The sequence below is a fragment of the Paenibacillus barcinonensis genome, assembly GCF_003217495.1.
GTDB classification, from domain to species: Bacteria; Bacillota; Bacilli; order Paenibacillales; family Paenibacillaceae; genus Paenibacillus; species Paenibacillus barcinonensis.
This window is the reverse complement of record NZ_QJSW01000030.1, coordinates 1-54,299: the sequence shown is the minus strand read 5'-3', so window position 1 is coordinate 54,299 and position 54,299 is coordinate 1. Positions and strand designations below refer to the sequence as shown.

Genomic DNA, 54,299 nt, shown 5'->3' with positions numbered 1-54,299 from the left:
AAGACCCCTTGAAGACGACGAGGTAGATAGGCTGGGGGTGGAAGTGCAGCAATGCATGGAGCTGACCAGTACTAATCGGTCGAGGGCTTATCCAAATAAGCAAGTCTAATACGCGAGCGTTTCGTTTCGAATCTAGTTTTCAGAGAACAACACTCTGAAACATATTCCCTGATAGCTCAGTTGGTAGAGCACTCGACTGTTAATCGAGTTGTCACAGGTTCGAGTCCTGTTCGGGGAGCCATGGAGAGGTGTCCGAGCTGGCCGAAGGAGCACGATTGGAAATCGTGTAGGCGTCACAAGCGTCTCGAGGGTTCGAATCCCTCTCTCTCCGCCATAATTCTTTTAGTACGGCCCGTTGGTCAAGGGGTTAAGACACCTCCCTTTCACGGAGGTAACAGGGGTTCGAATCCCCTACGGGTCATAGCAACAAAAAAAGTATTGACTTTAACATATGATCTGTGATAAGATCTTAAATGTGTTGATTCGGAGGCTTAGCTCAGCTGGGAGAGCATCTGCCTTACAAGCAGAGGGTCGGGGGTTCGATCCCCTCAGCCTCCACCATATATCTTATCTAATGACGCGGGGTGGAGCAGCCCGGTAGCTCGTCGGGCTCATAACCCGAAGGCCGCAGGTTCAAATCCTGCCCCCGCAATTGTAGCTTTCCTAACCGAAAGTGATCTGGAACCGTGGTGTAGTTGGCCTAACATGCCTGCCTGTCACGCAGGAGATCGCGGGTTCGAATCCCGTCGGTTCCGCCATTTAAGCTTTACATGAGGGAAGTTGTTCACTACATCTGCTGTATGGCACTGATGCCCTGGATAAAGTGTAGCGACTCAAGCTTAAACTTTATTATGGCTCGGTAGCTCAGTCGGTAGAGCAGAGGACTGAAAATCCTCGTGTCGGCGGTTCGATTCCGTCCCGAGCCACCATCACAGAAAATTTAATATGCCGGTGTAGCTCAACTGGTAGAGCAACTGACTTGTAATCAGTAGGTTGGGGGTTCAAGTCCTCTCGCCGGCACCATGTAATCCTGGAGGATTAGCGAAGTGGCCAAACGCATCAGACTGTAAATCTGCTCCCGTACGGGTTCGGTGGTTCGAATCCATCATCCTCCACCAGTTTTATAGGGGCATAGTTTAAAGGTAGAACAACGGTCTCCAAAACCGTTGGTGTGGGTTCAATTCCTGCTGCCCCTGCCAATTAAATCTTAATGAATGTAATGTATATGGCGATCGTGGCGAAGTGGTTAACGCACCGGTTTGTGGATCCGGCATTCGGGGGTTCAATTCCCCTCGATCGCCCCTTTGTTATCTAATGGGGATTAGCCAAGCGGTAAGGCAACGGACTTTGACTCCGTCATGCATAGGTTCAAATCCTATATCCCCAGCCATTATGCGGACGTGGCTCAGCGGTAGAGCATCGCCTTGCCAAGGCGAGGGTCGCGGGTTCGATTCCCGTCGTCCGCTCCATAATAAGGCGCCATAGCCAAGTGGTAAGGCACAGCTCTGCAAAAGCTTTATCCCCAGTTCGAATCTGGGTGGCGCCTCCAGCATATTTTAATATATGCGAACAATCAAATAAGCCGGCGTGGCGGAATGGCAGACGCGCTCGACTCAAAATCGAGTGGGAAACCGTGGAGGTTCGAGTCCTCTCGCCGGTATTGGATCAAAAAGATCACAAGAGGAAATCTCTAGTGATCTTTTTTTGTTAATGAAACAATCTTATAGGAAAGTATTGCTTGGAATAAGTCACACTTCCGATTATTTATGACGTTACAGTTTTTAGCTCGCCAATGGAAATTAGAATGATTACATACGAGAAGGAAGAGTTAAGCAAAGCAAGTTTCTCAATAGACGAAAAGCTGCTATTGCCTTTGGCTACTCGTTTACTTCACAAGAGTATATTCTGCAAAACAACACTTTTGGGATCTCAGTTCCCCATGGCTGTTGTTTTTTTGCTTGTAAAAAATACATACAACCATCAAACCGAATTCGGGTTTACTTCGTTTCTTATGTTTGTATGCTGTTCAATATTATTATTAGGAGGAAGTAAAATGAACAAACGGGTAAAGCATGTATCAATGGTTATGGTAATGGGGTTATGTCTGGGTCTGCCGCAGTTGGCAGCAGCTGATGCGTCAACATCAATGATACATATGTCTTCACACCAGATGGACGCTCACAAGGATCATACGACTTCAAAGCCAGGAACAACAGACAAAAAGACGGTGAAGCCTTCCAAGAAAAAAAGTGAAGGCTCTAAATCAACTAAAGACAAGAAGAAAGCGGCAGATGCTAAAAAAGAGCAGAGCAAAACCTATGTGATTGAAATATCCGACTTTATGTTTCAAACTGCAGAACTGAAAATCAAGGTTGGTGATCGCGTTGAATTTGTAAATAAGGATCAGGTTGAGCATTCTGTTATTGCGGAGGATGGTTCATTTGATACAGGTTCGCTCGCTAAGGGAGATAAGTCTGTCGTAACTTTTAAAAAGGCTGGAAATATCAATTATTACTGTGGAGCCCATCCGGGTATGAAAGGAGTAATTAAGGTCCTCTCCAAGTAACATGAATCGTCTGGTGGTCTGACAGGGGGGAGGGGAGACGTTTTAATGCAGGAGTGTTCCGATTATCAGCTCATTGTACTGATTAAACAAAAAAAGCAAGAGGCACTGTCCGAGTTATATGATCGTTACGCTGCTCTCGTTTACTCTTTTGCCTGCCGGTCTCTTCATCAGGAGGAAGGGGCCAGAGAAGTGGTGCAGTCTGTCTTTGTCAGGATATGGACGACAGAGGCAGAGTTTGACCCGGATAAGGGTCATTTCAGGAATTGGATACTTACGATCACACGTAATTTGACGATTGATTGGTTACGTAAACAACGCAGTCAGTCGAGCAAAATGGTGTCTTATGATACGTCGAAGAAGCTGGAGAGCGTGGCAGAACTTACTGAGTTATCGGTAGAAAGGCAAGTCGAAAAACATTTACTTAAGGAGCAAATCCAAGGAATGCGTGCATTTCTCTCGCAGCAGCAACTCGAATTGCTGGAGCACTTTTATTGGCAAGGATATAGCTTGAGTGAATTAGCTGCGCACTACCAGGAGCCCTTGGGTACAGTCAAAAGCCGACTGCACCAGACACTGAAAATACTGCGTAAGCATCTGCTTGCGGGAGGGGACGGGTGGTGATGTCGTCAAGTACGGTCTGTTCATACATGCTGGAGTATCTATCAGATCCCTGCTCGGAAGAAGGCACCCTTTTTGAAAGACATCTTAAAGAATGTGAGTCATGTAAGCTTGAGCTGGAACAATTACGGCTAGGCTGGGAGGCGATTCCAATGCAGATGGAGCAAATAGAGCTGCCAGCCGATTTAAAGCAACAGGTGATGGAAGCCGCATGGGGGGAAATGCAGTATGAGAAGACCTCATTGTCCAATCATGTACAGAGCAAGATACACGTCAAACGTTTTACCAGGTGGAAAGTAAGTATTGCCGTAGCTTCTTTACTCATTCTTCTGGGTGCCAGTTTACTTGGGAATATCGTTTTGTATCAGGAGCGTATCGGGCAGCCTGTAACGTTAAAAAATTCGTCTGATTTGCCTGTATCCGAAATCCAAAAGGTGATGAAACTTGAATCGCTTACTGCCGAGAATAGTTATGGTGTGGCTTGTATTGTAGGCAGCGGAGATAATCAGCAATTTGTCGTATACCTGTTTAATCCTCCACAGACAGAGAAGAATGAGGTCTATCAAGTATGGCTGAACAAGGATCAGCAGCAGCAAAATGCAGGCAAGTTAAAAGTTGAAAATCAGATGGGACTTGCTGTACTTGCGATTCCTATGGGCAACCATGACTGGAGTTTTGATTCTATTGCAGTTACACTGGAACCTGATTCCCAAGGACTTGCGCCGCGTGGCCCACAGATGTTTCGCTCCATTTAAAAGGTTAAACTTCAACAGGTGGCACAGGGAAGAGTGAAAATTAATCACCCATGTCGGAAAATGAATTTGCTCAAAGCGCCCCAAACAGGGCGCTTTATATGTTCTGGACACATGTATTCTTATATACTTGATTTATGATCCACAAGCTAATGTATTTTACTAATGGAGGGATGCAAGATGATGGGCACAGGATGGACGAAGGACAGCATGCCGGATTGTTCTGGCAAAACAGTGGTCATTACGGGAGCAAACAGCGGGATCGGACTAGAGGCCGCCATCGCAATGGCCGAGAAGAATGCGACACTGGTATTGGCTGTTCGTAATATGGACAAGGGTCAGTCGGCTCTCGCCAAGATCAAAGCTGCCCGGCCTGAAGTGCAAGCGGAGCTGATGAAGCTGGATCTTGCCGATCTGGAGAGTGTCAGAGCCTTTGCCACAGCATGTATACAGAAGTATCCATCCCTTGATGTTCTGATTAACAATGCAGGGATTATGAATACACCGTATCGGCTGACAAAGGATGGTTTTGAGTCTCAATTCGGCAGTAACCATCTGGGACACTTTGCACTGACCGGGTTGCTTTTACCCAGGCTGATGTCAACACCTGCTTCCCGAGTTGTAACTCTGAGCAGTATTGCTGCTCATAATGGGAGGATTGATTTTAATAATCTGGATGGAGCGAAGGGGTACAGCAGCTGGAAGTTTTACGGACAAAGTAAGCTCGCGAATATGCTTTTTGCAAGAGAGCTGAACAACAAGCTGGCGGAACATGGTCTGAACACAATTAGTGTGGCCTGCCATCCGGGTTTTGCTAATACCAATCTCATGTCATTCAATTCTGGCAAACGCGCGAATCCCTTCATACGTCTGGTGACCAACCTGGTGTCACAATCAGCCTATATGGGAGCATTGCCGACATTATACAGCGCGGTTTCTCCAAACATCAAGGGCGGCGAGTATATTGGTCCAGATGGGCGTGGAGGTCGAAAAGGGTATCCAACAAATGTTCCAATCATCGACAGGCTTTATGATGCGGAGGTATCACACAGGCTGTGGGACGTATCAGAAAAATTGACCGGGGTTACTTTCTCATTTGAACAACAGTAACATAAAACGTTGACGTTTAATTCCATCCAATATATTGTAGATATATTAAGTCTTTAAATTGAGAGGACGTGAATTAAACTGATGATTCAGCAGCCAGTTACAGCGAACAGAGAGATTCTTTTTGACCTCGGTGTGTGGGAAGAGGCCTGGAAGACACGCCCGAGAAGTTCAAGATATCAGAAAAAAAGCGCCCCCTTTGATACAGAGGAAGCTTTTGAGCGTTGGGCTCGTAATTATCACGCGCAATCGTTCACCGATGAAGGCCAGCAACGTGCAGCACGCATTATGGGATGGATTGAAAATCAGGGGGTTACGTTTGAAGGGGCATCGGTGCTTGACGTGGGTGCGGCCTCCGGTATTTTCACGATCCCTTTTGCAGAAAAGGGGGCTACAGTCACCGCAGTTGAGCCTTCTGCCTTGCTTATCTCGTTAATGAAGGAAACGATTCCTGCTGAGCTGCAAAACAACATCACCATTGTCTCCGAGCGATTCGAAGAAATATCTATTCAGGATAAGGGCTGGGATAAGCAATATGATATCGTCTTTGCATCCATGTGCCCGGCAATGTCGGATTGGGAAACGATTGAACAAGCCATTAACTGTGCCCGAAAATATGTCTATGTCAGTATGATGGCGGGTGCTAAAGAGCATACACTTATGGATGAGCTGAGGACGGTGCTTGGCATGGATAGTGCTTATAAGGCAGGGGATATGGCATACCTTCAGCAGCTGCTTTATCTTAAAGGTTATTCCTACACCATGATTGTTACGAGAGAAATAAATGATTTGGAGATCGCAGTGGAAGAACTCATGGAAAAGCTGCCTGAGTGGTTGCATACCTATGAAATGCCAAACGATGCAGCAGCTTTAAGTAAGGCAGAGAAATATATTCGTGACACATACCAGGCAGGTGTAGTCCCGTTCTCACGTGGAGCAAGGTTCGGCAAAATGCTTATTCATCTAGAACAAACACATATGAAAACCGTGCCTGCTGTCAAAAGATAGAATGTGTAGACCTGTGTAAAATCAAAGGTGTAGTCTACACATACTGAACAACAGGCTGTCGGTAACATCAGCTCTAATGTGTAATGATCCTTTGAATTAACCGCTCGATGTCGGAGGGTTACTAACCTTTGACGGCCCGTTCAGGATGCTGCTTGCGCTCGCGGTATCTTCCGGGTGTCATCCCCTCCCATTTGCGAAAGGAGCGGATGAAATTTTGTGGATTTGTGTATCGGAGCCGCTCTGCGATTTCTTTCACCGTCCATTCACTTTCATCCAGCCATCTTTTGGCAATATTCAGCCGATACCTGGTCAGGTACTCACTGAATGAGGCCCCGGTTTCTTTACGGAAAACACTGCTTAGATAATTGGCATTGTAATGGAGCCGTTCAGCACATTCTTCGAGTGTTAAATCTTTCCCATAATCTTGCTGGATAATGGCAATCATCTTTTCTGAAATGCTCTGATACTGTGCATATTGTTTTTGTTTGAAAATATCAATAACAGGCAGGATTACCTCTCGGGAGAACCATCGCTCAATCTCTGCGGCGTACTGTAAATCATGCAGCTCCTGAAAAAGGGAACGAGTGCCTTCACTGATCTGTGTGAGCCTTATTCCCGATTCTTGAGCGACCTGAAGAACTCGTACCAACAACCTCATTAAAGCAGCCTGATACTCTTCCGGCGTGCATTCGAGCGAAAATAGCGTCTGCATCATTTCGGTCAATTGCTTAGCTGCTGCGTCCTCGTCTGCTTGTTGAATAGTCTGAAGCAGTGAATACTCCAGCGCCTCAGGGTAAGTCATGGCCCATGCTGCCGAAGTCAGATCAGCTTGTCCATATTGGACAATAATACCAGTCCCAAGCCGCATGCGATGTTTCAAGGCATCCATTGCTTCATTGTAGGCTTGCGGGATATGATTCATGAAAAGCTGTGGCTGGCTCAAGCCGATACTCACCTTCAAGTCCAGCACCTCATTCATCTGCTGCTGCAATTGTTCTGCAAGCCGCAAAAGCTGCTTTGAGAATGTTATCCTATCTTCCTCGTTTGTGCCCACGACTGTTACAACATTCTGCTCAACCACAATGGGGAGCAGTTGTTGATCAGGTGTAATACTTTCCTCAAGAATGTTCTGAAGAGCAAATAAAAGCAAGGAACGATCCTCCAACGTATATCTTTTATGATGTAATAGCTCGGGTTGCAGTGCAATAACGGCAATATTTTGCCATGATGAAAGCTGCACAGCATATCCCTGTTCGCATAGTGTCTCATGCATTGTATTAAGGCTGGTCCGGCCTTGAAACAATTGAAGCATATAATATGTGCGAATCTGACCCTGATGCTGATTTAATGTGGATTCAAGCTGGGAACGTGCATCGGATAAACGGGTGACCCCCAGTCGAATCTGCTCCAGCTCATCAGGCGGACTCACTACATTTTGATTCAGCGGCACGGCATGTCCGTTCCCCTTAACAATCATATGGTCCCCTAATTGAGTAAGGATACGCTGGATTGGAACGAGCATTTGTCTTGACCCCAGCCAGGCGAGCAACAGCGAGAGTAAAAGCATAGCCATACTGATATAGAGCGTGTGAAAACCGATTTTGATATAATCCTTGGTTAACGTGTTCTCGGGTGAGATAAGGATATATGTCCATCCCTTTAACGTAGAGGGAGTATATGTTAACGAATAATCTGCATTGGCAAAACGTACTTCACGTTCCGCAAAAGCATCCGAATAGGTGACAGGTGACAGGTCTTGAACAGCTTCGCCGTTATGACGATCCTGAAGCCCTATGGCGGATAAGGGCTGTCCAATATATGCGGCATCCGGGTGAGCAATGATCCGTTGATCCCTATTAATAATAATGAGACCGGAGGCAGAAGAGTCGCTCGCGACAGACTGTCCCAGTGGATTTTGCATATAACATGCTGGAATTCCGGCCACCAGGGCTGCATTGGATGAATGAACGACATCAGGAACTGTTCTGGCAAGAGCAATATGATACATACAGCTTGTCCCAGAGGTTGCAGTCTCATTACTGTTTTCATGACTGAAAATAGATGAGGGTGCCAGCTGCCATCCTGAGGTTAAGGTATCTGTAATGAGATCCTTCATCGGCAGAGATAACGGAAAGCGAGTGTTCGCATACAAGCCGGTAGCATCAATCAGCCAGTCCTGGGACTGATTAACCAGCATAATGTCGAGCATTGGCTCCCAGGATCTCATATGCTGAAACTCCGTTTGAAGCTCGGGGGCCTGTAGCTGGCTTCTTCGTTGTTGCAAAGCAGGGTCAGCAAGGGAGCGTAATGTAATTGGAGAACGGACAGCCTGATCCAGCATGTAGCTGACGGTAGCCAGCTTGTGTTCTACATTGGATTGTATTTGTTCAAGCAGCTGTTCGTTGGCTTCTGTACGATGCAGCTCAGTCTGGCTGGAAGAGTACATAAAAGCGGCAATTCCCGTCAAAAGGATGGGTACGGTACTTAACAGCAGGCCGAATATTGTCATTTTATGAAAAAAGCTTATATTTCGCACAGGTCCACTCCTTGACGTTAATAGTAGGTTTACCTTTATTTTAGTAAACGCTTTCAATTAGAACAACTTATATTTTGTTTATTTGGATAAAAAAGTAATTCGATTAGGACAGTCCGAGGTCCAAGCAGTTCCCCGACCTGAGTCTAGGATCAAAAACCGTCCGTAGTCTGTTTTGAAAAGTCGCAGAATCCCCTAGAATAAAGACATAAGGTTAAACAAGAAACACGAAAACAAAAACAGCACCTTCTTCAACAAACAAATCATTAAAGTAAAGCAAGAATGAATGAAGCATGCGAATGACAAAAAGTTAAAGCGGGAAGGGCGGTGAATAACAATTATGAGAATGAACAAAGGAAATGGCTGGGCGATTGTGTTGATCGTACTGGGAGCATTGCTTTTATTCGGAAAATTAACCCCGCTTCTTGGACACATGATGGGTTATCTGATTCCGATCCTGATGATTGCACTAGGATATTACGGGGTCAAGCAAGGTAATGCTCTCTTCGGTTGGATCGTGCTTGTCATCGGTATTATCTCGCTGGTGGGAAAACTCACTTGGCTTATCGGACCGATTATCGCCATTGCATTAATCGTCTGGGGAATCTCGATGCTGGGCAACAATCGTAATCACTATCGCCGTTACTAAAGTTTCACGATTATGGAAAAGGAGGACAGAACCTAATGAGTGTATTTCGTCGAATGCGGGATATTACCGTAGCTACTCTGAACGAACATCTGGAGCAAAGTCAGGACCCGGTTAAACTGATTGATCAATTTTTGGTCTCGACCCGCCAAGACATTGGAGAAGCTGAGAAGCTTCGTCACCAGTATGCTAGTCATACAAGACAAATGAAACAGCAGGCTGATCAGGCCGCAGCAATGGTGAACAAACGGGAAGAACAAGCATCCATGGCCTTGAAGGCTGGAGAGGAACATCTCGCCAAGCTGGCTTTGCAGGAGAAAATTCTGCATGAGGAAAAGATGGATCAATACAATGATCTGTACACACAAAGTGCTGCCGCACTTCAGGAGCTTGACGAACAGATTCACCAGTTAAAAGCAGAGTATCAGAATGTATACAGTAAACGCCAATATTATTACGCCCGGATGCAAACTATCCAGCTGCAGCAACGAATGAATCAACGTGGAAATTACAATGGTCAAAACGTACCTCGTATGTTTAACCAGTTGGATGATCAGGTCTCTGATCTTGAATATGAGGCACAAAGTCTCCGGGACATCCGGCGCATGAGCCAAGAGGGTTCGGGATTATCGGGCAACATGTCATCCTCTATGCTGGACAAAGAATTGGAGCGTTTGAAGCAAAAGCTCAATCACGATAAAAAGGAGTAGTCACATGAATAAATTATACCGCTCAACGCGAAATCGTATGCTGACAGGTTTGATTGGTGGCATATCTGAAAAAATTGGATGGAGTACCACGTTGCTACGGATCATTTTCTTCATCAGCATTTTCGCAACGAGTGGTACATCACTATTCATCTACTTCATTGCAGCATTGGTTATACCTAAGGAACCCTACTACGCTGATCCGTACGTATATGGTCCAGATCACGGCAGAGGTTACAAGTAAACGAAAGGAGAAAGCACATGAGCAAACTTTATCGCTCAACGCGTGACCGAATGATGACCGGTCTGATCGGTGGCATATCTGAAAATATCGGAATGGATTCTACGCTACTGCGGATCATCTTTGTTATCAGTATTTTCGCCACTGGGGGTACAACGTTGTTAATTTACTTCATCGCCGCTCTTGTGGTACCGAAGGAGCCGTTCCCTCCATATGATCCATATGGTTACGGTCCGGGACCTGGTCCTGGCAGAGGTTATGGCGGTTACGACCATCAGGCACCAAGAGATCCTTATCACAACAGTCATAACCCCGGATTTGGTTCAGGCCAAGGATACAGCAGCAGACCGCAAGCTGGCCCGCGCTCTTATGACAACAACACGTATGGAACAGGAAGCCAGAACGAAAGTGAACTGGACTCCATGATGAAAGATATTGAGAAAAAGGCACTGAAAAAAGAAGTGGAAGAGCTTCGCCAAAAACTATCTCGTTATGAGAAGGGAGAAAAGTAAAATGGGAGTATTTAAACGGATTAAGGATATGACGAAGGCATCTGTAAATGATATGTTGGATAAGGTGGAAGATCCGATTGTCATGTTGAATCAGTATCTGCGTGACATGGAGGCTGAAATTCATGAGGCTGAGGTTACTGTAGCCAAACAAATGGCTAATGAGCGTCGAATGAAACAGCGTCTGGATGAAGCGGAACGTACTTCCGTACAGCGTGAATCGCAAGCAGAGGCTGCTCTGGCTAATGGTCAGGAAGAAGTAGCTCGCAAATTGCTGGAAGAGAAAATCTATTTTGATCAAAAAATCACGGAATATCGTGAGCTGCATGCTCAATCCGAAGCACAAGCGAAAGATCTGCTGCAGCAGCTGCACGACATGAAAGACGAGTTCTACAAAATGCGTAACAAACGCAATGAGCTTGTATCCCGTGCACAGATGGCCAAGGCCAAAAAGCAAATGTCTTCGATCAACAGCTTACATTCCATTGAAAGCGGAGGTGCATCCCTTGGGTTCCACCGTATGGAAGAGAAAATTATGCAGCTTGAGGCTGAAGCTGATGTAGTACGTGCGCCATACCGCAACACAGGCTCTACGTACACCAATCCGGTTGATGTGGAGAAGCAATTCAAAGTAGATCAGCAATTGCAGGCGTTGAAAAATAAAATGGGTAATGCCAACAAAAACGAATCGAGTGATTCTGCTAAAGAATAACTGTTCGCATGATGGACAATATGATATTCTATAGATCGTGTGTAATATACGAACCGTAGAACACAAGTTAAGCCATACAGGACTTTATTGCCTGCTATGGCTTTTCCGACGAAATAAGAAAAAAAATTCGCAGAGGAGGTGCGGCAGCATGAACAAAAAAAGCCAGTGGCTTGCCATTATTATTATTGTAGTGGGTCTGCTGATGTTGTTTAACAGGCATATGAATTTGTTGACCGCTGCTGCACTGATCCTGTTAACGGTGGGCATGCTTCAAATCCAAAAAGGGGACACTCATAGAGGTTATCGTTATCTCGGTATCGGTGCCGCCCTGCTGTTGCTGGACAACCTGATGATTGTGTTTTTGATTGTACTCGCCTCATTAGCATATTTTTATTCCAAAAATAAAAGGATTCATCTGCATGATTACGTATGGAAAAAGCAGAATTTCATGGCTCGTTATTATTGGCACCAGTCCTCCTGGAGGCTGCGCAGTATGAGTCTGTGGCACGTCATTGGCGAGGTCAATGCGGACCTGTCTGTCTCGATTCCAGAGGAGAAGCAGACGATTGTGCTGCTGCAAGGCGTTATGGGTAATGTGCGATTGACCCTGCCTGAGGATTACGGTGTGGAGATTGAGGCGTCCGTGCTGTTTGGAAGAATCAATCTGCTTGGCGAGCAGGACAGCGGGATGATGAATAAATTAATATGGAGAACCCCTGGATATGAGTCCAGTGAACATAAAGTAAAATTCGTTATTTCTTATATTGTTGGCGACTTAAACATTCGTAATCCGTAGTAAATAGAATAGATGAGAAAAGGAGGAATCCCGATTGAAGGACAGAAAACATACTGATATGGTTACCCGAAGTATGCGTGAAGGGGTCCTCCTTGTTTTCATTGTGCTTGCTGTTGTTTTGTATGTATTGTATACATATGGATATCTGGCTCCGTTCAAAGGCTGGAGTCATCTGATTCAATCGGGGCTGGCGTTGTTGCTGTTGCTGATTGGCATGGGTGCCATTTTTGGATTTTATCAGAGCTACAGGGTTAAACGCAGGCTTGAACTGTTAACGGAAACCCTGCTGCAGTGGGAAAAGGGATCACTGTCCCGCACCGTGCCCGATCTCGGTCAGGACGATGTGGGGCGGCTAAGCGAGCAGCTTGGCCGGATCGGTAAGAAGTGGGAGGATCAGGTATCCTCTCTTCAACGGTTGTCCACCAACAATGCGCAGCTGGCAGAACAGGCCAGAATAACAGCTATTGTAGAAGAAAGGCAGCGGCTTGCACGTGAGCTGCATGATGCAGTGTCACAGCAGCTGTTCGCCATCTCCATGACAGCAACGGCGGTAGGACGGAAGATGGAGAAGGATTTTGAACGGGCACAGCGTCAGGTGGCTTTGATTGAAGAGATGGCTTCGGTGGCTCAGTCGGAGATGAGAGCGCTACTGCTGCATCTGCGGCCAGTCTATCTGGAGGGTAAACATCTGGAGCAGGGCCTGCGTGATCTGGTGATGGAGCTGAAAACCAAAGTGCCGATGGAGATTGTGCTGGAGATGGATGATGACATTCATCTGGTTAAAGGGATCGAGAACCATCTATTCCGAATCATTCAGGAAGCGATGTCCAACACACTGCGCCACGCAAAGGCGGAGAAAATGGAAATTCGTCTGCAGCGCAGAACGGATGCGGTTCGTGTTTTGATTCGAGATGACGGGCAGGGCTTTGACCTGGATGAGCAGAAGCAGGCTTCGTACGGTTTGGCGAATATGCGGGAACGGGTGACGGAGATTGGGGGAGCAATCCAGTTTGTGACGGCCCCTGGCAAAGGAACACGAATTGAGATTACGATCCCTGTGATGAATGATGAAAGCGAGGTAGAAGATGTCAATGGAACCGGAAGTCGAAACGGAGACGGAAGCGTCGATCAGAGTATTGCTCGTGGATGATCATGAGATGGTGCGTATCGGTCTTGCTGCTGTGCTTGATACCGAGGATGGCATTGAAGTCATCGGTGAAGCAGGAAGTGGAGAGGAAGGCATTCGGCTTGCACAGGAGTATAAGCCGGACGTGGTGCTGATGGACCTTGTCATGGAAGGCATGGATGGTATTGAAGCTACCCGTCAGGTGCTCAAGATCAACCCGGAATGCAAGGTTATTGTGTTGACCAGTTATCTGGATGATGAGAAGATGTATCCGGTTATTGAAGCCGGAGCCTTCAGTTATTTACTGAAAACGTCAAGAGCCAATGAAGTAGCTGACGCCATTCGTGCAGCTGCCCGCGGTCAGTCCGTGCTGGAGTCACAGGTAGCATCCAAAATGATGAATCGCTTCAGGCAGCCACAAGCGGCTGCGCCTTTGCATGAGGAGCTTACGGATCGGGAGATGGATGTGCTGCGCTTGCTCGCTCAAGGCAAGTCCAATCAGGATATTGCGGATGAACTGATCATCGGTATCAAAACGGTAAAGTTCCATGTGACCAATCTGCTTGCCAAGCTTGGCGTAGATGACCGGACACAGGCAGCAATTTATGCATACAAGAATGGTTTGGCCGAGTAAGAAACAGTGTATACAATGGCAAGAGATCAGTATCAGGAATGTGGGGATGAACAAGATCCTAAAGGAAGCTTGTGATGACAGGAAGCTCAGTCTGCCTTTACGTGGCGGAGGGGCTTTTTTTGTTTTGCAGGAAAGGAAGATGATAGGCGAAGCATAAGTGGAAAGTCTTACTCAGTTTGTATAACCCCATTTGAAATAGGGCATGCTGGTTGATAGATTCATAGAATGGGAGAAAGAAGCGGGGGGAATTCACTTGTTGAATCGTTGGATGACGACAGGCATTATAGCAGTGGCAATTATTATTTTCATCAGTGTTACACAAGTACAGGTATATGCAGAGAACAGGATGGCAGATAAGCCTGTATCCGAAACGGCGAATCTGGAAAAATTGCTGCGTACAGCAGATTGGGTCATTGGTCGTATGGATCGCTTGGTGATCAAGTGGCAAGCTGGGGGCAAGGGGGATGCTCAGGAGCATGCGGTGAAGCTGGCCACAGAGCTGGGATTGGGAGTGCCCGTGCAGATGCAGCAAGGCGGACATCAGGTGTATCGCAGTGAGGGTACATTCGGCAATGCAGTATATGATCAGAGTGCCCGGGTACTGCTCAACGCAGTGGATACAGATAATGATGGCTATTATATTATTGTGCAGCTGTCGGGTGGAAGGAATCTGGACCGGGATATATTGTTCACATGTCATGGGCAGGTTGCAGAGGGGATGGCAAAGTCAGGTTTGAAGGCGAACTGGAATATGTCGGTGCAGGGTATGGTGCATGAAAAGAACACAACGAATGTGTCCGCAACAGGCATGAAGCATGAGGCGAACGGACAGCTCGCAGTGATGGAAGCCAGGCTTTCCCGTGTCTTGCAGATGAAGGCTATGGAGCGGTACGAGGATGAAGCGACGGAAAGCATATCCTATCAGGTGACAGACTTGCCTTTGGAGATTCAAAGTGGCACACATGCGTTAAATATGCAGCTTGCGGTGCATCACGTGAGTGAGCAGCAGGCTGCTCGAATTACGGTAGGATTTCCGGTCATCACGATTGAATATTGAGCTGCGGAGGTAATGAAGTATAGTGCATCCAGTCAGGTGATATGCTAAAATGGCATCACATCCAGGAAGAAACTGGATTGTCGCTGTCGGTTGCTTGTCTTAATTAGAAGAGATAAACACCATTACATAGCTCGGGAAGCAGACCAAGAAGAGTCCTCCCGGAAGAAAGAGGAGCCTATGGATAATAAACAGATGCAAAATGAAGTGCAGACACCAGGTGCAGTGTTTTTCATTTTTGGAGCAACGGGCGATCTGGCCCGCCGGAAGCTGTTTCCGGCCATCTATAGTTTATATCGTGAGGGCAAGCTTGCCGAGGATTTTGCGGTCATTGGCGTAGCCCGGCGTCCGAGATCACAGGAGCAGTTTCGGAACGATCTTCTTGAATCCATTCGGGAATTCTGCCGTTATCCGGCAGGAGAGCCTGAAGAATGGAATGCTTTTGCCGAGCATTTTGAATACAAGTCACTGGATATTAACAACGTAGACGGGTTTCGTGAACTGCGAGAACAGACGGAGCAGCTGGAAGGCAAATTCAAAACACCAGGCAATCGCCTCTTCTATCTGGCACTGGCTCCTGAACTGTTTGGCAGTGTATCGTATAGCTTGAGAGATGGCGGAATGCTGGAGGGCAGAGGGTGGAATCGTCTGGTCATTGAGAAGCCATTCGGATACGATCTACCATCCGCAGAGAAGCTGAATGAACAGATTCGTGAAGTGTTTAAGGAAGAGGAAATCTACCGGATAGACCATTATTTGGGCAAGGAAATGGTACAGAACATCGAGGTGATTCGTTTCGGAAATGCCTTTTTCGAGCCGCTTTGGAATAACAAACATATTGCTAACGTACAGATTACGCTGGGTGAGACGGTAGGTGTAGAGGAGCGCGGCGGGTATTACGATCATTCAGGCGCATTGCGTGACATGGGGCAAAATCATATGCTGCAGATGCTGACCATGATTGCAATGGAGCCGCCAAGCCGTCTGTACCCGGAGGATATCCGTGATGAGAAGGTGAAGGTGCTGCGTTCCCTGCGAGAGTTTTCGTCAGATGAAGATGTAAGCCAAAACGTTGTGCGTGCTCAGTATTCGGAAGGGGAGTACCGTGGCAAAGCGCTTCCGGGGTACCGTCAGGAGGACAAGGTTGATCCAGAGTCTAGTACAGAAACCTATTTTGCCGCTCGTGTATTCGTAGACAATTTCCGCTGGGCGGGTGTGCCGTTCTACATTCGGACAGGCAAACGCCTGCCGGTGAAAACGACCGAAATTGTCGTGGAGTTCAAGTCCATGCCGAATAACGTATACCTTGGTAAAAAATATAAGCTGGAGCCGAATCTGCTGGTGATTCGGGTAAACCCGATGGAAGGCATTTATATTAAAATCAATGCCAAGAAGCCGGGCTCGGATTCCGAGATTCAGCCACTGGCGATGGACTTCTGCCAGAGCTGCATGATCGGAATCAACTCGCCCGAGGCTTACGAGCGCCTGCTGCACGATGCAGCAGAAGGCGATTCCACGTATTTCACCCGCTGGGATGAAGTGGCGACAGCTTGGTCTTTTGTGGACCGGATCGCAGCCGCTTGGGGCCGGAATCAAGGTGAGCTGCACACGTATCCGGCAGGAACTTGGGGACCAGAGGCGACAGCGAGGCTGCTGGAGCAGGATGGTTTCCACTGGTGGCCAGTGAATGGACAGGAAGAGGACAGTGTCATTTGGCATGTGAATGGTTAAGGCCATGAGGCAGCTGGAAGGAAGACCGAATATACAACAGTGAAATTAAGAAGATACCGGTTGCATGCGTATGGGCAATGATACGTGTAAAGACCATGCGGGAGAGCCTGGGAGAATCGCAAAGTACATGCGATTCTCCCAGGCTTTTTTTGCTTGACCATCGAGGCATTATGTAGTTGGAGAGCCCCGTGCCACTCACAGGAAACAAATAATTAAAATTAAGTAGTTGACAAAAAGTAAGTATGTAACTTATACTCAACACATGAGTTAAAGAGTTAAGCAAATGACCTGCTGCATTCGAGAACACACAATATAAACATCCGAAGCAGAGGAGCATTCATGAGCTAAAAGGTAAACCAGTTGAAGGGGTTTGCGGCAGAGAGAATCATGAAAAAAATTTGGCATAATATCTTTAATCTAAGAATACTATTTTGTAATTATCGAATGGAGGAAAAAGAAGATGATGTTGGATCTAGGTTTGTTGTTAATTCGTTTGGTGATTGGTTTGTCGTTTATGGCTCATGGGGCTCAGAAGCTGTTTGGATGGTTCGGGGGATACGGGATCAAAGGTACAGGTGGCTGGTTTGAATCCATCGGCATGAAGCCGGGCGCACTGCTGGCTCTGCTGGCAGGACTTGCGGAGCTTGGTGGCGGCTTGCTGCTGGCACTTGGTCTGCTGACACCGGTAGGCGGCATCCTGATTGCACTGACAATGGTGATTGCCATTGTGAAGGTGCACGGTGCTAACGGTTACTGGTCCACACAGAACGGATTCGAATATAATCTGGCGATTCTCGTTCTGGGTGTAGCTCTTGCTCTGACAGGCGGCGGACAATATGCGCTGGATGCACTGATTTTCTAAAATCGAATAAATCTGCAAGGAATGAGAGGACCCGGATGCCAGCTATATGGCAGAAGGGTTCTTTTTTGCGAAGAAAAGTGTTGAAGTTGGGTAATGTCATCGGTTATTTTCGGTACAGATTATGGTACAATAGGAGAGTTGAATTGAGAACGAGTGGAGAAACAGGATGGAAGCACAGAGCTGAAAGGATGAACTCCATTGTAAATGTGTAAAATGAATTTATCGTGTACACCCAGTGATGGGCATGACATGTTAATAAAAAACAACCGGTTTAGCCGGGTGGCATACGTTTTGAACATGGCTTGAGAATAGTAACAATGGACCGGCACTTGCCGGATTAACGTGAATGAACGGACGAAAGGGATAGACGCTATGAGCAAAGCTGCAAACCATATTCTGCAACACGAAGTGGACAAACGCCGGACGTTTGCCATTATCTCTCACCCGGATGCGGGTAAAACCACTTTGACCGAGAAGCTGCTCTTGTTTGGGGGCGCAATTCGCCTTGCGGGAACCGTTAAGGCTCGTAAAGCAAGTAAACATGCAACAAGTGACTGGATGGAAATTGAGAAACAGCGGGGGATTTCGGTTACGTCTTCCGTGATGCAGTTCGATTATCTGGGCCATCGGGTTAACATTCTGGATACACCAGGTCACCAGGACTTCAGTGAAGACACCTATCGTACACTGACGGCTGCTGACAGCGCGGTCATGCTGATTGACGTGGCAAAGGGTGTCGAGGCACAGACGATTAAACTGTTCCAGGTATGTGCGAAGCGCGGCATTCCGATCTTTACGTTTATTAACAAGCTGGATCGTGAGGGACAAAGTCCGTTTGATCTGATGGAGGAGCTGGAGAACGTACTGGGTATCCGCTCTGTGCCAATGAACTGGCCGATCGGAACAGGACGTGATCTGTGTGGTGTATATGACCGGATGAAAAATCAGGTGGAGTTATTCCAGGGAGACGATCACTCGACGATTAAAGTACAAAAAGTGGATGGTTATAAGGATCCGATTATCCGTGAGATGGCGGGAGAGTATCTGCATGATCAGTTATGTCAGGAGCTTGAGCTTCTGGATGTTGCAGGTGACCCGTTTGATATGGAAAAAGTACAACGTGGTGAATTGACACCGATTTTCTTCGGCAGTGCGATCAACAACTTCGGTGTGCAGACGTTCCTGGAGAACTTCCTGGAGCTGGCTCCCAAGCCAGAGCCGCGTAGTAGCACAGCAGGGGAAATTGAGCCGACGAATGAAAAATTCAGCGGATATGTATTCAAAATTCAAGCGAATATGAATCCGGCGCACCGCGACCGAATTGCCTTCCTGCGAATTGTATCAGGCAAGTTTGAGCGTGGCATGAGCGTGAAGCATAATCGTGTAGGCAAAGAAATCAAGCTGTCTCAGCCGCAGCAGTTTCTGGCACAGGATCGGGACATAGTCGAAGAGGCTTATGCAGGCGACATTATCGGTCTGTTTGATCCGGGGATTTTCCGGATCGGGGACTCCTTGAGCCAAGGCAGTGAAGTGATATTTGATGAACTGCCAACGTTCTCGCCAGAGATTTTTGCCAAAGTTACGGTTAAAAATGCATTGAAGCACAAACAATATCAAAAAGGGATTGACCAGCTGACAGAGGAAGGCACGATTCAGGTGTTTAACACGGTGAGCTTTGATGAAACCATTCTGGGTGTAGTCGGTCAGCTCCAGTTCGAGGTGTTTGAATATCGGATGAAGGGTGAATACGGGGTAGATGTGCAGCTGCAACGGATGCCGTATCAATTTGCTCGCTGGATTGTGGATGAGAATCTGGACCCGAGCAAATTCCGGATTAACTCGACGCTGGTGAAGGATAAAAAAGGGAACTATGTCGTTCTGTTTGAGAACGAGTATGCGATGAGAACGGCAATAGACAAAAATCCAACAGCGAAGTTCCTCGAAACTGCACCTTAATGTGCATCGGAATAGAGTGCCTGAGCGTAATTCTTCGCGGGGGCTGGTATAATGAAATCCCTCCGCCATTTGGTGGAGGGATTTTTGCTGTACCCTTACCTGGAGGCAGGTGTAGCCCTGCCGGGTTAGGCAAGCTTTTTTTTCGCAGACAGAACAAACGGATTGATGGTCCCTTTAACCCGCCAATGCTTCGTTAGCGAAGTGGTTGAACGGGAATGGTGTGCAGATGCTCCTGCGCGATCTGAATGAGTTCCTCCTGCTTGGCAGGTTCGGTGTTCTTCCAGATCATTTCGAAAATGGCGCCAAGTCCGGGCAGTGCTGCTTCAGGTCCGTCCACTGAACCTTCGATCATCTCTCGCAGTTGGTCATCACTTTTGTCATGAACCTTATGAACAATCGCTTCACGCAGGCTTAATGTAATGGGCATCGCAATTCCCTCCTCGTATTATTCGGCTGCTGTATTACTGTTCCCTGTGAAGGGGGAGCGCATTCAAGTTTCTCCGTCTTTGTGGTATACTACGAAGGATTATTTACGCTGGCATCGTATCCTGAACGGGTGCGTCATGCCGTAATGCAGCGGGAGGTTAAATACCCTGATGGCAAAGAAACAATATGCCGTAATTGGCATGGGACGGTTTGGATCAAGTGTGGCCAATGCTCTGAGCAGCATGGGATTTGATGTGCTGGCCATTGATGCGAACGAGCAGCGGACTCAGGAAATGTCCAATGCGGTGACTCATGCGGTATCGGCAGACTCAACGGATGAAGAGGCGCTGCGAGCGCTGGGTATACGTAATTTTGATGTGGTTGTTGTCGCGATTGGCCAGGATATTCAGGCGAGTATTCTGACAACCCTGATTTTGAAGGATATGGGTGTACCTGTTCTAATCGTGAAAGCTCAGAATGAGCTACATGGCAAGGTGCTGCAGAAGATTGGTGCAGATAAGGTAATCTACCCGGAACGGGATATGGGGCTGCGTGTAGCGCATCATCTGACATCCCCGAACATTCTGGATTATATTGAGTTATCCGAGGATTACAGCATTCTGGAGATGAAGGCATCGGAGCAGATGATTGGCAAAAACCTGCTGGAGTTGAATATCCGTGCACGCTTTGGCTGTAACGTCATGGCGATTAAAAGCGGGGGTTCGATGAACATCTCTCCATATGCTGAGGATCGGATTGCAGATGGAGATGTGCTGGTTATTGTAGGGCACAAGGATCATCTGACCAAGCTGGAGCTGGCATATCCGAAATGAAAATGGATTCATTAAGCTATTAATGAAAAGTTGACTCGCAGGCTTGATTGGCCTGGAGCATGATACATGAAAATATGAGGAAGACATAGTAAGCAATTGAGCCCGCAAACGGGAAGGATGGAACGATGGATATTGTATCACCACAAAATACACGTGTAAAAGAATGGGCGCAGCTGCTGGAGAAAAAGCATCGGACTCGTCAGCATAAATATATAATTGAGGGCATTCATCTTGTTCAGGAAGCGTTGCGCGCCGGAGCCGATCTGGAGTGCATCGTGTATGATGGAGAGCAGGGTGTGCCGATTGAGCTGGCCGGACTGGAGAATCCGTTAAAACGAGTCGAGTGGGTTAGTGTGTCACCTGCGGTTATCGCCAAATGTACGGATACGATGACACCTCAGCCTGTATTTGCCATTGTACGGAAAAGTAAAGAGCCGCTGCAAAGCCTGATTGCGGAGCGGCAAGGACTTGTGGTTGTACTGGACGGTGTACAGGACCCCGGCAATGTAGGCACGATTATTCGCAGTGCAGATGCTGCCGGAGCTGCAGGTGTTGTCTTGGGCGCTGGCTGTGCGGATGTGTATAACCCGAAGACAATTCGTTCAACGATGGGCTCCTTGTTCCATTTGCCTATTGTTGAAGGAGAGCTGGGGGCGCTGCTTCCAGAAGCGAAAGCCGCAGGTGTGAGGCTGGTCAGCACCTCGCTGCAGGCAGAGTATTCGTGTTATAGCTATGATTTTACACAGTCGGTATGGCTTGTCATTGGAAATGAAGGCAAGGGCATTTCTGATATCACAGCACAGCTTGTAGATGACGCAATTACGATTCCGATGCAGGGACAAGCCGAGTCGCTCAATGCCGCGATGGCTGCAACGATTTTGTTGTTTGAGGCGATGCGGCAGCGGATGGGCTAAATTAATATTTATCAATCCACCCACAGCCTTCCTTAATTATCTTCACTAATTGAATTAGAGACTGGAAAAGGTAAGGGGTTTCCCTGATCGGATTCCAGTTTGGAAATGAACAACCTATTCCACCTTCAATCGAAGTGCTGGAAATAGGTTTTTTTTATGTAGACTCGAACCTATTAAATTAAATCGAACGATATCGTCTGCTAAAACCAATATAGTGTAAAGGAAAGGGGATGGAAAATGAGTGTGGAGAACGATTACATACGATTGGTGAGACTAATCTTGGCTGGCCATCATGAAGCTTATGGAGAGTTATACGAGAAGACGGTACCGAATGTGTATCGTACGGTACGCTTTCTGGTTCGTGATGCGGCGGATGCTGAAGATTTGGTGCAGGAAATTTATATTCAGGCGTACCGATCCTTGGCACGATATGATACTGGACGTGCTTTTGGGCCATGGTTAATGGGAGTCAGCATGAGGCAGATCAAAAGTTATCGACGCAGGAAACGGATGCAATTTCAATTCAAGCAGCGAATTGAACAGATGAATACTGATACGTGCACGGAAGTTGATTTCTCATCTGGTCTAATCCATAGGCTGGCGAACCGTCATTTACTGGAGCAGGTGCAGCGTTTGCCTTACAAGCTGCAGCAGGTGGTCACCTTGCATTACTTGAACGAGTACACACAAGAAGAAGTGGCAGACATTTTGAAAATTTCGCTGGGGACAGTGAAATCCCGAATTCATGCTGCACTCACCAAGTTGAGACATAGGCAGCAGCGGTATTCTGAGCTTGCGCGAAAGGTGGATCATGCGAATGAAATTGGATAAACAGTTACGGTCGGCATACCAGGAAGAAACGAAGGATTGGAGGGTCTCAGCTGTTGTTAAACAGAACGTAATAAATTCGACTCGAATGAAAGCACCTGATGTACAACGAAGCAGAACATGGCGGGTGGCCATATTGCTGGCGGCAGTGCTTTTTATTCCTGCTGGAGCTTACGCGGGGTATACATACTTGGCAGACAGCATGTACGGTTCGCAAGATCAAATCACCTCATTTGGTGGGACAGCAGCAGATTACGAGCGATTGGAAGCAAAGCTGCAGCAGGCCAAAGCCCATTTTACGGATAATGAATTCGAGTTGTACATGGGGCTGCTCAAGCAATTTGCACAGGTGGCAATGACTCGTGCAGACGCTCAAGGGAAGTTGAATCCAGAGAGCTGGAGTATGGCTGAACAGGAAAAGTATAAGGGGTTAGTAGCTGAGCTCCAGCCGTTCTTTGATAAGCTGGAAGACTTGGAGAGCAGGTCGTCTGTGTCCAAAGCTGGTTCTAAAAGCATGATGGATACAGAAGAATTTTGGACGGAGCAGTTTGCAAAGGCAGAAAAGTTGTTTACGAAGGCGCAGTATGCAGACTTTAGATCGGTATATGAGCAGATGAGCAAATACAAAATAATAGTTGAAGACCCGGACGGGATTTATCAGCTGAATCGCTTGTCCAAGGATCAGAGGCATGACTTGAATCAATTAAGAGAGCGAATGTTTGGATATTTGGAAAGGCTGGGGCTGGATGTGCGGTGATGAATGGTACATGGAGAGACAACTTGAAAACCTTACAGTCGACTTATACTCAAGCTTGATCTCTAATTAATCTCTCAGAAATAGAGTAGAAATCTGTGGAGGTTTATTAACAACGGGTGATGAAATTGTGAATCAACAAAGCGATAGAGAAAAATTCAATCTGCTGTTTTCTTGAAACTTTCGAGGTTGAATTTTTAAATTTAGCATATCAAACAAGTGAGGAACAAGGTAGGGAATAATGACTCCTTAATAAAAAAAGAAGAGTTAGATCAACATTTATTTTTGTGCATGAAAACAATTGTTAGTTGAATTTAAATGTCCAAATAATTACAAGTTGACACAAATGGCATATGGAATAAAGCATGATTATATAGAACAAGATTCTTTTTTTTGATTCATTTATTTGATGAGCATTTATTTACAAAACAAATTAAATATAAAACAAAAAGACTACTATAATATAGCTATATATAGTAGTATTTTGTATTGAATTTTATTAAAAAATATACTCAATTTCCCAAATTCATATTTGTTATTGGAAATAAAAAAGGGAATTAAATATGAACTCTAAAAAGTCTGGGACCATTTTGTAACAATAAGGACTATATGCTTAGTCGTTTTTGGTCATAAATAACAAAAAAATGTTGTAAAATTGCCAAAATGAAGCTATGATCTTATTTGAAGTTAGTTATTTATCCAAAATGTGGGTATATAGAACCATATATTTATAAAAATATAATCTATTTCAACTGGGAAAAATGAAATGAAAATTGGAAAATTAATTATTGTATGAAGTAATGCATATTTCCAAGAAAGTGGGTTTTGATATAGACATGATTGAACTTGAAAGGTTTATTTCTGGTTTTTTACTCTCTGTTAATAGTGTGTTATTTATCGTTGGACTGTTCATGTACAGGAAGTGGAGAAATCCCACATATCTTAAATTTCTGGTTGCCTTTTCCCTGATGTTATTCTCCAACCTGGGGATGTCACTAATCTCCGCTAAGCTCTCCGGGATTAATATGTTCTTTATGTCTCTTTACGCGGCTGGAATAGTGATCACTCAAATTGCTCTTTTTCGTCTTTATTACAAAAGCACGGACAAACTTTATGTTCACTTAGGAGGAACAGCCGTCTCTTTAGTTACAGCAGCGATGTCTTTGTTTTTACCTGTACAGATGAGCTCGTTTTTATTGTTTCTGGCAGTTGTCGGGATTGCTCTCTTCACGCTAATTAAGATTTTCCCTGAAGTTGGTGTTAATCCTAAGTACTTTATGCTTACAATGCTATTCTCTATACAATACTTGCTGCACTTGGCAGGAGCATTTACGGGCTATGAATTGTTGTCCGAGCTAAGCATGATCTTTAGTGTGTTTGCTAGTTTTACCGTTTTTTTGATGATATTTGAGAAAATTATTGGCGTTATGCAGGCAGCCACATATACATCAACCCGGGACGAAATTACGGGGCTGTTTACACAAAAGCATTTTGTACATCAGGCTAATCAAGCTTTAACAAGTGGTAAGACGATCGGTGTTCTATACATAGAAATTCAAAATTTTTCAGCTCACATTCCTGAGGAAGAGTCACTAAGAAGAGCGGGGAGAGCCTTAGGGAGAGCGTTAGATGGATTGGGGTTTGCCGGCCGTTATCAAAACAATGCGATGACCGCTTTAGTAACGAGTGCAAACAAATCGTTATCTGAGCTAGTTAACTCGATAAGAATGAAAATTGATGTGGAGGCTTCAAGCACGGTTCTTATTGGATACATAGATACCAAATCGGGTGTGACTCTGGAGGAATTGATCTCTGAGGCAAAAGAAGGGGCTATCCGTACCAAGCAAAATGGAGTGAACAAAATTTTTGATCTGGATCAGAGCAAAATTTTAGCAGACTAATGGGGGCAGAACACAGTGAACGCAGTAATCATCTCTAGTAAAGCTTCTGCATTGGTGCATGAGGCTATAGGGAATACCGATGTTAGCTTTGAAAAAACGGGACGTTTTGAAGGTGGACAGTTTGTTGAATTTTGTGAGGCTGTAGCGAGGATCAACATCAATGCTTTTATTACAGATATTGATTGTACAGATGCTCAGACTTTCCTAAGGGGAATTAGTCAGTACCGAGTAATACGCCCTAATACGAAAATCATTGTTATAGCTCTTGATCGTTATGATGATGATGGAGTCGTTCATGAATTGGCTGACATGGGGATTAACGTGGTAACGACCTCGCCAGGTACGAAGCCGAAATCTATTATTCCAGCGTTGCGTAATTTATTACCTGAGAGAGATCAAGGAGATAGGAACGCTGCATCTCAGGTTGACTGGGAATCGACAGATTCTGAAATGGAGAAAGTGAAGGAGCGTATCTATCGTTATACTGCTAAGCTAACCTCCTCAGGCGGATTCGATTCATCTGATGTGATGGATCTTGAGTTGCCGGATGTACCGATTCAAGAAAGAATTATTCTCAAGGATCGCATAATCGGTACTATTCTCGTTGCTGTGATGGGTGTTGAGTCCAAAGTAGGATCAACTCATCAGAGTATACTGATAGCTAATTATTTGAAGCGAAAAGGGTATTCTGTAGGTTTAGTAGAAGCCAACGGATCAAGTGACTTTACAGCCATTGAGAATGCTTATGAAGGAACACCTGACTTTAAAAGCACCCATCTTCATTTCACAATCGAAGGTGTGGAGTATTACAAAAACAATAGCAGACTGGACATTAATCAATTAGTAACAGCAGGTCATGACTATTTAATTCTAGATATCGGAGGTTTTGAAGAAAGCGACTGGAGTAAAGAATTTTATCGGGCGAGTGTAAACATTGTGGTGGGTGCTGGCAGTGACTGGCGTCAAGGAAAGATCCGAAGATTTCGAGATATACATAAAAAAATGGATCAATCGAATTGGGTTTATTGTATACCGTTCGTTGAAAATCTTAGTATTCAGGATATACGCAAGGAGCTTCCAGGCAATCTGGTTTATCGTATTCCACCTCACGCTGACCCTTATAAGCATCAAAGTGACACAGAGTCGGTATTGAACAAACTCATGAAGAGTTATATGGGCGATAGCAAAAAAATATCCTCCAAATCCATGTTATACGGAATTCTCGGCTTATGTATTTTGATTATTGTTGTGCTAATCATCCTTTTAGCTATAAAAATATAATTGGATTTAATGATGTTAGATTGAGAGGGGTTAATTATGTCAAAGATTCGATTTAGACAGAAGCAGCTGCTTCTGTCCGCTTCCATTGGAGGTGCAATAGTCCTTTTTATATGTGTTGTCGGAGGATACTTTATCATCGAATATATTCAAGGAAGGTACGTAGAACGAACGGTACAGCTAGAACAGCAGCTTCAGGATGCCCAGAAGAAATTAAACGAGGACAAAATGAAGGTAACCGTCTTGAAGGATAATCATAAGGCGGGGGATCTGATTGCCGAAGAGGATGTCACATCACTTGTTGTACCTGTTAGTACTGTTCCGCAGAATACAGCCGAGCAAGCTGATATTGTGGGTAAAAGAATAAAAATAGATATGCAAAAAAATTCTATTATTACGAGTCCAATGTTGTTTGAGGATGGAATAACACCAAAAGACCTTAGAAATCAGGAATTTAGCCTTGTACGACTTCCATTGAAATTGAAGAAAGATGAGTTTGTAGATGTACGGATCCGCTTTGCGACCGGCCAGGATTACATAGTGCTTTCGAAGAAGAAGGTTGAAGATTTAAACAACGGAACGATATGGTACAAAATGAGTGAGAAGGAAATTTTGACAATGTCGAGTGCAATTGTGGATGCTTACATCAATGATGCATCAATCTATGCGTTAAGTTATGTTGATCCGTACATGCAAGACGCTGCAATTACCAACTATCCATCCAATGCGAAAGTGCTGGATCTTATAGAATCCAATCCGAATATTGTGGGTATTGCTACCTCTGCACTTGAAAGGCAAGTACGTGCCAAGCTCGAACAGGATCTGAGATCCATGAGTGATGAAGACCGTCAGAAGTACATTAGTGGACGTAACACAACTGAACTGAATAGAGGTGAATACATCACTGAGACAGAGGGGCAAGGGAAAACTCCAAATGCCCAGCAGGATAATTCATTAATGAATGACGGGACATCAGGATTTAGTCAGCAAGGCAGTAATGGTGCGGCAAGTGCCACTTCAGATCCAGGAATATTCAAGGATAGTAATACAAGAGAACCCGGACAGTAAAAGAGGAGATACCAACATGAAGCAAATACTTGTGATCGGACACTATGATAAAACAGATTTTATGATGTATCTAGGAAAATTGTTATCTATAGATCACAAAGTCCTGCTTGTGGATGCTACCCGGCATAGAGAGTATGAATATGTATTTCCAAAAATGGACGAGGCCCTCACCCTGCATACGCATGATCAATTTGATGTGCTGGAAGATATTCACTCTTACGAAAGCCTGAAGCACAGTCTGGGAGATTCACAGTATGACTTTGTATTAATTGATTGTAATGACGAAGAAACATTGGAAGGCTGGCCGGAGGTGGATTTCGTCTATGTTGTAACGTCATATGAGAATCCGGTTATACAGAAAAATGTAAATCTCATTCGAGCTTATTTTCAAGGGGAAAAGCTGTCCTCAGTTAAACTGCCGGTAACCAAGATTATTTATGAGGTTAGCAATCATCTGGATGAAACTTATATGGACAGTTTGCTGGATGACATGCCGTTATTGTGGAAGGAAAGTCTGATCTATTACCCGGATGAACGGGATCAGACATTAAAGATCATTAATCAATATAAAAGCACCGTCATGGTTAAACGGATGTCAAGTCCTTATAAGCTTGTCCTTAAACAAGTAATTGAGTCTATCTCAGGGCAAGAAATGTCTAAGGTTAATGCATTATGGAAGCGGGCCGAAAGGAGTAATTAACATGGGGAAAATTGCATTTTGGGGCATGCAGCATGGCTTGGGTGTAACCAGTGCAACTGCTGCTCTTGCCGCATTTATCGGTTTTGAATACGACGTGAGGACTTTAGTATCACAGCCGCAACGGACAGATGGTGATATGGAGCGTTTCTTTAATAAAACGATCAGTCAGTATAACCGGCAATTTTTTGCCATTGGCGGGTTAGGACTTGATTCATTAGAGCGTGTAGCCAAGAGTAGTAAGCTCGAACGTGACAGCGTTAAGAACTATACGTTAATGGTTGAACGGAATCGGTTGGATTTGCTTTGGGGAAGTGAAAAACTTAATCGTCCTCATGAGGGTTCTATTGACGCAGTCAACATGGTTTTCCGAATGGCGGCAGAGTATTATGGAATATCCCTTCTTGATGCAAGGAGTGGGAACGAGAATAAGGTGTCTAATAGTTTGATTGAGGAATCGGACTTAGTGATCATCTGTGTTAATCAAAATGTGGGTGTGCTTGATAAATATTTTGATGCACAACAAAATCATTGGCCGGATGCTTTGCAACAAAAACCGCATCTCCTCCTTATGACACAGTATGATCCTGTATCCAAATACAAAATCAAAAATATTGCGAACAAATATAAGTATAAGCTTCCGATTTTGACGATTCCATACAACACAAGCTTCAAAGATCACATGAATGATGGGGATATTAAAGGTTTTTTTGCAAGGAATCGATATATTAACAAAAACAATGAAAATTATTATTTTATACAGGAAGTTGGACGTGCAGCAAAAACTATATTGCATGAGATTGGGATTAACACCAAACTGAAGCGAATTGAAAGAGGGAGTTAACAATGGGTTTAACATTCACCATTAATTTCCTCGTCATTGTTCTCATTGTGGCAATATTAATTGCTTATTTATTTGTGAAGCTCAATCGAAAGCCTGGCTATGTGGCATCCAATAAGAAGCATGAAAATGAAGAACGATTCCAATTTGATTATCTGCTTGAGTATGTAAAAACGATGATTAATGAGTATGTGAACAGTAATCTGCTGGATATGGGAATGACCAGTGAGGAATACAATCGGCGTCAAGGGGTAGTTGCTGAGTTAAGGAGTGCTATGAAAAATGCTACTTCTGGTGACATACAAGAAAAAATATATCTGAAGCAGTTTATATCGGATTTACTTGAGCGAAATTATGGATTTAACGAGCACAACATTAATCAAATAATTCCTTTTGAAGATGAGGATGAATTAACACAACAGGACAAATTTGATATTTTGCTGCATTTGTTTAAGAAGAACCATGGTTTTCAAGCATTGTCCAAACTTATTGACAAATATCAACTGGATCAGCCGAAGAAAGTCATTGAGGATGGGACCGTAGATTCATATGTTATTACTGGTGAAGAGATTGATTCGATCTATGTTAAGGAAGCCCGTGGTGGTTTGGAGTTTGAGGATAAGCTAGCTATCGTTGTACAGCGAGTTTACCAGCACTATAAAGGGTTTGGCGTTATTGATGAGATACGTGATATGTCGATTGATGGTGTATCAGGTGGCGTATCCGGAGTTCCCACACATATGCAGATTGTGGAAGATGAGATGTCATTACTGCAAGGGATGAAGCAATATAAGTACCCGGGATATCAGAGCGTGTGGATCTTTTTCCGAGGCAAGTCGATTCATCTATCGTTCCTGAGCTTTGAAACGGATTTGGAATTGAAGAGGGTCTGTCAGAACATTTATAAATATGACAACCCAGGTCAATTAACCGAGACAAACGGGTTTAAGGTCAATGAGATGAAAGACGGATCACGTGTCGTCGTTGTAAGACCTCCATTTGCAGAAAGCTGGGCGTTTTTTGTCAGAAAGTTTGACCTTCCCAATATGAAGCTGGACCATCTGATCTCCTCCAAAGATACGGCAAATGCGGAACTAGCAAGAGATATGATTAAGTATTTAATGAAAGGTGCACAGGTTACTGCATTTACCGGGCCGCAAGGTTCTGGTAAGACGTCTTTGGTCATGGCCTCTGTGAAATACATATATGCTACGTTAACTTTGAGGATTCAAGAGATGACCTTTGAGCTTCATTTAAGAAGGCTGTACCCGCAGCGTAACTCGCTGGCTTTACGAGAGACGGAGAACATTACGGGACAAGCGGGACTGGACTTACAGAAGAAAACAGACGGTTCTGTCAACATTTTGGGAGAGGTAGCTACGGACCCCGTTGCTGCCTGGATGATTCAGATGTCGCAGGTAGCGAGTCTGTTTACGATTTTCACCCATCACGCGACTTCTGCTCGTGAATTGGTATGGTCTTTGCGTAACTCGCTGCTCAAAACCGGTGTATTCCAAAACGAACGCATCGCAGAAGAACAGGTTGCTAACGCGGTACAATGGGACGTTCACATGCGCAAGGAAATGAACGGTAAACGTTACATCGAGCGTATTACAGAGATTACGCCTGTTCGATTCGAATCGGATACGCTGGAGCATGATGAAATATTGTCTAAGGGAGATTCTATTGAAAGCAAGCTGGACGCGCTGGTGAATTTGCAAAGAGAAGTTTATCGAAGAAATAGCGGTAGAGTATGGACAGCCCGTAATATCATTGAATACCGAAACGGTGAATATGTCGCTGTGTCTCCGATCTCTCCTGACAAAATTGAAAAGATGCTGTTTCACATGAATGAAGAGGATCGGGCAAGCTTTAGTCAATTTCTGAACACGCATTGGGGGCAGGCTCAATGAATAAGTGGATATGGATCTTTGCCATTTCGGGCATTGCACTCTTGATCTCGGGTGGGATATTGCTCTATCTCGTGCTTAAAGACCGCAAACGGAAGAAAAATCGCGAAAATGTGTGGCCATCTTCTAAAAATGTAACCGGTAAAACACCTCGGCAGTTATTGGTGTTTTATCAGAAATCTTATCATCAGCTGATCAAAGTACCGATCATCAAGTCACAAATATTAAAGATTCGCAAGCGCTTGACCGCGATCAATACGTATGATGAATACTCGTTGCGGAAAGAAACCATGCGAATTACGTACTTGACCTTAGGCTCGATATTGGGAGGACTTATCGTCCTGGCGATTTTTAGTAAGAGCTGGATGGCTTTGTTTTTCGGTGCGCTGGCTGCAATTGTAATTAATGAACTGTTCATAGATATCTTTGTGAATCGTGTTGAGGATCGCTTATTGAAGCAATTCTCCAATGTCTTGGAGGATGATCGTCACTATTTTCAGGAAGTTCGAATGGTGGACGAGGCCCTGTATCAGGCAGCTCAATCATCACCACATGATATCAAGCTTCAGACCGAACGAATTCATGAGGTGTTGACTTCAAAGGATCCTGCACGGGAGCTGGAAAAATATTATGCTGTTGCTCCTAACCGATATTTAAAGGTGTTCTCAGGGGTCTCACACCTGATCATGGAATATGGAGATCGCAATGTACAGAAGGGCTCCATGTATCTGAATGCTATTAACAAATTCGTGCAGGAGATCAGATATGACCTGATGAGAAGGCAGAAACTGCGTTACAAGTTAGGCGGTCTCACCTTGCTTGCCTTAATTCCAATCTTGCTGTCATTTCCGTTGCAACGCTGGGCAGAAAACTATTTTCCAATAACAACGGAATTCTACGACAGCAGAATTGGATTTCTCATTCGTATGTTTATCTATGCTGCAGCCGTCATTTGTTACATCCTGATTCGCAAGCTATCCGAAAATGACGAGGCAAAATATGTACCCAAAGGTCCAAGGAAGGAATGGGAAAAGAAGGCATACTCGTGGTCTTGGGTGAAGTGGATTGTGGATCGATTGGTTCCACCGCCGAATACGAGAAAGCATCATCGAACCAATATGCTGCTTAAAGAAGCGAATTCCCATCTAACTTTGGAATGGTTATACATTCATCGCATGGTTATCTCGGTGTCTGCATTCGTAGGTGTACTCTTGATCTCGGTATTTCTGCATTACAACAGTGTTCACCATATATTTAGCAAACCAACAACCGAAGAAACGAACATTCTGGGGTATATGAATGCGGATGAGCTGGAGCGGGCCAATCAAATGACTGCGATGGACAATCGAATTATGGAGGACCTCCAGAGCAATAAAGATCTGACCAGAGAGCAAATTGTGCAATCCGTAGAAACTCATTCCAATGAGCCGTTAACTGATGTGGCGATGAATAATACAGTCAACCGGATTATAAGCAAAATTACTGTTGTGAATAACGAATATCTCAAATGGTGGGAGCTTCTGATCGCAATAGGTTTCGGGGTGGCTGGCTATTACATTACGATATGGATGCTGCAATTTCAGCGCCGGTTACGAGCACTGGAAATGCAAAATGAAGTAGATCAGTTTCATGTGCTGATATCCATATTATGTGAGTTCGAACGGATATCGGTTGAAACCGTACTAGAGTGGATGGAGCGGTACAGCATCATTTTCCGTCCTGCCCTGCAGAAATGTCTGCTGAACTATGACAGTGGTGCGGAAGAGGCATTGAAGATGCTGAAGTCGGATGCTCCTTTTGATTCCTTTGGCAGAATTGTGAAACGTTTGATGCAGGCTGTAGAAAAGCTATCTTTACGCGAAGCGTTTGATGATCTGGAAATGGAACAGGAGTATTATGCCGAACAGAAAAAAGAACGGCTGGAACGCCTGATTCGCAAAAAAACTTCCTATGGCAAGTTATTTGGATGGACACCAGGAGCGTTGCTTATCGCTCTTTATCTGGTATTTCCGTTCCTCTATATGTCCTTTAAACAACTAAGTGATATATCTACACAATTACAAACTATTTAAAAGAGGAGTAATATTTCATGGAAGAAAACACAGGCGTCGGTATACGTGTCGCAGCAGGTATATTCCTCACGATTATGTTGATTACAATCGTTGTCATTATAACGATCTCGTCACAAGATGCGGCAAAACAAGGACAGACCAAGATGGCAGCTATTACCACCCAATTGTCGGATACAGAGTATCAGACGTACAGCAATACGACCCTGTCAGGGAGCCAGGTATTGAATGCAATACGTCAATATATGAATCAGGAGCAGTTTGGTTTGCAAGTTATTACTGGGAAACAAAGAGGAACTGTGGGTACTTTCTATGGTGATGCATTTAATGACATAGGAGAGATAACTGGTGGAAGCAGTAGTTCTAGTCTTTCCGCTGCTGAGAAACAATCTTCAGAAGAATACATTAATCCTAGTGGGAAATTCAGATCTTCCATTGTGAGGGACAAAAACAATATGATAAGAGGCATTATCTTTGAACAGGAGTAGTTATGGTTAGATTCAAATAAAAGAAGGGATTGAGTTATTTGGAAGAAAATACAGGCGTCGGTATACGCGTCGCAGCAGGTATATTCCTGACGATTATGTTGATTACCATTGTCGTTATTATCACAATCTCATCACAGGATGCGGCAAAACAAGGACAGACCAAGATGGCGGCTATTACTACACAGCTGTCGGATACGGAGTATCAAACGTATAGCAATACTGTATTGTCAGGTAGCCAAGTGTTGAATGCAATACGGCAGTATATGAATCAGGAAGAATTTGGTATACAGGTTATAACTGGAAAGCAATATTATGCCGATCCTAAAACTTCAGGTACATTTTATGGTCAACAATATAATTTGGATACCAATGGAGTGGTCAAATCTCTTGAGAAATCTAAGAAAACCTCTCTGTACTATGCTGAATTGCAGTCTTCTGTTGAATACATCAATCCGAGTGGGAAGTTCATCTCTAGCATCGTGAGAGATGACAATAATATGATAAGGGGTATCAAATTCGAACAACAGAGATAGAAGTTGACTTTTTAATACACAATTATAGGAGGTCCTCCAATGAGCGAAACTGTAGAAAAATTCATACTCGTGGCAGCTGAGATCAGTATTGTGCTTATTGCCTGCATGTTCGCTCTTGGAGGCATCCAATCTCAGGATGCTGCTGTCCAGGCGGCACACAAAAGCGCAGTTAACGAAGAACGGAGATTATTTACAAGTCTCGAAATTACGGAACAAGTGACGTATACCGGTGCAGAGGTGCTTCAAAGCATCCGGCAGATGAAAGCGCTGGATGCCAACATTCGTGTAGTTAACCAATATTTCTATCGTTCCGATGATATTGAAAGTATTGATGTGTCAGGCGTTGATCTGAACCGAACGTATACCGTATCTTATATTCGGGATAGTCAAGGCAAGGTACAAACCATTGTTTTTACATAAAGGGTGAGCTTGTTTGGAAAACTCTTTCTCCAAAATATTAGGTGTTTTTATCGCTATCATTTTGTTATTTCTCTATCCATTATTCCAGCAGGCGCAGCGGCAGGATGACCTGTCACAGCTTGTGGTGCATTCGGCGGTTACTACGTTTGTGGATTCAGCCCGAACCAAGGGGTATATCACACCTGAAATGTATACCGAATTTAATCAGAAGCTGGGAGCTACAGGCAACCAGTACGATATTCAGATGGAGCATTTGCATAAGAAATACAATCCGGATTACTCAGATCCGGCCAATTCCACTACATTCCGTGAGAGCTTTACAACGTATTTCGACGGTCATTACAACCAGGAAATTATGCAAAGGTTATTTCCGAGCAGTCCCACATCGGATGTTAATCGAAGATACGTGATGGCGGTAGGTGATTTCTTCACGGTGAAAGTAAAAAATGTGAACCGTACCATGGCCACAATTTTAAACGATGTGTTCACAGGGGGAATTACGAACGGGAATGTCAAGGTTTACGTTCCTTACGGAGGCATGGTAATCAATGAAGATTACTAATTGGGTAATTTTCTTTATCTGCATTTTCGTGCCCTTCTATCTCATCATGGACTTCCGAACGGGCGATCAGAAGACAGCACTTGCCTTGTCAGATCAATATTCAGCAACGCTTCATACGGCTGTTCAGGACGCCTCTCAGATGTTAAATATGAACGTGCTTCAGGAATATGAGGCGGCATACCAGTCGAAGAAGTTTTTCTTCGCCAACAAAGAGCGGGCACTGGATACATTTTTTCGTACCCTGTATTTGAACTTTGATGTGGTGAATGATCCCGTTAGACAAGGGGCACTTGCCGGATATATACCTGCCGTTGCAGTGATTGACTACGATGGATATGACGTATATGCCATTGATGAGTATCGTGATGCTAATGGTGAGCGAGTATTTAAGCATATGTGGAGACCTAAAAAACCTTATGCGTATTCAGACAATCGCGGTAACAGCATTAACTTCACGTTGGACAGTTATGTGTATGCATACGATGCTTATGCAAAAGCCTGGATAGAAGGCTTCCGTGAAGATTTGAAGGGTACAACCAACATTCCTTTATTAGACAATGCAGCGGATTTTGAACTGATGCGCAAGAGTGTCATTGTAAAGAGCATTCAGCAGGATCTGGCTTATTACATAAACAAGCATAACGAATATGCGACCAGATATGGCATTCACTATACCTTTAAGCTTCCACAGATTTCCCAAGAGCAATGGATCAACTCGATTGATGATATTGGGATTATGGCTTTTATCCAGGGCATCCCCATCGGTGACCAATTTTATAATAACTACGCGCTTGGAGGCGGGCGTCTGGTTAAGAAAACCGAGATCAAGGGCGCTGTCGATCCAGCGACTGGAATTAAATATTATTATCCAAGCACATGTTCATATGGCTACAGGGAAGACGAAACCTTTTCAAGTGAGAAAGACGCAGCGGCGGCAGGTTATTTTCCTAAGGGTTGTATGAATCGTTAAAGAAGTTGCATGAAGAGGAGGTAACAGCGTATGTCCCATTTTTTTTATAAGAGATCACCTAGGATTATTAAGGAAACATCGGGGGAAGAGGTTGAAATTTTCTCACCGCCGGCTCTTCCTCAGCCTCCGCAGTTAAATATTATTTCGATTATGGTGCCAATCATGGTTACTGTTGCGGGTGGAGCGGCCATGATGACCTTTTATCAAAGCCGGGGAAACGGGCAATTCGTAACCGTACAAATGATATCCCTTTGTATGATGGTTGTGTCCTACTTCGTACCTGTGCTGGTTCACTTTCAAGCGAAGGCGAAGCATCGGAAAAAAATCAAAGAAAGAGAACGGTTGTATGACAACCATATCAATGAGAATCGGGAAATTTTGCAAAACTGGAAAAACGAGCTGATTCTAAACTGGCATCAAACTCACCTGGACCCGCAGTTTTGTATCAATATGGTGAAGGATCGAAGCTCCTCGGTGTGGGAGAGAATTCCCCAGGACTTCGATTTTCTTAAAGTTCGTGTGGGGATAGGCACGGTGCCTAGCAATTTTGATATTAAAGTGCCGAAGCAGAATGGTGTCGAAAAGGACCCGATGCTTGAAAAGGCAAGAGAAATGACTGAAAAATTTACGACAATAACCAATGCTCCTGCGTTACTGGATCTGAATAAGTATCGCGTTGTTGGTCTTGTGGGCGATGAAGAAGAGTTGAATAGATTCTGTCGAACAGTCGTGACTCAACTTGCTTCACATCATGCTCCGGATGAGCTGAAACTGGCTGTATTCATGAATAAAACGCAGCGAGAGAACTGGGACTGGATGAGATGGATTCCCCATGTATGGAATGATACCCGTTCAGGCAGGTATCTGTTCGAGGAACGTGCATATCAGCCACAGCTCATGGAACAGCTATTCACCCTTTTACAGCGGCGCCAATGGTTGAACAAAGGGGAAAAAGCACTGCCTTTTTACGTTTGCTTCCTGCCCTACATTGAAATGCTGGAGCATGAGCCGATTCTTCCATTGATGATGAAAAGCTCGGAGGTCATCGGGGCGTGCAGCATCGTGTTAGCTCCTAGCAAAGACGTCTTACCGAAAGAATGTGAGCTTGTTATTGACTTACATTCGAATGAAGGGGTTATGCGTTCCACGAACGTTACAGGGGGCTCCGCGGGTGATAATACGTATGCCAAGCCTAAGGATGAGATTCCATTTGTACAGCCTTTCCAGCCGGATCAAATGTCACTGGAGCAAGCAGATCAGTTTGCCAGACAGATTGCACCGTATCGGATCAAGCGAAATTCCGCAGATGAGATTGTGAATGTACTGACATTGTTTGAACTATTTGGTGTACAGGATATTGAACAATTTCATGTGGAAAATAATTGGAAGAAATCACGATATCCGAATACGCTGCCGTTTCCGGTCGGCGTTAGGGGCGGGAAAAAGCCTGTACTCCTGAATCTTCATGACAAAATCGAGCGTAAGGGACATGGACCTCATGGACTTATGGCAGGAACCACCGGTTCAGGGAAAAGTGAGGTTATTCAATCTATCATTGCGTCTCTCGCAGTTGAGTATCACCCGCATGATATGGCTTTTATGCTGATTGACTATAAGGGTGGGGGGATGTCCAATACGTTCCAGGATCTGCCTCACGTAATAGCGACCGTAACCAACCTCGAAGAAGAGGGATTGATTGAACGCTCGAAGGTTTCGCTTAAAGCAGAGCTCAAACGGAGACAGCGCTTGTTCATTGATGCCGGTAATGTACAGCATATTGATGAGTATTATCAGACAGATTGGAAGGATAAAGAGCCCCTTCCGCATCTATTTATTGTCATAGATGAGTTCGCGCAGCTCAAAAAGGATCAACCGGAGTTTATGAGTGAGCTTGTATCCATTGCGGCGATCGGCCGGACCTTGGGCGTGCACTTGCTGTTGGCGACGCAGAAGCCAGGCGGCGTTGTGGACGATAAAATCTGGAGTAACTCTCGTTATAAAGTCTGCCTTCGGGTTCAGGACGAGAGCGACAGTCGTGAGATGATTCGTATCCCGGATGCGGCTCATATTACAAATCCAGGTCGTGGCTTCCTGCAGGTGGGAAGCAATGAAGTATTTGAATCCGTGCAATTTGCCTGGAGCGGAGCGCCATACCGGCCTGATCAAAACATTGCGCAGTCAGACGATACGATGTATTCCTATGAGCTGGATGGGCGGAAAACAAAGCTGAGAGATCAACTGGAGCTGATTCAGGAAACGGAGCCTTCCGAAGAGAAGGGCCTGCGCAAAAAGCAACTGAACGTTCTGATTGATCATATCGCTATGAAAGCTGAACAGGAAGGTATTCGACGTTTGCCGGGGCCTTGGCTGGAGCCTCTGCCTACTCAACTTACGCTAGAGGATTTGGAGACCGGGGCGATAGAGCCGGGAAAAATTTTGAATCCACAGGTCGGACTTATTGATGATGTTGTCAATCAGAGACAGTTCCCGCTACGAATTGATCTTGAATCGGGCCATTGGCTGATCTATGGTATGCCAGGCACAGGGAAAACCACCTTTATTCAAACCTTGCTGTACTCTCTTGCAAAGGACACAACGCCGAATGATGTGAACATCTACGCGCTTGATTTTGGAAGAATGCTGAAGGATTATGCGCTGCTGCCTCATGTTGCCGATGTCATTCAGGATGATCAGGAAGAGAAGATGAATCGGTTGTTTAATTATCTCGAAGAAACGATTAACAAGCGCAAAACGCTGTTTGCTGAAACGGGAGTAAAGTCCAGACTTTCCTATTGTGCGGAAACCGGCAATACGCTGCCGGCAATTCTCGTTATTATCGATAGTTATGTCAGCTTCCGCGGTCAGTTCGAGAAGCTTCATGAGAAGCTGGACCCTCTTCTTCGTGAAGGGCCCGGGCTTGGGATATATTTTGTAGCTACCATCAACCGAATCTCGGACATGCTGGAACGTATTCGCAGTAATTTCCCGAATGCGGTCTCCTATATGCTTGCAGATGCAGCTGATTATAACTATGCCGTAGGAAGGTTACTCAAGGCTCCAACACAGATGCCGGAGGGCAGAGCTTTTGTGAAGGGAAGCATTCCTCCTTATGAATTCCAGACGGCATTATCCATTCAAGCAGTGAATGAGTCGTCCCGTGCCAAACAGCTGCGTGAGCAGTTCGCAGCAATTGATGCTTCTTGCACGACACCTAAGCCGGAGTCCATTCGAGTGCTGCCGGAGATGATCTCCATTCCAGAGGCAACAGACAATATGAATCTGTCCTCGAGTCCTGTTTTGCCTGTGCACATGAACATTGACAGTTTAAACATGCTTGGCTGGGATATGGAAGCGGATGGCCCATATTTCATGGTGGCAGGCAGAATGGAGTCCGGCAAGACATCACTGCTTGTGACGATTGGCCTAATGTCTGCTATGAAATATAGACAGGATGAGCTTGAGCTCTATCTATGCGACTTTAGACGTACACCGCAGGGATTGGGCGTATTGAAAGACCTTCATCATACGATAGATTTTGCAACCAATGAGGCCTCGATGGAGGAAATGATCGAAGCTCTGCGTACCAAGCTGGAAGAGCGAGTTGCTGATCCGGATGAATCCGCTGCTAAAATGGTACTGATCATTGACGACGTTGACTTCATCGCAAAGCGTATTTCCCGAACCGTAACAGGACATCTGGAATACATCACAAGAAATGGACGGGAGCATGGGGTGTATATCATTGTTTCCGGACAAGCCAATGCGATTAATCGCAATTATGATGATTGGTTGAAGGACATCAAATCTGCTCAGATCGGTTGGTTGCTAGGTACAGCCGAGTCTAACGATACCGAGCTATTCAACATTAAGGTTCCTTATGTGTCAGGTACCCGTTTGCTGCCAGACGGAGAAGGTTTTTATGTTAAACGTAAATTCGTCAATGTCAAAGCGGTGCATGCATTTGCCAATGGTGCTGCTCAGATTGAGGAGCAAGTAGCTGCAAGCAATGCGAGCTCGGTTTTTGTCGCAAATTAAGGCTTAAAAGGAAAAAAGGCTTACAAATGAGTCTTTTTTCCCAAAATATGTTTGGTAATTATATAGTTCATTGTATACAATAGTAATTGGGTAAAATTTATAAAATTGGTATAAAGGGGAAGTGTGAAATGGCAAAAATTAGAATTACACCTGAAGAAATGGACCAAGCATCTAACAAGTTTAAAGACGCTCACCAACAAAGTGCACAGCTTAATCAGCAGTTAAATTCTTTAATGCAAACTATGCATGGAGAGTGGGAAGGGATGCAATCCCAAGGATTTTATCAGCGCTACGATCAGCACAAAAAAACAATGGAGTCGTATATTGAAATGTTGGATATAGTTTCTCAGAATTTACAGACGATTGCAGATAACTTTAGACGTGCAGACGAAGCAAAATAGTTACATAAGAAGCCAGGTAAACTTACCTGGCTTTTTCTATATCTAGAGGATGAAAAGGTGAATCTATTCCTATGAGTTATACAGTACAAGCGACGGGAAGTACGCCCGCTCTATTAATCTATTTAATTGATATCAGTGGCTCAATGACACTTGAACTGGAAGGTCAGAGAAGGATGGACATTGTCAATGAGGGGTTACAAACCATCATCCGACAAATTGTTTATCGTGCGACGAAAGGTTCGAAGGTATCCCCTCGTTATCGGATTGCTATCCTTGCGTATAGTGACGAGGTGTATGACCTGCTGGATGGTGTGAAATCCATTGACCGAATCGCGAACCGCGGCAGTGTACCACCGCTGTATCCAAAACGATTCACAGATACGGCGAAAGCATTCAAGCAGGCGGAGAAAATTCTTCAGTCTGAGCTTCGCAACATGGAACACTGTCCTGCCCCGCTCATTTGTCATATGACGGATGGGATCTATACGGGTGAAGACCCTGAACCAATCGTTGAACGAATCAAAGCAATGTCCATACCTGACGGACAAGTGCTGGTGGAGAACATCTTTATTACAGAGGATGCCTCTACAAGTCGTATTCGGGATACACGAGCGTGGAAGGGTATGATGCCGGATTCTTTTGTAGTAGACCCGTATTCAGAAAAACTGAAACGGATGTCTTCCATCATTCCCGAAAGTTATCGTGAAATGATGATGGAATCGGGATATTCGGTTCAGAAGGGCGCACTTATGATGCTGCCTGGTACAAGCAAGGACTTAATATCGTTAGGGCTGCAGATGTCTGCGTCAACACCGATGTAGCCGGAAGGAGGATAAACAGATGGATCGGACATTATTAACCTTGATTATTGATGCAACCGGAAAAAGGACCGATATCGAAGTGCCTAATATGCTCCCGCTCAACGAATTACTTGAGCCTATGCTCAAGGGGTTGAATGAAGGTATGGCTTTGACATTTCAGGCATCCAATTATCGCTACTCTCTTAGCAGTGATGGAAGTGAGTGGAATAACATAGAGCTGCACCAGTCTTTGGCCGATGTAAAAGCGATGGATGGATGTTACCTGCGAATCGAGCAGGTGAACTCGTTCTCAACGGTCTAATTTCGAAACATTTTTCAGTGCAAAGGGGAGCAAGCGTTGTGTTTCCACCAGAACTAACTACAGAACTACACATCAGAAGCCAGGTCTACCGATTGGTGCCGCACCCTCAATTTGAAGGTATGCCATATGGACAAGAGGGAAGGGAAGGCACGGTCTATAAGCTCGTTAACAATGCGGGAGAGAGTAGTGCATTGAAGGTGTTCCGTCCAGCCTTCAGAAAACCTTCTGTGATGAAATTAACGGAGCTTATGGCGGATATGAAGGATCACTCCGGGCTTCGGGTATGGTCTAGAACTATCCTGAATCCGCTAGAAGATATGGAGCTGCTTGGACAATATCCAGAGCTGCTATATAGTGCGCATATGCCTTGGATTGAAGGCAAGACATGGAGTGAATTCATGCTTGACCGGGAAGTGACTACTCCGGAGAAGTCTTTGAAACTAGCAAGCGTTTTGGTATCAACTATGGCTGTATTGGAGCAAGCTGGCATAGCCCATGCAGATTTGTCAGCCGCTAATCTACTGATCGTGAACGCGAATCAAGAATCGGAAGATATGTCTGTTGAACTAGTGGACGTAGAAGGCATGTATGCCAAGCAATTGGAGGAACCCGATAATTTACCTGAAGGTGCAACGGGATATACTCCCCCCTTTCTTAGAGAATACGGGGATTGGAGTCCTCAATCGGATCGATTTGCTGGCGGAATTCTGCTTGCAGAGATGCTGGCTTGGTCGAGTACAGACATATGTAAGTATGCATGGGGAGATAGTTATTTTGATCCGCAAGAAATGCAGCAGCCGAGCGAGCGTTACACCCTTCTTCAAGCAACGCTTGAACGACAGTATGGGCCCGAAGTAGCTGCTTTGTTAAGCAGATTGTGGAGTGCGGAGCAGCTGCAGCAATGTCCGACATTCGGGGAGTGGCAGATTGCTTTGGCTTCAGCAAAACAGTTTGTAGAGCAAGCAGCCAAGGTTGTTTCTGATCCAGATACAGAGCTGCAGCAGCCAGAAGAAGAAACGGTGAACCTGCCAAGCGAGTATGCTGTGGATGCTCTAACATCTGCGCAAGAGAATCAACTGGCGCGGGCACGCCAACTCGAACGTCAGGGGAATCTTACTTCGGCCTTCTGGGAATACGGGAAGCTGATTGAGCAGTTCAAGGAACGAACTCCATTCCATATTGAGATTGGCATTGCGATGGAGCAGGTGCAGGAAGGCATCGATCAGACCGTTTTTAATCCGGAACCCAAGCAAACTTTAGTCAAAAAGGGCTGGGCTCAGCTACTACATCAGAATAAACAGTCCAGTTATGAACGCTTGTGGATATATGTCATAGGTGGTTCAGTTGGGGCCCTAGTTTTTGCATTCATTATCTACGTCATAGGACTGTTTAAATAGAACTATAGGGAGCGTGTGATTTTTGGAAAATGAGTTGCAGGAAGAGTGGGCTTTTGAGTTGTCTCCAGAGGAGTTTTTCTTTTTAACTCAGCTAGTAGGAGTTCGTTATATAGCCAACTTTGAAGATCCCTATCGTGGATATTTGGCTAAGGAATTGGAAGAGGAATATAAGCTTATCGAGAAAACGTTTATATCCAAAGGATACCTGATCCCAAAAGCGGATGGCGCGGGCTACGATATGAATGAAATGCTGGCCTATTGTATTGCTGCGTGCGGCAGTGCTGATGTTATGCATGTGAGTAAACAGATTGAAGGTAAGGGGAAATACGAAGGGCATTACTATTTTACCCCTCGAATTGTTGTTGAACAGACCGTCAATGAGTCAGGTGACATTCGAATTGTTCCTGTGGCAGATGCCAATATCACATTGGAAGCCATGAAAGGTTTTTTCCCGCTCACTCTCCAATATCGAAGTGCTGCGAAGAAGGCTGTCATTAAGGATTGCACATGGGAACAATGGAATAAGCTTACGGAGGATGATCGGCGTAACAGATTGATTCAAGCAGGTCATACAGAGGAGCAGGCCATGCTTGCATTGGACATTTTCAACAACGGGGAGCGCTCCGGGTCCATGATGTTTATGAAGAGGCAAGGGCTGAAGTGGCATCAGGAGGATTACCATTATGCACAATGGGGAGACAAGCTGTATCTGGCTGTGGAGCTAACCGAAGGTACGCTTCAATTGCAGCCTTATAAGCCATCTACAGTGAAAAAAGCATTACTGCGTTTTGCAGATCAAATGGAGAAGTTGGAAGGGAAAGGGGTCAAATAAATGGCGGATCTTATCAAAATCGAACCTGAACGTATCAAGGAAATTGCTGCTCGATTTACGGCAAGTAGTCAGGAAAGCATTGCATTGTCCAGAGAATTGAGATCATTGATTGATGGGATTACAGGGGAATGGGAAGGAAAAGCACAAGAGCGCTTTTATTCCTCTTACAAGGACGCACATGTTCAGTTAGAAAGTGTTTCTACTGTGTTGAAGGATGTAGGGGATGAGTTGAAAGCGATCGCGGAGCGATTTAGTAAGGCAGACTCAACAAAGTAAGGAGATGTACATATGCCTATTCGGCCAGATGTCAGCAAGCTGCGGAGCATCGCTTCCAGATTACGCAGCAACAGCAGCAAATTGGAGAATGAACGCTCCAACATTAACAGTAATGTGCAGTCTATGACCTGGAGAGGTCGGGTATATCAGCACTTCATGGATGATTTTCGTGATACTACACAGCGGATGAGACGGACTGCGGATGAAATGGAGCAATTTGCACGCCGATTGGAATCGCTCGCCAATCAGTTTATGCAGGAAGACCTTGAGGAAGAGCGCAGAGAGAGAGAACGCCAGGAACGAGAGCGGCAGGAGCGAGAAAGACAACGAGCAGCTGCATCTGCGGCCGCAGCAGCTGCGAAGAAGAGATAAGGGGGAAGTCATGTGAAATTGGAAGTCAGTCTATCCGACCTGAAACGGACATCAAGAAGTCTAGATCGGGCTGCGGATGAGATGGGGGATTTGCGAGCGGACCTGAACCGGTCGATGAACAGTCTGACCCAGAAAACCCTCAGCCAAGGCGGGGTCCAAAGTACGTTTACCCAGCTTATGCGGGAGCTGGACGGCTTGCAAACCAAGCTGGAGCTGCTCTCCGAGCTGACCCGTCGCAAACGGGACGAATACGAGCAAGCCGATCGGGCGGGTAAAAAATTCAACTGGGGGAAGCTGGCGAGCTTCCTCACCTTTGCTTTAGGCACCGTACTGGACTTCCTCCCCGTGGTGGGGAATGTTAAGGGCGTGATTGAAGCGATTACCGGTCGAGACCTGCTGACCGGTGCGAAACTGGAATGGTATGAACGTGGTCTTGGTGTTCTAGGACCGCTGGGGAAAGGCCTCAATAAAGCGACATCCCTGCTCAAGTTTGCCGATGAAGCCGTGGAGCTGACCGGAAAAGCAGTGAAGCATGCAGACGATGCGGTCGATGCCGCCAAAACGGCCGGTCGGCATGCGGATGACGCCATGGATGCTGTGCCAACCGGACCAAACAAGGCGAGCATACCGGGGAACTCGGCCCGGGAAGCCGGAGAAGACATGGCAGGTACCGGACCGAAACCTGCTAAGGCGAGCGAAGCTGGTGATGCACCGATGTCTAGCAATAAACCGACAGGCAAGGCAGACGATGCCCCTGGCGATGCGGGTTCTTCCCGCCAGGATGCCGGAGGTCTGACGGATGCCGAGAAAGCCGGGGCAGCTGGTGTTGCTGGGATCACGAGTGCCGCTACAGCCAAGGCCATGAAGGATAAAGCGGCCAGTGCGGGCGCCAAAGGCGCAGATGCGCCGGTCTCTCCATCCAAGGGGGGAGCCGCTTCACCGAACCAGTCGTCACCGGGCCGAACGCCAGAGACACACAATGTCACGAAGTCCAAGACCGAAAGCTGCCCGGGCGATCCGATTCATGCCGCGACAGGCCAGCAGTTTATGAACCACGATATCCTGACCCTGCACGGGGCTGCGGACTGGCCGCTGACCTTGATCTACCATTCGGGTTTGCTGCAGCGAGGTGAACTAGGCCTGGCCTGGACACACCAATATGGACTTCGCCTGGAAATCCAAACTGCCGAGGAAGCCGGACAGCCTGTACCTGCCGTGGAGGTATACTGGACCGCCGGACGGCATAACCGGTTTGTGCATCAAGCGGACGGCACCTACCGTAGCTCCGATCTCGACGTCTACTTTGACGTGCTCGAACGAGATGCACAGGGCTGGACCTTGACCACGCGCGAGCCGCGTGAAAGCTACCGCTTCACCGAAGCGGGTCAACTGCTCAGCCACACAAATGCAAGTGGTCTGAGCCTGGACATGACCTATAACGCATTCGGCCGATTGGCCGCCTTGACAGACCGAGCTACGCAGCGTGCATTGCAGCTGGATTATATGCCTACAGGCGAATTGAAAGAAGTTAAAGACGCGCTGCGACAAGTGAAGTTTGCATACAATGTCGGGGGCATCTTGGTACAGATTCAAGAGCCGGAAGGGGTTGTCACTGACCTGGTTTCGGACGAAGCCGGCCACTTGCTTGCCCTGAGCGAGAGCGGCATCCTTCAGTTTACCAATACGTATGATGCCTCCTACCGAATCATCAAACAGACCGATGCCGCAGGCCATGCGTTCCTGTTCCGGTATGATACGAAGAGTCATCCAGGTCAGACGTGGACGACCGTCACCAACCGTCTTGGACAGACACGCATCCTGGTCCATGATGAAGCGCTGCAGCTCCTGGAAGTGCATGCCGAAGATGGCGGAATCACGCGTTATAGCTATACCCCGCAGGGACAGACCGATCGTATCACCAATCCACTGGGCGAAACGACGACGTACGTCTATGACAAGGATGGGCATCTCATCCGTGAAATCGATCCGTTAGGTCAGGAGACACAGTATAGCTATACCCCGCACCATCAACTGGCGCGTGAAATCGACGCCGAAGGCGGCGTAACCAGCTATCAGTACGATGAACAGCAGCGTCTGACCACCGTGACCCGTCCCGATGGCAGCCAAGCACAGTGGACTTACACCGAAACCGGACAAACAGCCGTGTATCAGGACTTCACCGGAGCGAGCTGGACCTATGGATATAGCGACACAGGTGAACTGGCATATACCCTGGATCCCGAGGGAAGAAAGGTACACGTTCGCTGGGATGAAGCGGGTCGTGTGGTGGAACTGGAGGATGCCGCAGGAGGCATCAGCCGCCGAAGCTATGATGGTGCAGACCGCCTGACCTCCATCACGGACCCGTTGGGTCTCACGTGGCAAACCCGATATAATGCCAGCGGACAACGCATTCGCGAGACGCGCCCATCCGGCGCTTCGATGCAATATACCTATACACCAAGCGGGGAAGTGGCGACCGTCACCGATGCGTTGGGCCATACGTGGCAGTATACCTACGATGCCGAGAATCGCCTGATAGCTGAAACGAATGCTTTAGGCGATACCACGCAATTATCGTATGACCTCGCTGGACGATTGCAGACCGTGACCGATGCGCTGGGACAGCAGGCGCAGTATCACTATGATGGTGCTGGTCGACTGGTGAGCGTTGTGGATGGGGAAGGACGAACCGTCCAGCAGCTGACCTACGATGCTGCCGGCCGCCCAGTCGCTTGGCAAGACGGACTCGGCCACATGACACGGCTGCGATTTAACGCCCTGCACCAGCGTGTAGAGGATACCGATGCCGATGGGCACACCCGCCGTTATCGGTACGATGCGGCTCATCGCCTGCTGGAGGTCATCCAGGGGGAGGGGGCCGACGAAGTCACCTATCGTCAGACCTGGGACGGGGAAGATCGCAATACGAGCTACACCGATGCCAGCGGCAATGAAACCCGGCTCACGTATGACCGCAGCGGCCGATTGCTGCAGGAGACGAATGCCGCCGGGGCACGTATCGCCTACGATTATGATGAACGCGGCTGGCTGCGGGCTAGGCTAGATGCCAAGGGCCAGGAAACCCGGTACGAATACGATGCCGCGGGTCGCCTGATCCGCGCGACGGATGAAGCGGGCGAAATCGTGCTTACCTACACACCGGACGGACAAGTGGCACGTGTGCTGGAAGCCGAGCAGCATGAGGAACGCACCTACGATGCGGCTGGCCGCTTACTTACCCGAACGGATGGCTTCGGACATCTGCTGCAATATACCTATGATGCCGCAGGTCGAATGACCGCCTTGACCTATCCGGATGGCAAAGAAGTGGAGTACCGCTACCACGCTACCGGGGAACTGGCCGAAGTGAAGGACTGGAACGGTCGCCTGACCCGGTACCGGTACGATGCCAGCGGGAAACTCATCGACACCCGGCGTCCGAATGGCAGTCAGGAGCAGCGGGAATACGATGCCGCAGGCCAGCTCATTCGCCTGACCGATACGAGCGGGCAGGGGATTCGATTGCAGCAATTCAAGTATGAATACAGTCCGGGCGGCTTGCTGCTGAAGGAAGAAAATAAGCAGTACACGTATGACACCTTAAAACGCCTGCGCAGTGGCGCAGAGCCCGGCCGTATTGTACACTACACGTATGACCCGTCGGGCAACCTGACGAGTGAACAGGTCGGGACATCCCCAACGGGAAACCCGGGCAGTTTGCTGACACAACAGCAGCTACACTACACCTGGGATAATCGCCTACAGCGGGTAGGGGACTATCCGGTCGAGATGGATGCAAACGGCAATCTGCTGTATGCCACGGATGGCAGCACCGCTTCCGCGTATGAATACGATGCCCGTAACCGACTGGTGAAAGCCGGCAAGCTGAAATATCGGTACAACCCGCAAGGCGATCGAATCGAACTCGCGCAGCGCGGCCAAGTGACCCGCTACGTCATTGACGATGCGACTGAACTCAGCCGGGTACTGATGGAGCTGGATGGCGAGGGCAACGTCAAGGCCCGATATGTGTACGGGCTGGGGCTGATCGGACGCGAAGATGCAGATGGCACGTATCTGAGCTACCACTACGATCTGCGCGGCAGTACGACGTTGCTCACGGATGAGCAGAATCGAGTGACGGATCGCTATACGTACGGACTATATGGCGAGCTGGAGAAGCATGAAGGTGTAACCTCGCAGCCGTTTGCGTATAATGGTCGAGATGGGGTCATGACGGATGCCAATGGACTGTATTACATGCGAGCGCGGTATTATGATCCGAAGCTGAAGCGTTTCCTGAACCGGGACGTCATCCGCGGTGACATTCAGGACGGACAGACCTTTAACCGATATGCGTATGTCAACGGGAACCCGGTAAGCTACATTGACCCGTTGGGGTTGATGAAGTGTGAGACTGGGGGGACGGGGAAAACTGGAGCATATAATCCCAATTTCTCAGGTGGAACTGGTCAAGGATTAGGAAAACTTGAGGGAGTTGAGATTAACGTTTCTTCAAAAGGACTCGATATCGTTAAGAGCCATATTTCCACATTTGATTCATATGCTCCTAATCAAGCAATGATACAACGATTAGAAAATGCTTTACAAAGTGGTAAGCCGCTGACGGGGGCAGATGCAAGTTTTTATATGCATGAAGTATCTGAGTTCACAAAAATGGGAAAAGGTATGGATTATGATACTGCTCATGCATTTGCACTACAGAAATATAATGTTTCGCCATTTAGTGTGTATCACCCCGATGTAATTAAATCCATGCCGGGAGAATTTAATTCTTCATGGTTTAAATTTTGGGGGTTAGAGAAATGAATAGAGTATACAATTTAGATAAATTTAGAAAGTTGGTTTTATGGAAAGATGAATTCCCACTTATGCCATTTCAAAGTGAAATAGAACATGAATTAGAAACTGAGTTACAATTGAGTGAAGCTATAGTTTCGAACAACAAAAAACTTGCATTGGAGTTAAAGTTGCCAAGGAACAGTTCGTATTATGCATTACTAGGAGCAGAATATATACCGAATCAAACCTCAAAACTAAAAATTACTGTTAAACATAGAAATAATAGTGATGTATTGTACAATTCTAAGTTAGGGTTAAATGAAGCAATATATGCAGGTATTTCTACCGAATATGCCCAATCAATTCTTAGTAATGCAGAGGATAGAATAGTGGAATCAAATTGGAAATTTGCAGGTAGTATTGCTTTTGTTATAGGTGCGCATAGTGTCGTTGGATCAAGTGAAGTTGTTTTCTCAAAGGTAGTGAATATTTTATTAGCTTTATTGTCAAATGAACTATCTCTAAATTCTTCTTTGAGTGATGATTATTTAATAAATGAAGAGCTAGATAAATGAATTTTTGGCTAATTTATTTAAACCTTGATTGGCTTCGTGCCTTTCAAGGTTTTTTCTTTGGACGAGGCTATATAGTGGCGAATGAACCCGTCAATCAACTAATAACACATCAAACCCATGTAATACCCATATGAGGATTTCTTCATTCTGTTTGTACGCACATAAATGCTTGAATTTTATAACCTAAATAACGCTATTCCGTTATATTAAACAGGTCGATTATGGTCATATTACCACCATGATTGACCTGTTTTGTTATACTCTCGTTTAAACTGATTGTTAAAATCAATCCTAAATACCTATATTTCACAAGCTTATAGTGGTAAAATATTCTTATAAATGGCAGTTTTGATTTGCTTTTAGGATGATTAAAGGCCTAGTTTTTATTCTTGAAAAATTATGAGGCAAGATGAAAACCACAAAGAATTGAAGGTGATATTTTAGGAAGTTGTAAGATGTGAATGATTCAAGGTACATAGGTTTACCAGAGATTTTACGAAGAGAATAACAATACTGGAGTGTGAACGAATTGAAGAAAGTAACACAATTACTACTAAGCGGTGCATTGGTACTGGGAATGCTTCCTTTCACCGGGAATGCCAATGCAGCAGCACCTTCATTTAAAGATGTGCCTGCAAGCCATTGGGCGAAGGCTTCCATCGATGCTGCCGTGTCCAAGGGTTATTTTAAAGGCTACAGTAATGGGACATTTAAGCCTGGAGCAACGGTGACACGTGCGGAATTTGCGGCATTGTTGTCTCGGGTATCCAAAGTGACTCCCGAGACAGAGCAAGTGAATGTGTTTCGGGATTTGACAGGTCATTGGAGTGAAGGAGAAGTAAACCGTGCGGTATCTCTCGGCTTTTTGAACGCTTCGGATTATCCAAACGGATTTAAACCCAGCACGGCATTGACACGGGAAGAAATGGCCAAGTGGCTCAGCTCAGGACTAGCTGCACAAAACGAGGATTTCAAGCAAGCGCTGAAGGATACAGATACAGAGAATATGTTAGTTCCTGTAGCTGAGTTCTACAAGGGTGGTTTAAAGAAAGCGGCCTACCCGTATGTCTCGGTTGTATTAGGAACCGGGTTGATGGCCGGGTACCCTGATGGAACCTTCGGTCCCGGGAAGACGACGACACGAGCAGAGGCTGCTGTGATTTTGTCCCGCTATCAACAAGTGCAAGAAAGTAAGGCTGATTCGTACAGAGATTTAAATGAAATGCGTGAAGTGGGTCTAACAGGAAGTAACCTGACTACAGCAACCCTATATGAATATTTTACGAGACAGGATGGAACCCCAGAAAGCTTTGATCGTGTAATCGGGAAAAAAGTGAAATTACGGAATAATCTCGGGACGATAACGGCCCATCGTATGATTGTGGCAGATGCGTATTCCAAGACGAAGATACAAAATTTATATGGAAAAATGTTTATTGATAGAACTTATTCAAGACCTATACGAGAGCCATACTATGAGGTGTTTATGGAAGTAACAGTGACTCCGAATGGAAATAATTTGAGAAATCTAGCATTTGTTCAAGCTATAGGAGATATATTTACAACCGTAAGTAATTTCAATAGTGGAACTACTGAAAAATACGGAATTAGCAATCTTCCAGTAGAGGAATACGTAGATTCGGGATTTTTTAAACAAGGCGTACCTCGTACATTTTGGATGAATTTTCTTCTAGATAGGCGAGCAGGTAAGTCTGTCAGTCAATCTATGATGGCCTTTGTAGTTGATAAAGATACAAGCACGTTTTTTAGAATTCCATGAGCTATGTATGTAGAGGAATCAAGCAAGGAGTGTCGTGTTTTTTCTTTATTATTTTAATCCTCATGACAACGGATAGTATTTCAATAGCAGCGAATGATAACGAAGCCCAGGATTTAAAAAAAATTGTTGTCAGTCCTGATCCCGAGGATAAGAAAGAATTAGAAGAGTTTCCTAACCCGGTACAGGCCTTACCGGAGGGACCAACGGGTTATCAAAAAGTAGTGAGGGTGTTTGAAGGGGTCAAACAGGCTAATCCTGGGGTATACTGGTACCAAATCGATAGTCTCAAGTGGATCGCAGAAACGTCATTTGGAAATATTCCAGCAAGCAATGTTGAGGACGAAGACAAGTATGCACCAGTGAAAACATCTGTTCGAGATCGGATCCAGATGGCGAATAATCCGGTATATGTACCAGATAAATATATTGATCAAACTGGATCTCAAGTGCCCTCCGACGTCTTTATTCCCAGTCCGCATATTTCAAAAGTCGAGACAACAAGATTTCAAGGAACAAATTCTCTTATTACCAAATTGGAACTGGATTCCACTAAAACAATAGTGACTTTGACATCGGAAACAGGAAAAGTAAATTCGGAGAAATACGTAAAGGAATACACAAAAGAATACGGCAAAAATCCCAGTGGCAAAACCAAATACAGTACCTTATATCTAACGCCTTTAAATATAACATGGCGAAGTAAATGGACGGAGCAGAAAAAGATTCGACTTACAGGTACGCAGCGTTTAAAGAAAGATGAGGAAGCCAACCTCAAAGGTGAAGTGGCTACGATGGCTCATGGAGCAAAGCAGTTCGGCAATTGGGTAGATATTTCAACGCGATCAGGTGTGGATTGGAAATCAGATAATGAAAGTGTCGTATCCGTTAATTCAAGCGGAAAGATTAAAGGTGTAAGTCCAGGAACTGCTACGATTTCTGTGGAATGGAAAAGTGGTGATCCGTATCAATATGATCTCATCGCCTACTTAAAAGTGACGGTGGGGGATGGCCCGATCCAGCATGACCCTGATGGAAAAGCAGCCTGCAGTCCTACCATTAATCCACCGAATGAAGTTGCTTCCCCACAAACGGCATTTATGGATCCGGGAGCCCAAGGGCATATTCTTGCAGATGACCCTACAAACGGTATCCATTTTGACGCCACGCGAGGCATTCCAACGTCGGAGCATCTGTATGCCAATACGTGGGCAATGAACTATCTCTTTCAGCACACCTTTGGCAAACAGCAAGGCACGATTACATATGACTGTGAAGCAGACCTGACGTATGTTCGAACCTGGAAGGTGAAACAGCCCAACCTGCCTGGGCCAAATGGAACATCCATCCCGCAACCCGATAAAGAGGAATCGGACACAGTTGATGTCAAATACTCGTTCAGCTTCGAGCGAAACTATAGCTATTGGAACATCAATAATGTGGAGCTGTATTTCATTGATCAGGCGGAGATGGAGAATTACGCCCTCCCGGACGGTGAGCGCATTACGCTGTATCCGCAGGGATACACGCCACCAGAGCTGGAGATGGAACACGACGAAGATGTTGAAATTCATGTGATGCCTAAGGAAACCGGAGAAATCAGCTACGTGCCCCCGGTGCTGGCGAGTTCAGGTTATACTCCGTTACCTGTTCCGAATGATGAAGGATTGTTAAAAGGAATGGCTGAATCTCAAACAGGTCCGCCTGATGTGAAAAATGATGCACTCGACTTTACGTGGGAAGGTTCCTCCACGAAGGTCATGGATGGCAGTGTCGTCGTCGAACATGGACCCGATCCGACGCAAATCCCGGCACCGACCAAGATCGGTTCGTATAAAAACACCGGGGAGCAGGTGTTGTATGCCGATCAGCTGTTGATTCCCCAGACGCGTTTGAACAAAGCGAATACGGAGTCCAGAGGAGAAATCCAGTATGCCCTTCATCCGACAACGCTAGGAGGCAGCGGAGACAAGACGTTCCCCGTCAGTCCCATTAATACCGTCACGGTTCATACCCCGGTGGTAAACTACTCGCTCGTGTCGGATGACCAGCCGCATAACCAGAAGACCGTGCCCAATATGAATCGATCTGCACTCATTTTGGAGCGACCGTTTACCGTTCGTATTCCGACGAGCGGACAGCATCTGGATGCGGGCTTGTATCCGGGCTACGGAAATCGGGACTATGCCAAGTATTATCGGATCAAACAGGTGCGGTTCCCGTTTGATGTATATAGTGCGGACCGGACACAGTTCTATCCAAGCAATACGTGGATTGATATTGAAGTTCCCGTCTTGGACACGACCTTCTATCTCCCGGTGTGGGTGGATGAGGGAGATTATCAGGTCGAGTTTCGTAACATTGCGGAAAATGCACCGTCTGACTACCCTATGCAGTCGAAAGTCGATGCTCAGCCGGATGCGAACACCGACCTGTACTACCACGTTGCATCGGACGAAGTATCCGTCGAGGTCATCGGGCGATTGTACGATTTTGAAATCACCGATATCGCCGACTATAACTGGGAACTCGTTTTCCGCCGATTCAAGGGCAGCATTGCCCCAACGTGGATCAGCTACTGGACAGGCACGAAGGATATTGATGGGGATAAAAGAGGCAATTTCCCGCAGTTCACCGTGCCGATCCGTCCGGGAAG

Annotated in this window: 47 protein-coding genes, 15 tRNA genes and 1 rRNA gene; 61 read left to right on the top strand and 2 right to left on the bottom strand. The window is 45.8% G+C overall.

The window, feature by feature from the left end; translation table 11 throughout:
• From DFQ00_RS26365 to DFQ00_RS26265, 21 genes are all read left to right on the top strand, one after another.
• Window positions 1-95 (top strand): 23S ribosomal RNA (locus DFQ00_RS26365); the annotation flags it as partial.
• A 70-nt stretch (window positions 96-165) separates the two neighbouring features.
• A tRNA-Asn gene (locus DFQ00_RS26360) sits at window positions 166-241 on the top strand.
• A gap of 1 nt (window position 242) precedes the next feature.
• Window positions 243-334, top strand: a tRNA-Ser gene (locus DFQ00_RS26355).
• A 15-nt stretch (window positions 335-349) separates the two neighbouring features.
• A tRNA-Glu gene (locus tag DFQ00_RS26350) sits at window positions 350-421 on the top strand.
• Between the two features lie 64 nt (window positions 422-485).
• Window positions 486-561: transfer RNA gene (locus tag DFQ00_RS26345), tRNA-Val, on the top strand.
• Between the two features lie 17 nt (window positions 562-578).
• Window positions 579-652 (top strand) — tRNA-Met (locus tag DFQ00_RS26340).
• A 28-nt stretch (window positions 653-680) separates the two neighbouring features.
• A tRNA-Asp gene (locus tag DFQ00_RS26335) sits at window positions 681-758 on the top strand.
• A gap of 95 nt (window positions 759-853) precedes the next feature.
• Window positions 854-929, top strand: a tRNA-Phe gene (locus tag DFQ00_RS26330).
• Window positions 930-947: 18 nt separating this feature from the next.
• Window positions 948-1,023, top strand: a tRNA-Thr gene (locus DFQ00_RS26325).
• A 9-nt stretch (window positions 1,024-1,032) separates the two neighbouring features.
• Window positions 1,033-1,118, top strand: a tRNA-Tyr gene (locus DFQ00_RS26320).
• Between the two features lie 7 nt (window positions 1,119-1,125).
• Window positions 1,126-1,199: transfer RNA gene (locus DFQ00_RS26315), tRNA-Trp, on the top strand.
• Window positions 1,200-1,228: 29 nt separating this feature from the next.
• Window positions 1,229-1,301: transfer RNA gene (locus DFQ00_RS26310), tRNA-His, on the top strand.
• A gap of 14 nt (window positions 1,302-1,315) precedes the next feature.
• A tRNA-Gln gene (locus tag DFQ00_RS26305) sits at window positions 1,316-1,390 on the top strand.
• Window positions 1,391-1,394: 4 nt separating this feature from the next.
• Window positions 1,395-1,469, top strand: a tRNA-Gly gene (locus DFQ00_RS26300).
• 6 nt (window positions 1,470-1,475) lie between these two features.
• Window positions 1,476-1,549: transfer RNA gene (locus DFQ00_RS26295), tRNA-Cys, on the top strand.
• Window positions 1,550-1,581: 32 nt separating this feature from the next.
• Window positions 1,582-1,660: transfer RNA gene (locus tag DFQ00_RS26290), tRNA-Leu, on the top strand.
• A 393-nt stretch (window positions 1,661-2,053) separates the two neighbouring features.
• Entirely contained in the window at window positions 2,054-2,566 is a 513-nt protein-coding gene (locus DFQ00_RS26285; RefSeq protein ID WP_167433844.1) for a cupredoxin domain-containing protein, read from the top strand.
• 45 nt (window positions 2,567-2,611) lie between these two features.
• The gene (locus DFQ00_RS26280; protein WP_110899401.1) at window positions 2,612-3,187 is read left to right on the top strand and encodes an RNA polymerase sigma factor; all 576 of its coding nucleotides are present in this window, start codon (window positions 2,612-2,614) and stop codon (window positions 3,185-3,187) included.
• 149 nt (window positions 3,188-3,336) lie between these two features.
• The gene (locus DFQ00_RS26275) at window positions 3,337-3,939 is read left to right on the top strand and encodes an anti-sigma factor (protein ID WP_167433843.1); all 603 of its coding nucleotides are present in this window, start codon (window positions 3,337-3,339) and stop codon (window positions 3,937-3,939) included.
• Between the two features lie 177 nt (window positions 3,940-4,116).
• On the top strand, window positions 4,117-5,046 hold the full coding sequence (locus DFQ00_RS26270) for an oxidoreductase (RefSeq protein ID WP_341866287.1): 930 nt from the start codon (window positions 4,117-4,119) through the stop codon (window positions 5,044-5,046).
• Between the two features lie 81 nt (window positions 5,047-5,127).
• Window positions 5,128-6,051, top strand: coding sequence for a class I SAM-dependent methyltransferase (locus DFQ00_RS26265; RefSeq protein ID WP_110899399.1), 924 nt, complete (start codon window positions 5,128-5,130; stop codon window positions 6,049-6,051).
• A gap of 121 nt (window positions 6,052-6,172) precedes the next feature.
• Here DFQ00_RS26265 and DFQ00_RS26260 read toward each other — a convergent pair whose 3' ends face one another.
• On the bottom strand, window positions 6,173-8,560 hold the full coding sequence (locus DFQ00_RS26260) for a helix-turn-helix domain-containing protein (RefSeq protein WP_110899398.1): 2,388 nt from the start codon (window positions 8,558-8,560) through the stop codon (window positions 6,173-6,175).
• A 364-nt stretch (window positions 8,561-8,924) separates the two neighbouring features.
• Here DFQ00_RS26260 and DFQ00_RS26255 point away from each other — a divergent pair, with 364 nt between their 5' ends.
• The 12 genes from DFQ00_RS26255 (at window position 8,925) to DFQ00_RS26200 (ending at window position 19,558) form a co-directional block, all read left to right on the top strand.
• Window positions 8,925-9,233: a LiaF transmembrane domain-containing protein gene (locus tag DFQ00_RS26255; protein WP_110899397.1), complete on the top strand. Its 309-nt coding sequence runs from the start codon at window positions 8,925-8,927 to the stop codon at window positions 9,231-9,233.
• A gap of 35 nt (window positions 9,234-9,268) precedes the next feature.
• The gene (locus tag DFQ00_RS26250) at window positions 9,269-9,940 is read left to right on the top strand and encodes a PspA/IM30 family protein (RefSeq protein WP_110899396.1); all 672 of its coding nucleotides are present in this window, start codon (window positions 9,269-9,271) and stop codon (window positions 9,938-9,940) included.
• Window positions 9,941-9,944: 4 nt separating this feature from the next.
• A complete protein-coding gene (locus tag DFQ00_RS26245; RefSeq protein ID WP_110899395.1) occupies window positions 9,945-10,181 on the top strand; it encodes a PspC domain-containing protein in 237 nt (78 codons plus the stop codon).
• A 17-nt stretch (window positions 10,182-10,198) separates the two neighbouring features.
• Window positions 10,199-10,690: a PspC domain-containing protein gene (locus tag DFQ00_RS26240; protein ID WP_110899394.1), complete on the top strand. Its 492-nt coding sequence runs from the start codon at window positions 10,199-10,201 to the stop codon at window positions 10,688-10,690.
• A 1-nt stretch (window position 10,691) separates the two neighbouring features.
• Complete coding sequence (locus DFQ00_RS26235) at window positions 10,692-11,399, top strand: PspA/IM30 family protein (protein WP_110899393.1); 708 nt, start codon at window positions 10,692-10,694, stop codon at window positions 11,397-11,399.
• Window positions 11,400-11,547: 148 nt separating this feature from the next.
• Window positions 11,548-12,195 carry a cell wall-active antibiotics response protein LiaF gene (gene liaF / locus DFQ00_RS26230; protein ID WP_110899392.1) on the top strand — a complete coding sequence of 216 codons (648 nt, stop codon included), beginning with the start codon at window positions 11,548-11,550 and terminating at the stop codon, window positions 12,193-12,195.
• Between the two features lie 34 nt (window positions 12,196-12,229).
• Entirely contained in the window at window positions 12,230-13,345 is a 1,116-nt protein-coding gene (locus DFQ00_RS26225) for a sensor histidine kinase (protein WP_110899391.1), read from the top strand.
• A complete protein-coding gene (locus DFQ00_RS26220; protein WP_110899390.1) occupies window positions 13,287-13,955 on the top strand; it encodes a response regulator in 669 nt (222 codons plus the stop codon). The genes DFQ00_RS26225 and DFQ00_RS26220 overlap by 59 nt, the downstream gene beginning before the upstream one ends.
• A gap of 253 nt (window positions 13,956-14,208) precedes the next feature.
• Window positions 14,209-15,012 carry a YwmB family TATA-box binding protein gene (locus DFQ00_RS26215; protein WP_167433841.1) on the top strand — a complete coding sequence of 268 codons (804 nt, stop codon included), beginning with the start codon at window positions 14,209-14,211 and terminating at the stop codon, window positions 15,010-15,012.
• Window positions 15,013-15,189: 177 nt separating this feature from the next.
• On the top strand, window positions 15,190-16,740 hold the full coding sequence (gene zwf / locus DFQ00_RS26210; protein ID WP_110899388.1) for a glucose-6-phosphate dehydrogenase: 1,551 nt from the start codon (window positions 15,190-15,192) through the stop codon (window positions 16,738-16,740).
• A 463-nt stretch (window positions 16,741-17,203) separates the two neighbouring features.
• Entirely contained in the window at window positions 17,204-17,602 is a 399-nt protein-coding gene (locus tag DFQ00_RS26205; protein WP_110899404.1) for a DoxX family protein, read from the top strand.
• 372 nt (window positions 17,603-17,974) lie between these two features.
• Window positions 17,975-19,558 (top strand): peptide chain release factor 3, encoded by a 1,584-nt coding sequence (locus DFQ00_RS26200; RefSeq protein ID WP_110899387.1) that lies wholly within the window; start codon window positions 17,975-17,977, stop codon window positions 19,556-19,558.
• 193 nt (window positions 19,559-19,751) lie between these two features.
• On the opposite strand, the gene sspI is transcribed toward DFQ00_RS26200, so the two are convergent.
• Window positions 19,752-19,985, bottom strand: a complete 234-nt coding sequence (gene sspI / locus DFQ00_RS26195; protein ID WP_036673259.1) for a small acid-soluble spore protein SspI — start codon at window positions 19,983-19,985, stop codon at window positions 19,752-19,754.
• A 169-nt stretch (window positions 19,986-20,154) separates the two neighbouring features.
• On the opposite strand from sspI, the gene DFQ00_RS26190 reads away from it, so the two are divergent.
• From DFQ00_RS26190 to DFQ00_RS26055, 28 genes are all read left to right on the top strand, one after another.
• The gene (locus DFQ00_RS26190) at window positions 20,155-20,817 is read left to right on the top strand and encodes a potassium channel family protein (RefSeq protein ID WP_110899386.1); all 663 of its coding nucleotides are present in this window, start codon (window positions 20,155-20,157) and stop codon (window positions 20,815-20,817) included.
• Window positions 20,818-20,942: 125 nt separating this feature from the next.
• Complete coding sequence (locus DFQ00_RS26185) at window positions 20,943-21,731, top strand: TrmH family RNA methyltransferase (RefSeq protein ID WP_110899385.1); 789 nt, start codon at window positions 20,943-20,945, stop codon at window positions 21,729-21,731.
• 237 nt (window positions 21,732-21,968) lie between these two features.
• Window positions 21,969-22,562 (top strand): sigma-70 family RNA polymerase sigma factor, encoded by a 594-nt coding sequence (locus DFQ00_RS26180; protein ID WP_110899384.1) that lies wholly within the window; start codon window positions 21,969-21,971, stop codon window positions 22,560-22,562.
• Window positions 22,549-23,316, top strand: a complete 768-nt coding sequence (locus DFQ00_RS26175; protein ID WP_110899383.1) for a DUF3600 domain-containing protein — start codon at window positions 22,549-22,551, stop codon at window positions 23,314-23,316. The genes DFQ00_RS26180 and DFQ00_RS26175 overlap by 14 nt, the downstream gene beginning before the upstream one ends.
• Before the next feature lie 785 nt (window positions 23,317-24,101).
• Window positions 24,102-25,214, top strand: a complete 1,113-nt coding sequence (locus DFQ00_RS26170) for a nucleotidyl cyclase domain-containing protein (protein WP_110899382.1) — start codon at window positions 24,102-24,104, stop codon at window positions 25,212-25,214.
• A gap of 15 nt (window positions 25,215-25,229) precedes the next feature.
• On the top strand, window positions 25,230-26,495 hold the full coding sequence (locus DFQ00_RS26165) for a hypothetical protein (RefSeq protein ID WP_110899381.1): 1,266 nt from the start codon (window positions 25,230-25,232) through the stop codon (window positions 26,493-26,495).
• Window positions 26,496-26,531: 36 nt separating this feature from the next.
• Complete coding sequence (locus DFQ00_RS26160; protein WP_110899380.1) at window positions 26,532-27,560, top strand: flagella basal body P-ring formation protein FlgA; 1,029 nt, start codon at window positions 26,532-26,534, stop codon at window positions 27,558-27,560.
• Between the two features lie 16 nt (window positions 27,561-27,576).
• Window positions 27,577-28,260, top strand: a complete 684-nt coding sequence (locus tag DFQ00_RS26155) for a hypothetical protein (protein WP_110899379.1) — start codon at window positions 27,577-27,579, stop codon at window positions 28,258-28,260.
• Between the two features lies 1 nt (window position 28,261).
• Complete coding sequence (locus tag DFQ00_RS26150) at window positions 28,262-29,101, top strand: hypothetical protein (protein ID WP_110899378.1); 840 nt, start codon at window positions 28,262-28,264, stop codon at window positions 29,099-29,101.
• Between the two features lie 2 nt (window positions 29,102-29,103).
• Window positions 29,104-31,011, top strand: a complete 1,908-nt coding sequence (locus DFQ00_RS26145) for a P-loop NTPase family protein (RefSeq protein WP_110899377.1) — start codon at window positions 29,104-29,106, stop codon at window positions 31,009-31,011.
• Window positions 31,008-33,080, top strand: coding sequence for a hypothetical protein (locus DFQ00_RS26140; RefSeq protein WP_110899376.1), 2,073 nt, complete (start codon window positions 31,008-31,010; stop codon window positions 33,078-33,080). Before DFQ00_RS26145 ends, DFQ00_RS26140 begins: the two co-directional genes overlap by 4 nt.
• 17 nt (window positions 33,081-33,097) lie before the next feature.
• The gene (locus DFQ00_RS26135) at window positions 33,098-33,565 is read left to right on the top strand and encodes an ABC transporter permease (protein WP_110899375.1); all 468 of its coding nucleotides are present in this window, start codon (window positions 33,098-33,100) and stop codon (window positions 33,563-33,565) included.
• Window positions 33,566-33,603: 38 nt separating this feature from the next.
• Window positions 33,604-34,098, top strand: a complete 495-nt coding sequence (locus tag DFQ00_RS26130) for an ABC transporter permease (protein WP_110899374.1) — start codon at window positions 33,604-33,606, stop codon at window positions 34,096-34,098.
• 39 nt (window positions 34,099-34,137) lie between these two features.
• Window positions 34,138-34,518, top strand: a complete 381-nt coding sequence (locus tag DFQ00_RS26125; RefSeq protein WP_110899373.1) for a hypothetical protein — start codon at window positions 34,138-34,140, stop codon at window positions 34,516-34,518.
• A 13-nt stretch (window positions 34,519-34,531) separates the two neighbouring features.
• Complete coding sequence (locus tag DFQ00_RS26120) at window positions 34,532-35,080, top strand: hypothetical protein (protein WP_110899372.1); 549 nt, start codon at window positions 34,532-34,534, stop codon at window positions 35,078-35,080.
• Window positions 35,067-36,050, top strand: a complete 984-nt coding sequence (locus tag DFQ00_RS26115) for a hypothetical protein (RefSeq protein WP_110899371.1) — start codon at window positions 35,067-35,069, stop codon at window positions 36,048-36,050. The genes DFQ00_RS26120 and DFQ00_RS26115 overlap by 14 nt, the downstream gene beginning before the upstream one ends.
• A gap of 30 nt (window positions 36,051-36,080) precedes the next feature.
• Window positions 36,081-40,085, top strand: a complete 4,005-nt coding sequence (gene essC, locus DFQ00_RS26110; protein WP_110899370.1) for a type VII secretion protein EssC — start codon at window positions 36,081-36,083, stop codon at window positions 40,083-40,085.
• A 128-nt stretch (window positions 40,086-40,213) separates the two neighbouring features.
• Window positions 40,214-40,486 carry a WXG100 family type VII secretion target gene (locus DFQ00_RS26105; protein WP_110899369.1) on the top strand — a complete coding sequence of 91 codons (273 nt, stop codon included), beginning with the start codon at window positions 40,214-40,216 and terminating at the stop codon, window positions 40,484-40,486.
• A 71-nt stretch (window positions 40,487-40,557) separates the two neighbouring features.
• Window positions 40,558-41,307, top strand: coding sequence for a vWA domain-containing protein (locus DFQ00_RS26100; RefSeq protein ID WP_110899368.1), 750 nt, complete (start codon window positions 40,558-40,560; stop codon window positions 41,305-41,307).
• A 19-nt stretch (window positions 41,308-41,326) separates the two neighbouring features.
• Window positions 41,327-41,608, top strand: a complete 282-nt coding sequence (locus DFQ00_RS26095; RefSeq protein ID WP_110899367.1) for a hypothetical protein — start codon at window positions 41,327-41,329, stop codon at window positions 41,606-41,608.
• 38 nt (window positions 41,609-41,646) lie between these two features.
• Window positions 41,647-43,005: a protein kinase domain-containing protein gene (locus DFQ00_RS26090; RefSeq protein WP_167433840.1), complete on the top strand. Its 1,359-nt coding sequence runs from the start codon at window positions 41,647-41,649 to the stop codon at window positions 43,003-43,005.
• A gap of 22 nt (window positions 43,006-43,027) precedes the next feature.
• Window positions 43,028-43,837, top strand: a complete 810-nt coding sequence (locus DFQ00_RS26085) for a hypothetical protein (protein WP_110899365.1) — start codon at window positions 43,028-43,030, stop codon at window positions 43,835-43,837.
• A complete protein-coding gene (locus tag DFQ00_RS26080; RefSeq protein WP_110899364.1) occupies window positions 43,838-44,113 on the top strand; it encodes a WXG100 family type VII secretion target in 276 nt (91 codons plus the stop codon).
• 12 nt (window positions 44,114-44,125) lie between these two features.
• A complete protein-coding gene (locus tag DFQ00_RS26075; RefSeq protein ID WP_110899363.1) occupies window positions 44,126-44,485 on the top strand; it encodes a WXG100 family type VII secretion target in 360 nt (119 codons plus the stop codon).
• Between the two features lie 12 nt (window positions 44,486-44,497).
• Complete coding sequence (locus DFQ00_RS26070; protein WP_110899362.1) at window positions 44,498-49,318, top strand: RHS repeat-associated core domain-containing protein; 4,821 nt, start codon at window positions 44,498-44,500, stop codon at window positions 49,316-49,318.
• Window positions 49,315-49,866, top strand: a complete 552-nt coding sequence (locus DFQ00_RS26065) for a hypothetical protein (RefSeq protein ID WP_110899361.1) — start codon at window positions 49,315-49,317, stop codon at window positions 49,864-49,866. Before DFQ00_RS26070 ends, DFQ00_RS26065 begins: the two co-directional genes overlap by 4 nt.
• A gap of 520 nt (window positions 49,867-50,386) precedes the next feature.
• Window positions 50,387-51,646: an S-layer homology domain-containing protein gene (locus DFQ00_RS26060; RefSeq protein WP_425271060.1), complete on the top strand. Its 1,260-nt coding sequence runs from the start codon at window positions 50,387-50,389 to the stop codon at window positions 51,644-51,646.
• Window positions 51,647-51,708: 62 nt separating this feature from the next.
• Window positions 51,709-54,299: DUF5704 domain-containing protein (locus DFQ00_RS26055; RefSeq protein ID WP_244214002.1), on the top strand; the 2,591-nt coding region annotated here is incomplete at its 3' end.

Excerpts from the sequence above, each read along its gene's own strand:
- DFQ00_RS26235 (WP_110899393.1), top strand. The coding sequence starts at position 10,692 with ATGGGAGTATTTAAACGGATTAAGGATATGACGAAGGCATCTGTAAAT.
- DFQ00_RS26150 (WP_110899378.1), top strand. The coding sequence starts at position 28,262 with ATGGGGAAAATTGCATTTTGGGGCATGCAGCATGGCTTGGGTGTAACC.
- DFQ00_RS26200 (WP_110899387.1), top strand. The coding sequence starts at position 17,975 with ATGAGCAAAGCTGCAAACCATATTCTGCAACACGAAGTGGACAAACGC.
- liaF (WP_110899392.1), top strand. The coding sequence starts at position 11,548 with ATGAACAAAAAAAGCCAGTGGCTTGCCATTATTATTATTGTAGTGGGT.
- DFQ00_RS26135 (WP_110899375.1), top strand. The coding sequence starts at position 33,098 with ATGGAAGAAAACACAGGCGTCGGTATACGTGTCGCAGCAGGTATATTC.
- DFQ00_RS26160 (WP_110899380.1), top strand. The coding sequence starts at position 26,532 with ATGTCAAAGATTCGATTTAGACAGAAGCAGCTGCTTCTGTCCGCTTCC.
- DFQ00_RS26140 (WP_110899376.1), top strand. The coding sequence starts at position 31,008 with ATGAATAAGTGGATATGGATCTTTGCCATTTCGGGCATTGCACTCTTG.
- DFQ00_RS26145 (WP_110899377.1), top strand. The coding sequence starts at position 29,104 with ATGGGTTTAACATTCACCATTAATTTCCTCGTCATTGTTCTCATTGTG.
- sspI (WP_036673259.1), bottom strand. The coding sequence starts at position 19,985 with ATGCCCATTACATTAAGCCTGCGTGAAGCGATTGTTCATAAGGTTCAT.
- DFQ00_RS26125 (WP_110899373.1), top strand. The coding sequence starts at position 34,138 with ATGAGCGAAACTGTAGAAAAATTCATACTCGTGGCAGCTGAGATCAGT.
- DFQ00_RS26080 (WP_110899364.1), top strand. The coding sequence starts at position 43,838 with ATGGCGGATCTTATCAAAATCGAACCTGAACGTATCAAGGAAATTGCT.
- DFQ00_RS26185 (WP_110899385.1), top strand. The coding sequence starts at position 20,943 with ATGGATATTGTATCACCACAAAATACACGTGTAAAAGAATGGGCGCAG.
- essC (WP_110899370.1), top strand. The coding sequence starts at position 36,081 with ATGTCCCATTTTTTTTATAAGAGATCACCTAGGATTATTAAGGAAACA.
- DFQ00_RS26255 (WP_110899397.1), top strand. The coding sequence starts at position 8,925 with ATGAGAATGAACAAAGGAAATGGCTGGGCGATTGTGTTGATCGTACTG.
- DFQ00_RS26240 (WP_110899394.1), top strand. The coding sequence starts at position 10,199 with ATGAGCAAACTTTATCGCTCAACGCGTGACCGAATGATGACCGGTCTG.
- DFQ00_RS26285 (WP_167433844.1), top strand. The coding sequence starts at position 2,054 with ATGAACAAACGGGTAAAGCATGTATCAATGGTTATGGTAATGGGGTTA.
- DFQ00_RS26245 (WP_110899395.1), top strand. The coding sequence starts at position 9,945 with ATGAATAAATTATACCGCTCAACGCGAAATCGTATGCTGACAGGTTTG.
- DFQ00_RS26275 (WP_167433843.1), top strand. The coding sequence starts at position 3,337 with ATGCAGATGGAGCAAATAGAGCTGCCAGCCGATTTAAAGCAACAGGTG.
- DFQ00_RS26075 (WP_110899363.1), top strand. The coding sequence starts at position 44,126 with ATGCCTATTCGGCCAGATGTCAGCAAGCTGCGGAGCATCGCTTCCAGA.
- DFQ00_RS26260 (WP_110899398.1), bottom strand. The coding sequence starts at position 8,560 with ATGACAATATTCGGCCTGCTGTTAAGTACCGTACCCATCCTTTTGACG.
- DFQ00_RS26220 (WP_110899390.1), top strand. The coding sequence starts at position 13,287 with ATGGAACCGGAAGTCGAAACGGAGACGGAAGCGTCGATCAGAGTATTG.
- DFQ00_RS26270 (WP_341866287.1), top strand. The coding sequence starts at position 4,117 with ATGATGGGCACAGGATGGACGAAGGACAGCATGCCGGATTGTTCTGGC.
- DFQ00_RS26105 (WP_110899369.1), top strand. The coding sequence starts at position 40,214 with ATGGCAAAAATTAGAATTACACCTGAAGAAATGGACCAAGCATCTAAC.
- DFQ00_RS26115 (WP_110899371.1), top strand. The coding sequence starts at position 35,067 with ATGAAGATTACTAATTGGGTAATTTTCTTTATCTGCATTTTCGTGCCC.
- DFQ00_RS26205 (WP_110899404.1), top strand. The coding sequence starts at position 17,204 with ATGTTGGATCTAGGTTTGTTGTTAATTCGTTTGGTGATTGGTTTGTCG.
- DFQ00_RS26175 (WP_110899383.1), top strand. The coding sequence starts at position 22,549 with ATGAAATTGGATAAACAGTTACGGTCGGCATACCAGGAAGAAACGAAG.
- DFQ00_RS26190 (WP_110899386.1), top strand. The coding sequence starts at position 20,155 with ATGGCAAAGAAACAATATGCCGTAATTGGCATGGGACGGTTTGGATCA.
- DFQ00_RS26265 (WP_110899399.1), top strand. The coding sequence starts at position 5,128 with ATGATTCAGCAGCCAGTTACAGCGAACAGAGAGATTCTTTTTGACCTC.
- DFQ00_RS26065 (WP_110899361.1), top strand. The coding sequence starts at position 49,315 with ATGAATAGAGTATACAATTTAGATAAATTTAGAAAGTTGGTTTTATGG.
- DFQ00_RS26180 (WP_110899384.1), top strand. The coding sequence starts at position 21,969 with ATGAGTGTGGAGAACGATTACATACGATTGGTGAGACTAATCTTGGCT.
- DFQ00_RS26095 (WP_110899367.1), top strand. The coding sequence starts at position 41,327 with ATGGATCGGACATTATTAACCTTGATTATTGATGCAACCGGAAAAAGG.
- DFQ00_RS26250 (WP_110899396.1), top strand. The coding sequence starts at position 9,269 with ATGAGTGTATTTCGTCGAATGCGGGATATTACCGTAGCTACTCTGAAC.
- zwf (WP_110899388.1), top strand. The coding sequence starts at position 15,190 with ATGGATAATAAACAGATGCAAAATGAAGTGCAGACACCAGGTGCAGTG.
- DFQ00_RS26155 (WP_110899379.1), top strand. The coding sequence starts at position 27,577 with ATGAAGCAAATACTTGTGATCGGACACTATGATAAAACAGATTTTATG.
- DFQ00_RS26100 (WP_110899368.1), top strand. The coding sequence starts at position 40,558 with ATGAGTTATACAGTACAAGCGACGGGAAGTACGCCCGCTCTATTAATC.
- DFQ00_RS26280 (WP_110899401.1), top strand. The coding sequence starts at position 2,612 with ATGCAGGAGTGTTCCGATTATCAGCTCATTGTACTGATTAAACAAAAA.